This is a genomic window from Streptomyces toyocaensis, from assembly GCF_000725125.1.
Lineage (GTDB): Bacteria > Actinomycetota > Actinomycetes > Streptomycetales > Streptomycetaceae > Streptomyces > Streptomyces toyocaensis.
Map to the genome: position 1 here is coordinate 1 of NZ_JFCB01000006.1, position 55,770 is coordinate 55,770.

The window sequence follows — 55,770 nt, forward strand, 5'->3', positions numbered from 1 at the left end:
ACACTTCCGTCACCTGCCGGGGGTCGCTGTGGAGGGCGTGGAACCGGGGGCCGCGCCCGGCGCCGCGGTGGGGGGCGGGGCCGTGGCGGTGGCCAGCGCCTCGGGGGCGAGGACCAGGGGGGCACGGGCGGGCGAGGCGGCGCCGGGCACGCCCTTGACCTTGCCGTCGGGGCCGAGGAAAGCGGGGTCGCCGCCGGGCACCATGCCGAGTTCGCGGGCCCGGCGCTGGAGGGCGTCGGGCGCGGAGTAGGCGTCGATGTCCCGCTGCAGGGCCTGTTCCTCGTCGGTGAGGTTCTTGGTCTCCCGCTGGAGGTCGTCGAGCCGGAACGCGCCCTCGCTGAGGGCGGAGTTCAGCACCAGGAGTCCGATCAGACCGCCGCCGAGGAGCAGGACGACGAGGAGGACGAAGGGGGTGCGCGCCGCCTGGGCGCGTCCGGTGGGCAGGAGCCGCGCGAGCCGGGCCGCCCTCCCCTTCAGCTCGGGCCGCCCCTTCGGTCCGGGTCGCCCGTTCGGTCCGGGTCGCCCGTTCGGTCCGGGTCGCCCCTTCGGTCCGGGTCGCCCCTTCAGTTCGGGTTCCCTGCTCACTCACGCTCCCCTGGGTTCGCTCGTCCCACCCGTACGCCCGGCCCGTCACCCGCCTCCTGGGCGGCCGGGCCTCACCGGCCGTGCCGTCCGTGCCTCACTCGGCGTCCTCCCGGATCCGCTCGGCGCCGCGCAGCCGCGCGGGGGCCGCGCGGCGGTTCTCGGCGATCTCCTCCTCGGTGGGAAGTTCGGCACCGCGCGTGAGCAGCTTGAGCCGGGGCTGGTACCGCTCGGGGACGACCGGGAGACCGGGCGGGGCGGTGGTGGCGGCGCCCGCCGCGAACACCTGCTTGACGAGGCGGTCCTCCAGGGAGTGGTACGACAGCACGGCGATCCGCCCGCCCACGCCGAGGGCCTTCACGGCCGCCGGGATCGCCCGCTCCAGTACCGACAGCTCGCCGTTGACCTCGATCCGCAGGGCCTGGAAAGTGCGCTTGGCCGGGTTGCCGCCGGTGCGCTTGGCGGCCTGCGGCAGCGCGTCGCGGATCAGCTCGACCAGGCGCGCGCTGTTGGTGAACGGCTCCTTCTCCCGCTCGCGCACGACGGCGGACACGATGCGCTTGGCCTGCTTCTCCTCCCCGTAGGCGCGCAGGATGCGGACCAGTTCGCCGGGCGGGTAGGTGTTGAGGACCTCGGCGGCGCTGACGCCGGCCGTCTGGTCCATGCGCATGTCGAGAGGGGCGTCCTGGGCGTAGGCGAAGCCGCGGTCGGCCTCGTCGAGCTGCATGGACGACACACCGAGGTCGAAGAGGACGCCGTCCACGCGCGCGATGCCGAGCCGGGCGAGCACGTCGGGGAGCTCGTCGTAGACGGCGTGCACCAGGGTGGCCCGCTCACCGAAGGGCGCGAGCCGCTCGCCGGACAGGCGCAGGGCCTCCTTGTCGCGGTCCAGGGCGACGAGCCGCGCCTCGGGGAACCGCCGGAGCAGGGCCTCGCTGTGGCCGCCGAGGCCGAGGGTGCAGTCGACGGCCACCGCGCCCGGCCGCTCCAGGGCGGGTGCCAGCAGGTCCAGGCACCGCTGGAGCATCACCGGAACGTGTCGACTCTGGGTCAAGTGGCCCTCTCAGATCCGGCACGGCGTACACGCACCGCCGGGTCCCCGCCCTCCCCCGGTGAAGGGGCGGCCGGCGCCGGGGGCGTCGGCCGAGCGGCGGCGGGAGGAGGCCGAGCCGTACGTGCGCGCCGCGCACGCGGGGAGATCCCCCGGTCGTGGCCGGGGTCTCCGGGGGAATGTCCGTGCGGCAGGCGCACGCGCCTCCCGCTTCGCGTCACTTTAGTCCACGGCCCCGCCCGGTCAATCAACCGGCACCCGCGGCGCGGTCCGCGGCGCGCGTCAAGGGGATGATCGGGTGAATCATCCTCGGGAGGGGGCTCACACCACTCCTGTGGATTACCTCACAACAAGGATCGCTGACGTTCTTTGTCCCGTCTCACAACAGGCCTCCTCCCCCCGTGACCAGTACCGTCATGGGTATGACGACTTCCGCATCGGTTCCCGCAGACTCCGGAAACACCACCGTCGCCCAGGGCACGGTCACCGACCGTCTGGTCGAAGCGAACGAGCAGTACGCGGCCGCCTTCACCGACCCGGGGATGGACGCCCGGCCGGTGCTGAACGTGGCCGTGGTGGCCTGCATGGACGCGCGCCTCGACCTGCACGCCGCGCTGGGCCTCTCCCTCGGCGACTGCCACACCATCCGCAACGCGGGCGGAGTGGTCACCGACGACGTGATCCGTTCGCTCACCATCAGCCAGCGGGCGCTCGGCACCCGCAGCGTGGTCCTCATCCACCACAGCAACTGCGGTCTGGAATCCCTCACGGAGGAGTTCCGGCACGACCTGGAGATGGAGGTGGGCCAGCGTCCCGCCTGGGCCGTGGAGGCCTTCCGGGACGTCGACCAGGACGTGCGCCAGTCGATGCAGCGCGTGCGGACCTCCCCGTTCCTGCTGCACACCGACGACGTGCGCGGATTCGTCTTCGACGTCAAGACGGGCCTGCTGCGCGAGGTCGACCCCGCCTGACCCGGCCGCCCGCCCCGGACACGCGTGGGACTCCCCGCAGACGCGTTGAGCTCCGGAAGCCGTTCCAGCCGTATGACCTGACACATCGCCGTCAGTTGTCCACAGGCGAGTGACACGAATCGGTAACGGCGGCAAGAATGCGGGAGTGGTGCCACGCGGAACTTTTCCCGCGTGGTGTCCGTGATTCGGGGTGGGCCGGTCCGCACGAAGAGGCGTCGGCCCGGGACATGTGGGGTTCCCCGCTCCTGTAGGAGCGAGGGGAAAGGCCGAGGAGGGCCGGGTGACGACCTATGACGATCGAGCGAGTCTCACTGATCTGACCGCCGTGGTGGAACGCGTGCGGAGTTCGGTGGAAGGCGTGATCGAGGGAAAGCCCGAGGTCGTACGGCTCTCGCTGACCGTACTGCTCGCCGAGGGACATCTGCTCATCGAGGACGTCCCGGGAGTCGGCAAGACGATGCTGGCCAAGGCACTGGCACGGTCCATCGACTGCTCGGTGCGGCGGATCCAGTTCACGCCGGACCTGCTGCCGTCGGACATCACGGGTGTGTCCATCTGGGACCAGCAGCACCAGGACTTCGAGTTCAAGCCGGGCGCCGTCTTCGCACAGGTGGTGATCGGTGACGAGATCAACCGCGCCTCGCCGAAGACGCAGTCCGCGCTGCTGGAGTCGATGGAGGAGCGCCAGGTCACCATCGACGGCAAGACCTACGAACTGCCCAGCCCGTTCATGGTCGTGGCGACGCAGAACCCGGTCGAGATGGAGGGCACCTATCCGCTGCCCGAGGCGCAGCGCGACCGTTTCATGGCCCGTGTCTCGGTCGGCTACCCGAGCGCGGAGGCCGAGCTGCAGATGCTGGACGTGCACGGTGGTGTCTCCCCGCTGGAGGACCTCCAGCCGGTGGCGCACGCGCACGAGATCCTGAAGCTGATCGAGGCGGTGCGCGCCGTGCACGTGGCCGAGCCGGTGCGCCGGTACGTGGTGGAGCTGGTCTCCGCCACGCGCAGGCACCCCGACCTCAGACTCGGCGCCTCTCCGCGCGCGACGCTGCACCTGCTGCGCGCGGCGAAGGCGTCCGCCGCCCTCAGCGGCCGGGAGTACGCGCTGCCGGACGACGTGCAGGCACTCGCCGTGGCGGTGCTCACCCATCGGCTGCTGCCCACCGCACAGGCCCAGCTGAACCGCCGCGGCGCCGAGCACGTGGTGCGGGAGATCCTGCAGAGCACCCCGGTGCCCGCCGCGGCCCCGCAGCCGAACGGCTTCGGACCGGGCCGCGGCGGCCCGGGCTACGGCTCACAGCCGCCCCGGAGGCTGTGATGACCACCGCGGGCGCCGTCCACGCGGGGGACGACAAGGGCGACCGGAGCGGCGTCAGGACGGCACTGGCGGGGCTCACCACCCGCGGGCGCTCCTTCCTGGCCGCCGGTGTGGCCGCCGCCGTCTGCGCGTACGTGCTGGGCCAGAGCGATCTGCTGCGGGTCGGCCTGCTGCTGGCGGTGCTGCCGCTGGTGTGCGCGGCCGTGCTGTACCGGACCCGCTACCGGGTCGCAGGCAGCCGCCGGCTCTCCCCCGGGCGGGTGCCCGCCGGCTCCGAGTCACGGGTCCACCTGCGGATGGAGAACATCTCGCGGCTGCCCACCGGCCTGCTGATGCTCCAGGACCGGGTGCCCTACGTGCTCGGCCCGCGCCCTCGCTTCGTGCTGGACCGGGTGGAGGCGGGCGGACGCCGCGAGGTGTCCTACCGGGTCCGCTCCGACCTGCGCGGCCGCTATCCGCTGGGCCCGCTCCAGTTGCGGCTGTCCGACCCGTTCGGGATGTGCGAGCTGACCCGCTCCTTCTCCACGTACGACACGCTGACGGTGATCCCGCGCGTGGAGCCGCTGCCGCCGGTGCGGCTGAGCGGCGAGGCCAAGGGGTACGGGGAGGGGCGGCAGCGTTCGCTGGCACTGGCCGGCGAGGACGACGTGATCCCGCGGGGCTACCGCTACGGTGACGATCTGCGCCGGGTGCACTGGCGCTCCACCGCGCGCTACGGCGAGCTGATGGTGCGGCGCGAGGAGCAGCCGCAGCGTGCCCGGTGCACGGTGCTGCTGGACACCCGGGCCGTCGCCTACGAGGGCGCGGGACCGGACTCGGCGTTCGAGTGGGCGGTGTCGGGCGCGGCCTCCGTGCTGGTGCACATGCTGGAGCGGGGCTTCTCGGTGCGGCTGCTGACGGACACCGGCAGCTCGGTGCCAGGCGAGGGGGCCGACGGGTTCGCAGGAGTGAGCAAGGAGTCGGCGGACGCGGCCGGGCTGATGATGGACACCCTCGCCGTGGTGGACCACTCCGACGAGGAGGGCCTGTCCCGCGCCTACGACGTGGTGCGCGGCGGGAACGAGGGCCTGCTGGTGGCCTTCCTCGGCGATCTCGACGAGGAGCAGGCCGCGGTGCTCGCCCGGATGCGGCAGCGCAGCGGGGGTGCGCTCGCCTTCCTGCTGAACAGCGAGGCCTGGCTGAGGCAACCGGCCGAGGTGCCCGGTCCGTCGGGGACGGGCGAGGAGCGGCTGCGGATGCTGCGCGAGGCGGGCTGGACGGCGCTGGGGGTGCCGCGGGGAGCCTCGCTGAACGAGTTGTGGCGGCAGGCGGACCGGGAACGGTCGGGCCTGGCCGCGGCAGCCGGTGGGGAGGGACCGTGATCAGCGGGCGGGCGAGGCTGGCCATCTGCGCGTGGGCGGCCACACTGATGGCGGCGTGCGCCCTGCTGCCGCTGGTCGAACCGTCGACCTGGATCGTCCAGTCGGCTTTCCTGCTGGCCGTGCAGTCCGGTACCGGCGCGGCCACCCGGCGGGTGCCGCTGGCGCGTCCGGTGACGGTGGCGGCGCAGGTCCTGGTCACGCTGGTGCTGCTGACCCTGGTGTTCGCGCGTGAGCACGCCCTCGGCGGGCTGATACCCGGCCCCGACACCTTCCGCTTCTTCGCCGAGCTGCTGGAGCAGGGCGGCGACGACGTCAGCCGGTACTCGACCCCGGCGCCGCTGTCGGACGGCATCCGGCTGATGCTGGTCGGCGGGGTCCTGGTGATCGGGCTGCTGGTGGACACCGTCGCGGTGACCTTCCGCAGCGCGGCCCCCGCCGGGCTTCCGCTGCTCGCTCTGTACTCGGTGGCCGCGGGACTGTCGGACAACGGCATCGACTGGCTGTGGTTCCTGCTGGCGGCGGCCGGCTACCTGATGCTGCTGCTCGCGGAGGGCCGCGACCGGCTCTCCCAGTGGGGGCGGGTGTTCGCCGGGCCGGGCCGCGGGCCCCGTGACGACCGGCCCGGCGCCGTGGCACCGGTGCGCACCGGGCGGCGGATCGGTGTGCTCACGCTGGGCATCGCCCTGGTGGCGCCGCTCGGCCTGCCCGCGATGAACGGCGGCCTGCTGGACCCCGCGGGCTCGGGCGCGGGCTCGGGGCTGGGCGGAGGCGGCACCATCTCCGCCGTGAACCCGCTGGTCTCGCTGCGCGACTCGCTGAACGTGGACGAGGACCGTCAGGTGATGTCGGTGCGCTCCGAGATGACGGACGTCTCGGACCTGTACCTGCGGATCGTGTCCCTGGACGACTTCGACGGGACCACGTGGAAGCCGTCCAAGCGGTCCATCACCACGGTGCCCGACGGTACGTTCCCGACGCCTCCGGGCCTCGGCCCCGACATCGGGCGCACGGAGGTCGGCACGACGATCTCCACCGCCGACTGGTACGGCCAGGACTGGCTGCCGATGCCCTACCCCCCGAGCGGGGTGAGCATCAGGGGCAACTGGCGCTACGAACCCGTCGGCATGACGCTGGTCGGCGACCACGGGCAGAACACGCGCGGCGTGACGTACGAGGTGCGCAGCCTGCACGTGCAGCCCACGGCGGAGCAGCTGGCCGACGCGCCGGCGCCGCCGCCTGCGCTGCAGCGCGAGTACACCGAGCTGCCGGACTCGCTGCCGGCCGTGGTGTCCCGCACCGCCCGTGAGGTCACCGCGGGCGCGGACAGCGCCTACGACCGGGCGGTCAGACTCCAGGAGTACTTCACGCTGAACGGCGACTTCGAGTACGACACCGAGGTGGACGTCGGCAGCGGCTCGCAGGCGATCGCCCGCTTCCTGAGGGACAAGCAGGGCTTCTGCGTGCACTTCTCCTTCGCGATGGCCTCGATGGCCCGCTCGCTGGGCATCCCGGCGCGGGTCGCGGTGGGCTTCGCGCCCGGCACCCCGCAGGCGGACGGAACCGTCGCGGTCGGGCTGCGGGACGCGCACGCCTGGCCGGAGCTGTACTTCGAGGGCGTGGGCTGGACCCGATTCGAGCCGACCCCGACCCGTGGTTCGACGCCGCCGTACACGGTGCCGGACGCGGCGGACGACACGGCGCCCGACCCGGCACGGCCGTCCCAGGCCGCGCCCGACGAGCCGTCCGCGGCGCCCTCGGAGAGCGAGAGCTGTACCGCGGAGCGCAGGAAGCTGGACGGGTGCGGGAGCGAGTCGCCGCAGGCGGCCCTGCCCACGGGCGGCGACGGGCCGCAGTGGTACGCGCTGCTGGTGTGGGCGCTGGCGGGTCTCGCCGTGCTGGTCCTTCCGCTGTCGCCGATGCTGTGGCGGCTGCGGACCCGGGCCGTGCGGCTGGGCGGGCACGGCCGGTCGGAGGCGGACACGGCGCCGCACGTCCTGGCCGTCTGGGACGAGCTGACCGACTCGGCGTGGGACTACGGCATCGTGCCGGACGAGTCACTGACCCCACGCGCGGCGGCCGCCCGGATCGTGCGGCTCGGCCGTCTCGGCGAGAGCGGTGCGCGGTCGGTGCACCGGGTCGCGGACGCGGTGGAACAGGTGCTGTACGCGCCGCGGCCGCGGCCGGCGGCGGGGCTGTCGGACGACGTGCGCCGGGCGGTCTCCGGCCTGCGGGCCACGGCGGGGCGGCGGACGCGGCTGCGTGCGGTGGCGGCCCCGCGGTCGGTGGTGCGTGCGGTCTGGGCGCTGTCCGCGTGGTGGTCCGGTGTCCGCGGCCGGATGCTCGCGGTGCGCCCGGCCTGGCGGCGGCCGTCCCGCCAGGAGGGCTGACCGCCGAGCCGGTACCGGCCTGGTGCCTCCCCCGCTTTCGGCGGGAGGCACCCCTTCGCCCGCCCCTGCCGCCCGGGGGCCTGCCAGGTCCTGAAGGCAAGGACCCGGAGGGGAGGACGACGAGCCCGGTCGCGGCGGCGGCCCGCAGCACCCTCCGGACATGGTTCAGGGGGTGACCACCGACGTGGTGGTCACCCCCTGAACCAGGTCCATGTGCGCCGGAGCGCGGGGCTAGCGGCCGCCCTGCTCGTCGCGGCGGCGCTGCCAGCGCTGTTCGATGCGGTCCATCATGGAGCGGCGCTGTCTCCCCTGACGCCCGGCCGGGGCCGCACCTGGGACACCGGCACCCTGCTCGCCCGGCTTGGGGGCCTTGCGCCAGCCGGTGACCGCGAGCACCGCGCAGCCCAGCATGACGAGGAATCCCACGACACTGAGCCAGACCTGCTGGGCGACCATACCGGCCATGAGGAGCGCGATACCAACAAGGAAGCCCGCGACCGCCTGGTAGACCCGTCGCCGGGTGTACGTACGCAGTCCGCTTCCCTCGAGCGCCGTCGCGAACTTGGGATCTTCGGCGTACAGCGCTCGCTCCATTTGCTCGAGCATGCGCTGCTCGTGCTCCGAGAGCGGCACGGAGTCCTCCTCATCGTGCAGTCGCCGGGGCGACCCGGGGGGTCCCTTCAGGATAGGCAGGGAATCGCCCCCGTGAAACCCGCCCCTCTGCGCCAATTGGCCAACCGGTACCAGCCATCACGTCCCGGCCCGCTGAGGCTTCTCATTCCCCGGCGGCCGACCCGTCATGCCGGGCGGTCTCCCTCGATCATACGGCGCCAAGCCGCCATTCGGGGGGCCTGTGGCGCACTCCATGCACGGTGGAACCGCCGGACGCGCCGCTGATCAGCGGCGCGTCACCGCTGTCCTCGGGCCCTCAGTCCCCTTGCGTCTCGCCGAGTACGTGGAGCTGGGTGGCCACCGAGCGGAAGGCGGCGAGCTCGGCCGCGGCGGCCTCCAGCTTCAGCAGGGCGTCCAGGGCCCCGGGCTCGGTGTCGACGAGCACGCCGGGGACGAGGTCGGCGAAGACCCGGACGCCGTGCACGGCGCCGACCCGGAGGCCCGCGCCCTCCACGAGAGCGGTGAGCTCGTCGGCGGTGAAACGACGCGGTACGGGGTCGCCCGCGCCCCATCGGCCGTTCGGGTCGTCGAGCGCCTGCTTGGCCTCCGTGAAGTGACCGGCGAGGGCGCGGGCGAGCACGGCGCCGCCGAGGCCCGCGGCGAGCAGGCTGAGGACGCCCCCGGGGCGCAGGGCGGCCACCGCGTTGCGCACGCCCTCGGCCGGGTCGTCGACGTACTCCAGGACGCCGTGGCACAGCACGATGTCGTAGCCGGCGCGCTCGGCCACGTCGAAGAGGCCGTGGGCGTCGCCCTGGACGCCCTTGACCCGGTCGGCGACACCGTCCTCGGCGGCGCGGCGCTCCAGGGCGAACAGGGCGTTGGGGCTGGGGTCGACGACGGTCACCCGGTGGCCGAGCCGGGCGAGGGGCACCGCGAAGTTGCCGCTGCCGCCGCCGGTGTCGAGGACGTCCAGCGCCGGTCGTCCGGTCGCCTTGACCCGGCGCTCCAGGGCGTCCTGGAGTACCTCCCAGACCACGGCGGTACGAAGAGCGGCGCGGGGTCGCATCGGGTCCGGCACGGTAGTGACTCCTCGGCGGGGCACCGCCTTGGTGTCGGCGGGGCGGTCGGGCTGCAGGTGCTGTCCACCCTATGGCCTGCGGCGCGGGGGAAGGGCACCCGGCTGGGGCCTCCGGGGCGGGCCCTGGGTTTTCGCCCCTCCGCCCCTTCCCTTCCTTGAGGGCTAGGCCCCCAGACCCCCTTCGCGCCCCTGGGGGCGGGGCCGGCCCGCGTCCGGGGTGTCACCGGGGCCGTCGGTGCCGCCCCGGGGCTGGGGGAGGACCGGCTGGAGGACCAGCATGCGTTCGACCAGACGGAGGAACATCGCCACGTCCCGTATCAGGTCGTCGGCGTCACGGGCGCTCGCCGCACCCTGGATGCCCGCCTCGGCCCGGGCGCGGCGCAGGGCCCCGGAGGCGAACAGAGCGCTCCACTCGGTGAGCTCGGGCGCGATCTCGGGGAGCACTTCCCAGGCGCTCCGGATCCTCGCCCGGCCGCGGGGCGAGGTCTCCGGCCGGCCGCGTGCGGCGAGCACGGCGGCCGCGGTGCGCAGGGCGGCGAGGTGGGCCGTCGCATAGCGCTCGTTCGGTGGTTCGAGGACGGTTGCCTCGTCGAGTCCGGCACGGGCCTGGGCGAGCAGGTCGAGGGCGGCGGGCGGGGCCGCGGCGCGGCGCAGCACGGGGTGGATGTCGCTCGCCGGGCCGTTCAGTGAGGGGGCAGGGCCGGATGCGCGGCGCCGACGGGCGGCGGCTGCGGACGAGTTGGCCATGACGAACCTCCTGTCGTCTTCGTGACGGCACGCCCCGAGACGGGCGCCGTATGTACACATCGTGAGGTATGGCACTGACAATCCGTTCTGACCTGGGCTTTTGCTTCGACCGGCCGTTCGGGCTAGTTTTTGTACTGACCAGTCAGTTCAGAAGAGGGGGTACGTGTGGACGAGTCACTCGGACTCGCCGTCTCCGCCGAGGACTTCGGCCTCCGAGGACCACGGGGCTGGGCGTTCCGCGGTGTCTCGGCCGACGCCGAGCCCGGGTCGCTGATCGCGGTGGAGGGGCCGTCCGGTTCGGGCCGCACCTGCCTGCTGCTCGCGCTCACCGGGCGGATGCGGTCCACGGAGGGCGTGGCCGCCGTCGGCGGGCTCGAACTGCCCAGGCGCATGGCCGCCGTACGCCGCCGCAGCGCACTCGCGCACGTCACCGGCGTGACCGATCTCGACCCGGCCTTCACCGTCGGCGAGCACCTGCGCGAACAGGCACTGCTGCGGCGCCGGTTCGGCGGCCCGCTCCCACGTCCGCGGCTGCGCCTGCGTCCGCGCGGTGAGCGCGGGCTCGAGGAGCGGCTGCACATCGACGCCGTGCTGACCACCGCCGGACTGGACCTCGCGACCCTGCCCAAGGGCCCGCGGACGGCCGTGCGGGATCTGGAGCGGGTGGAGGCCCTGCAGCTGTCGCTCGCGCTGGCGCTGCTGGGGCGTCCCGGGCTGCTGGGTGTGGACGACACCGATCTGAAGCTCTCCCCGGCCGAACGGGACGAGATCTGGGCCCTCCTGAGGTCCGTCGCCGACACCGGAACCACCGTGCTGGCCGTGTGCAGCGAGGCACCGCGCGACGCGGTGGCCGTCCGCACCGGTGCCGGCCCGACCGACGAGACGAAGGAGGCGGCAGCCGATGCGCTCGCCGAAACTGGCCGCTCTTGAGCTCAGGCGCTTCGGCCGCGGCGCCCTGCCCCGCGCGGCCCTGGTCGCCCTGCTGGTGCTGCCGCTGCTGTACGGCGCCCTGTACCTGTGGTCGTTCTGGGATCCGTACGGGCGTCTGGACCGGATCCCCGTGGCGCTGGTGAACGAGGACACGGGCGCGAGGGCCGACGGGAAGCGGATCACCGCGGGCGACGACATCGCCGACGGCCTGCGCGACAGCGACACCTTCGACTGGCGGGAAGTGAGCGCGGACGAGGCCCGGCGGGGTGTCGAGGACGGCACCTACTACCTGTCGCTGACCCTGCCCGCCGACTTCAGCCGCCGCATCGCCTCCAGCTCGGGCGACTCCCCCGAGACCGGCGCCCTCCGGGTGCGGACGAACGACGCCAACAACTACATCGTCGGGCAGATCTCCCGGACCGTGTTCGGTGAGGTGCGCCGGGCCGCGTCCACGAAGACCGCCCGCTCCTTCCTGGACCGGATCTTCGTCTCGTTCTCCGACATCCACGGCGAGACCGTGCGGGCGGCGAAGGGCGCCGACAAGCTGAGCGGCGGCATCGGGAAGGCGGAGCAGGGCTCCCAGGACCTCGCCGACGGCCTGGCGGACGCCCGCAAGGGCAGCGGCAAGCTGTCCAAGGGACTCAAGGACCTCCACAAGGGCGCGGGGGACCTGGAGGACGGCTCCGGGAAGGTCGCGGACGGGACGCGCAGGCTCGCCGAGAAGGTGAACGCGGCCGACGCCGAGGTGGGCCCGTTCCTGAAGGGCAACGAGAAGGCCATCGGCGACACCGCGCGGTTCGTCGCCGACTCGGCCGGCCGGCTCCGCGGCGACCTCGACGCGCTGCAGGAGGAGGCGCCGGCAGCCGCCAAGGACGCCCGCGCGGCGTCCGCCACCGTCGCCGGCGTCCACAAGGCGCGCTGCGAGGACCCCGCCCTGCCCGATCCCGCCTGCGCGGACCTGAGGAAGGCACGGGACGCGGCGGCCACGGCGGCGGGCGTCGCCGGCGACGTCAGCACGCTGGTCACCGACCACCGCGACGACCTGGACGAGCTCGACGGGCAGCTCGCCACCCTGGAGAAGCAGGCCCGGGCGCTCGCCGGCCGCGCGCCGCACCTCTCCGAGGACCTGGAGGACGCCGTCACCCGGATCAACCAGCTCAACACCGGGGCCGGCAAGGTCGCCGCCGGGGCGAAGAAGCTCAACAAGGGACTCGGGACGGCCGAGACCGGCGCCCGGGACCTCGACAAGGGCGTCGGCGAGCTGAAGACCGGCGCGGACGACCTGCACGGCGGCCTGTACAAGCTCGTCGGCGGCTCCGGCGAACTGGCCGGCGGGCTGCACGACGGTGCCGGGAGGATCCCCGACTACGACAAGCGGGAGCGCGACCTGCGCACCGAGGTGATGGCCGACCCGGTGCGGCTCGTCTCGGACGATCTGCACAAGGCGCCCAACTACGGCACCGGATTCGCCCCGTACTTCATCCCGCTGTCGCTGTGGGTGGGTGCGATGGTGGCGTACATGCTGATCGCGCCGATGAACCGGCGTGCCCTCGCGGCGGGCGCCTCGGCCTGGCGGATCGCGCTCGCGGGCTGGCTGCCCGTGGTGGCGATCGGGGTGCTGCAGACGGTGGCCCTGATGTCGGTGCTGCACTGGGGGCTCGGGCTGCGGATGGTCCGGGCGGCCGGGACGGTGGGGTTCCTGTTCCTGGTGACGGCGTGCTTCGCGGCGATCGTGCAGTGGCTGAACGCCCGCTTCGGGGCGGCCGGCCGGATCCTCGTCCTCGCCCTGCTGATGCTCCAGCTGACCTCGGCGGGCGGCACGTACCCCGTTCAGACGAGCCCGCCGTTCTTCAACGCGCTGCACCCGTTCCTGCCGATGAGCTACGTCGTCGAGGCGCTCCGGCGGCTCGTCACGGGCGGCGGCCTCGGCCCGGTGTGGCAGGCCTGTGCCGTGCTGACGGCCTTCACCGCGGGCGCCCTGGCACTGACGGCGCTGTCGGCCCGCCGACGCCAGGTGTGGACGATGGAGCGGTTGCACCCGGAGCTGAGCCTGTGAACGGACGCGGCGGGGCTCCTGTGAGAATCAGGGCCATGGAACGCAGCAGCACCACGCCGGGCGGCAGTGCCCGCCGAGAGGCCACCCGGCAGAAGCTCTACGAGGCGGCCGTCACCCTCATCGCCGAGCAGGGCTTCTCCGCCACCACCGTGGACGAGATCGCCGAGCGGGCGGGAGTCGCGAAGGGCACGGTCTACTACAACTTCGCGAGCAAGTCGGTCCTCTTCGAGGAGCTGCTGCGGCACGGGGTCGGTCTGCTGACCGCTTCGCTCCGGGATGCCGCCGAGAAGACGGCTCGGGAGGGCGGCAGCAGGGTCGACGCCCTGGACGCGATGATCCGCGCGGGGCTGGTCTTCATCGACCGCTACCCGGCGTTCACCCAGCTGTACGTGGCCGAGTTGTGGCGCACCAACCGGGCCTGGCAGTCCACGCTGATGGTGGTGCGCCAGCAGGCGGTCGCGGTGGTCGAGGGGGTGCTGCGCGAGGGCGTGGCGAACAGCGAGCTGAGCGAGGAGATCGACGTCCCGCTGACGGCGGCGGCGCTGGTGGGCATGGTGCTGGTGGCCGCGCTGGACTGGAAGTCCTTCCAGCCGGAGCGCTCGCTGGACGACGTGCACGCGGCGCTGTCCCGGCTGCTGCAGGGGCGGGTCAGCGGCCACCGCTGAGCCACCCGGCACCAGAAGGTGCCGGTCCGGCCGGTGGCCGCGTCCCCCGCGGGCCACCGGCCGGACCGGCGTCTTCCGTGCTCCCCCGTACGTCCCCCGTGAACCCCTTCGCGGTCGTCCCCCGGGTTCCCCCGTGCCTCGCTCCCGCCGACGGTGCCGGCGGAAGGAGCGGATCGCGGCCCGGCCCCGTTCCGGCGCCCCGTGTCGCCGGTTCCGGAAGCCGTGCCCCTCTCCGTGGTCCCCACTCTCTCGTTCCCGCAGGCCGGTCCCCATCCGCGCGCGTACTCAACTGGGCGCGTAGGTACGGATACTCAGTCCTGCGTGCCCCCGCCCACGGCCGCCTGCCGCCCACTGGTCACCCGGGCGGGGGCGCGGGTACTCGGGGGACGGGCCGGAGGGACCGGCGGATACAGTCCCTGGCATGGCACGGATTGCGGTGATCGGCGCCGGGATGGGCGCGATGGCGGCCGCCGCCCGGCTGGCCGTCGCGGGCCACCGGGTGGTGGTGTACGAGCGCACGGAGACGTACGGCGGTGCCCTGCGCCGGGTGGAGTGGGACGGGTTCTCCTTCGACACGGGGCCGGGGCTGCTCCCCCTGCCGGCGGTGTACCGCGATCTGTTCGTGAAGACGGGCCGGGAGCCGCTGGAGGCGTGCGTCGAGCTGGTCCAGGTCGATCCGTCGTCGCACCACGTGTTCGCGGACGGTACGCGCCTGTCGCTGCCCAACGCCTCGCGCGCGGGCGTCGTCTCCGCCCTGGAGGAAACCCTGGGGACGCCCGCGGCCCGGCGCTGGGGCGACTTCCTGGTGCGGGCCAGGGAGGCCTGGGACCGCTCGCGCCGGCCGCTGCTGGAGGAGCCGCTGTGGCCCAACTGGCAGGTCCTGGCCGAGCGCGAGCCGTATCCGGCGGTCCCGCACAAGCGGCTGCTGCGCACCCGGACGGCGGGCACGCTCGCCGAGGTCGGGGCGTGGGAACTGCGCGATCCCCGGCTGACCGCCCTCCTGGAGGGTCACGCGCTGGGACACGGCCTCGATCCCCGCGCGACCCCGGCGAGCGCGGCGGTGCTGCCCTACATGGAGCACGCCTTCGGCACCTGGTACGTGCGGGGCGGGATGCGCGAGCTGGCGCGGGCGGTGTACGAGCGCTGCCTGGCCCGCCGGGTGGAGTTCCGCTTCGGCACGGAGGCCGCCGGGGTGCTGGAGAAGGACGGCCGGGCGGCGGGTCTCGAGCTCGCCGACGGGACGGTGGCGGAGGCGGACCTCGTGGTCGCCGGGGTGCCTCCCGAGGTGCTGGACCGCATCGGCCGGGGGACGCGGCCGCGCGGCGACGGCGAGGTCCCCGCCCCGCGGGGGGCGGCGAGCCGGGTGACGGTGCTGATGGCGCTGCGGGGCGGGCGTCCGCCGGGCACGCCGCACCGTACGGTCGTGCACGCGGAGGACCGCGAGGCGGAGCTGGAGTCGCTGTTCGGTCCGTCCGGCGCCCTGCCCGCGCGCCCCACGGTGACGGTTCTGCGGCCGGACGATCCGGCGGTGGTCCCGGACGACGCCCACGAGGCGGTCACGGTGACGGCGGTGCTGCCCGTGGGCGCCGGGGGGACGCCGGACGCCCATGCCGAGAAGCTGGTCGCCGTCGCCGAGCGGGCGGTGCCCGGACTGCGCGGCCGGCTCCTCCGGCACGAGGTGCGCACCCCGGCCGACGTCGCCGGGGAGACGGGCGCGGAGGGCGGCGCGGTGCCGGTGCCCGCGCTGGCCGCGGCGGGCGGCCGGCTGCTCCAGCCGTCCAACAGCACCCGGCTGCCGGGGCTGTACACGGTCGGCGGCTGGTCCCACCCCGGCGGCGGGCTCCCGCACGCCGGGATGTCGGGGGCGCTCGTCGCCGGGCTGATCGTGGAGGGGCCGGAGTTCCGCGGGTCGCAGTGAGCGCGGGTCAGAAGCGGTACTGCTCGTCGTACCCGTTGCCGTTGTGGTGCGTCTGCTGCTCGCCCTGGTACGGGTACGGCTGCTCCGCGGGGAGTTCGCCGCCGTAGGGTTCGTCGGTGCTGCGCTGCTGCGGGACCCACAGGCCGCCGGCCGGGGTCTCGCCACCGTAGCCGCCCGCGTACGGGTCCTGGGTGTAGCCCTGCTGGCCGTACTGCTGCTGGTCGGTGTACCCGGTGTCGTAGGACGTGCCGCCGTACGTCGGGGAGCCGATGTACGGGTCGGAGTAGGCGGCGTACTGCTGGCCCGTGGTGTCGTAGCCCTGCTGCTGGCCGTAGCCGGAGTAGTCGTAGGCGTAGTTCTGGTCGGCGCCCTGGGTGGCGCCCGCGTACGGGTCCTGGGAGGGGGCGGCGTACCCCTGGTCGCCGTAGACGCCGTAGGAGCCGGTGTCGTCGGGCAGGGGCTGCGGCTCGTACACGGAGGCGCCCCCCTCGGCCGGCTGCCGGTCGGGGCGGGCGGGGGTGAACACGTCGTCGCGTTCGTAGTCGTCGTCCGTGCCGTAGGCGGTGCGGTCGTGGTGGCCGTCGCCCTCGTCGCCGTGACCCCCGCGGGGCGTCTCCAGGTCGGAGACCTCCAGGGCCGGTTCCCGGCGTCCGCGGTCACCGCGGCGGCCCGTGGCGGCGGCCAGCATCGGTGCGTTGACCGCCCAGCCCGCCTGGAAGCCGCGGCGGAACGACAGCGTGACGTAGGTCTGGCCGACGGCGAAGGCGGCGGCGCCCAGCCCGATGACGGGCACGGACGGGATCAGCACGCCGAGCACGACACCGAGGAAGCCGGCGAAGGCGAGCAGCCGCCAGCGCAGCCGCGCCTTGTACTGCAGCAGCACCTCGCCCAGCAACCACAGTGCGACGATGCCGAACGCGATGTAGAGGACCGTCCAGCCCATGTACGCCCCTCTCCCAGTGGCCGTTACGCAGTGTGTCGTATGTGCGTGCGACCGGTCTAGGCCTGCGGCGGGTGGTGCAGACCCAGGTTCTCGTAGATTTCCAGCGTCGCCGTGGAGTTGTTCAGCGTGATGAAGTGCAGTCCCGGCACTCCCTCGGCCAGCAGCCGCGCGCAGAACTCCGTGGCGAAGTCGATACCGATGGAGCGTACCGCCGCCGGATCGTCCTTCGCTGTGAGGATCCGCTCTTTGAGGGCGTCGGGGAAGGAGGCATTACTCAGCTTTGGCAACCTCTCCAGCATCTTCACGCTGGTCACCGGCATGACCTCGGGGATGACAGGGGTCTCGCAGCCCGCCGCGTGGACTCGGTCACGCAGGCGCAGATAGGACTCGGGCTGGAAGAACATCTGCGTGATCGCGTAGTCGGCGCCGGCCCGGCACTTGTCGACGAAGTGGGCGACGTCGGTGTCCCAGTCGGCCGAGCGCGGGTGCATCTCCGGGAAGGCCGCGACGCCGACGCAGAAGTCGCCCGACTCCTTGATGAGCCGCACGAGTTCGGCCGCGTAGGTCAGGCCCCGCGGGTGCGGCACCCAGTCGGCCATGGGGTCGCCGGGCGGGTCACCGCGCACGGCGAGCATGTTGCGGATCCCGGCGTCGGCGTACTGGCCGATGATGTTGCGCAGCTCGGCGACGGAGTGGTCGACAGCGGTGAGGTGGGCGACCGGGGTGAGGGTGGTGTCGGCGGCGATCTGCTCGGTCGCCCGCACCGTGCCGGCGCGGGTGGAACCGCCCGCGCCGTACGTGACGGAGACGAAACTCGGGGCGACGGCCTCGACCCTGCGGAGCGCGTTCCAGAGGTTGCGCTCGCCCTTCTCCGTCTTGGGGGCCCAGAACTCGAACGAGTACGTCGTCTTTCCGGCGGCGAGCATGTCGCGCACGGTGCGGGCGCGATCAGTCCTGGTGGATGCGGTTCCTAGGGCCATACGGGCAGGTTAGCCAGGGGGCGGCGGTCCCCCAACCAAAAGCGGGAGTTTTGTCTGATTCGCGGACTTGCTGTCCACGATGTGGACGAACCTGAGATGCCCGGGGGCCCGGGGAGTCACCCGGCGTCCCGGGCGGCCTCCCGCAGCCGCTTGGCGAACTCGGCGGCCGCCGCTCCCGGGTCGTCCGCCTCGGTGAGGGCGCGGACGACGACGACCCGGCGGGCACCGGCGTCCAGGACCTGGTCGAGGTTGCCCAGGTCGATGCCGCCGATGGCGAACCAGGGGCGGTCGGTGCCGAGGGCGGCGGTGTGACGGACCAGGCCGAGGCCGGGAGCGTGGCGGCCGGGCTTGGTGGGGGTGGGCCAGCAGGGGCCGGTGCAGAAGTAGTCCACCCCGGGCTGGACGGCTGCCGCGGCGGCCTCGGACCCTGTGTGGGTCGAGCGGCCGATCAGGACCCCGTCACCGAGGAGGGCGCGGGCGGCGGAGACGGGGAGGTCGCCCTGACCGAGGTGGAGGACGTCGGCTCCGGCCGCGTGGGCGACGTCCGCGCGGTCGTTGACCGCGAGGAGCTTGCCGTGCCGGGCGCAGGCCTCGGCGAGGACCGCCAGGTGCTCCAGTTCCTCGGCGGCCTCCATGCCCTTGTCGCGCAGCTGCACGATGTCGACCCCGCCGGCCAGGACCGCGTCCAGGAACTCCGGCAGGTCCCCCTGCCGCCTGCGGGCGTCGGTGCAGAGATACAGGCGGGCATCGGCGAGCCGCGCGCGTTCGGTCTCGGTCATTCGGGTGTCCCCCCGGGGTGTCGGTGGCGCACGGGCCCCCACGGCCGGGGCTGGTGCCCCGGCCGGTGCTGTTCGGACTCCGGTCGGTCGGATGCGGGTCAGACCGCGAGTGCCTGGGCCCGGCGCTTCACCTCCGTGCCGCGGTTCTCGCCGAGCGCCTGGGCGGGCGTGCCCGGCAGGGTCGGGTCGGGGGTGAAGAGCCATTCCAGCATCTCTTCGACCGTGAAGCCGTCGTCCCGCAGGAGCGTCAGGGTGCCGGTCAGGCCCTTGACGACCTTGTCCCCGTCGATGAAGGCCGCGGGGACGTGCAGCGCGCGGTTCTCACCTCGGCGCACGGCGATGAGCTGGCCCTCCTTGACCAGCTGCCGGACGCGCGTCACCTCGACGCCGAACTTCTCGGCGATGTCGGGGAGAGTGAGCCAGGCGGGGACGAGAGCATCGATCTTTGCGTCAATCTCGGTCACGGGACAAGCCTGCCACCTGCCGCTGACAGTCGGAAGTCGGCCCCGTCCACCCGGGCGGACGGGTCGGCCCGGCACGTCGCCCGGGGGCGCGGGACCGGGGCCTCACGCCGTCGCCGACTTCAGGGGCCGCGCCGGGTCCGCCAGCAGCCCGGGGTCCATCGGCGCGCCCGCCTCGATCAGCCGGCGCCCCTGCGTCAGGTCCCTGGGCCGCCCCACCGCGAGCAGCGCGACCAGCCGGGACTCCCGCAGCCAGCAGACACTCCACGACGGGTCGGCCGGGTCCCCGCGCCACACGGTCCGGTCGGCGCCCGCGTGGTGTCCGGCGTACTGGACGAAGCGGCCGAACTGCTCGGACCAGAAGTACGGCACCGGGTCGTACACCGCCGGGGCGTGGCCCGCGGGCACGCCGAGGACGTTCAGGGCGACCGTGCGCGGGCCCTGCAGGGCGTTGTCCCAGTGGTGGACCAGCAGGCGTTCGCCGTAGCGCGCGGACGGGAAGGACGCGCAGTCGCCGACCGCGTACACGTCCGGCACCGAGGTCATCAGGTGGCGGTCGGCCACGACCTCGCCCCGCGCGCCGAGTGCGACCCCGGACCCCGCCAGCCAGGCCGTTGCGGGCCGGGCCCCGATGCCGACGACCACGGCTCCCGCGGGCAGCCGCGTGCCGTCGTCCAGGACGACCGCGCCGGGCTCGGCGCGCTCCACGCGCGCGTGCGTGCGCAGCGTGACCCCCGCCTCGGCGTACCAGGCGGCCATCGGGGCGGTCACCTCGGCGGGCAGCGCCTCGGCCAGCGGCCGCTCCCCGGCCTCCACGACCGTGACCGCGCAGCCCGCCTCGCGGGCCGCCGTGGCGAACTCCGCGCCGATCCAGCCGGCGCCGACCACCACGACGTCGTGCTGCCGCGCGAGCACCGGGCGCAGCCGTTCGGCGTCGTCCAGGGTGCGCAGCAGATGCACACCCGGGACGCCCTCCGTGCCCGGCAGCCGGACCGGTTCGGCGCCGGTGGCGATCACCAGGACGTCGTACGGGACGGGCCCGGCCTCCGTGTCCAGCTCGTGGTCGCCGGGGCGCAGGCCGAGCACCTCGCAGCCGAGCCTGAGGTCGACGCGGAGCTCCTCGAAGTCCACGTCGAAGGCGGAGTTCTCGGCCGTGCCGAGCAGCACCGCCTTGGACAACGGCGGCCGGTCGTACGGCTGGTGGGGCTCCGCGCCGATCAGGGTCAGGGTGCCGGTGAACCCCTGCTCCCGCAGGGCGGCCGCGGTCTGCACGCCGGCCATGCCCGCACCCGCCACCACGACCCGCCGCGGCTCGGCCCGTCCCGGTTCCTGCGTCTGCTCGCTCACCCGGTCACCATAATCACCCCGTGGGGACGATCCGTAGGTCCGCGTCGTCCGGGAGCTGTTCCACCACGCTCGTGCCGCTGCCCCGCTGCGACTCCCACTCCCAGTTCTCCTCCAGCCGCACCCGGCCGTCGGGCAGCTCCACGACCGTCGACACGCAGTGTCCCGAGGACGTCGTGCCGTCCCGCTTGAGCTGGACGTACCGGAAGTCCAGCCGGTCCCCGGCGCGGGTGCCGACGAGGTGCCCGCGCGCCACGTCGCCGCCGGCGTACTCGGCCCAGATCTCGCCGTCCCGCTCGTGGTAGACGAACCGTGTACGGGTGCCGACCTGGCCGGGAGCCTGGTCGGCCACGGGGGCGAGGACGAGTCCGTCGAGCGACCGTGCCATGACGGGCTCCCTTACGAGTGCGTCGTGCTGCGGGCTAGGGTGGCCACCGTAAAGCACTCGCGGGAGCCCGGACGCACCGGGCTGAGAGGGAGGCTGGCGGCCTCCGACCGTACGAACCTGATCCGGGTCATGCCGGCGAAGGGAGGGGCTGGACGCCCATGTCGCCCACGCGTACCCCCGACGTCCTCGTCGTCGGGGGCGGAATCATCGGACTGGTCACGGCCTGGCGGGCCGCGCAGCGCGGTCTCGCCACGGCCGTCGTGGACCCCGAGCCGGGCGGCGGGGCCGCCCGGGTGGCCGCCGGGATGCTCGCGGCCGTCACGGAACTGCACTACGGCGAGGAGACCCTGCTCGGTCTGAACGTCGCCTCCGCGCGGCGCTACCCCGGCTTCGCGGCCGAGCTGACCGAGTTCACCGGCCAGGACCTCGGCTACCGCAGGTGCGGCACGCTCGCCGTGGCCCTGGACGCCGACGACCGCGCCCACCTGCGCGAACTGCACGCCCTGCAGCAGCGGTCGGGGCTGGAGTCGCAGTGGCTGACCGGTCGGGAGTGCCGGCGCCTCGAGCCGATGCTCGCGCCGGGGGTGCGCGGCGGGCTGCGGGTGGACGGCGACCACCAGATCGATCCGCGGCGGCTCGCTGCCGCCCTGGTCACCGCCTGCGAGCGGGCCGGTGTGACCCTCCACCGCGCCTGGGCCGAGCGGCTCGTCGTCGCGGCCGGCCGCGCGACGGGCGTCGTCACCGCCGACGGCGGTGAGCTGGGCGCCGGGCAGGTGGTACTCGCCGCGGGCAGCCTCAGCGGCCGGCTGGCGGGTGTCCCGCGGGACGTCCTGCCGCCCGTGCGCCCCGTGAAGGGGCAGGTGGTGCGTCTGACGATGCCCGACCGCCCGGGGCCCTTCCTGAACCGGACCGTGCGGGCGGTGGTGCGCGGCAGCCACGTCTACCTGGTCCCGCGCGAGGACGGCGAGCTGGTGATCGGCGCGACGAGCGAGGAGATGGGCTGGGACACCACCGTGACCGCGGGCGGCGTGTACGAACTGCTGCGCGACGCCCACGAGCTGGTCCCCGGGATCACCGAGCTGCCGCTGACCGAGACCCGCGCCGGGCTGCGCCCCGGCTCCCCCGACAACGCGCCGCTGCTCGGCCCGACGGAAGTCGAGGGGCTCCTGCTGGCCACCGGCCACCACCGCAACGGCGTGCTGCTGACGCCGGTCACCGGCGACGCCATGGCGGACGTGCTGACCACCGGTGCACTGCCGGAGGTGGCCCGCCCCTTCACCCCCCGGCGCTTCGGCGCCGCCGTCCTCTCGGAGCAGCCCGCATGAGCGCCCCGGTCACCATCTCGGTCAACGGGGAACGCCGGGAGATCGAGCCGGGCACGGCTCTCGACGTCGTCGTCACCACGCTCACCGCGGCCGCCTCGGGCGTGGCCGCCGCCCTCAACGAAACCGTCGTCCCGCGCGCGCAGTGGCCCACCACCCCCCTCGCGGAGGGGGACCGGGTGGAGGTCCTCACCGCCGTCCAAGGAGGCTGACCATGGCCGACGATCCGCTGGTCCTCGGCGGTACGTCCTTCACGTCCCGCCTGATCATGGGTACCGGAGGGGCGCCGAGCCTCGACGTGCTGGAGCGGGCGCTGGTGGCGTCCGGTACGGAGCTGACGACCGTCGCGATGCGGCGCGTGGACCCCTCGGTGCACGGGTCCGTGCTGTCGGTGCTGGAGAAGCTGGGCATCCGGGTGCTGCCGAACACGGCGGGGTGCTTCACCGCCGGGGAGGCGGTGCTCACGGCGCGGCTCGCGCGGGAGGCGCTCGGTACGGACCTCGTCAAGCTGGAGGTCATCGCCGACGAGCGGACCCTGCTGCCGGACCCGGTGGAGCTGCTGGACGCGGCGGAGACGCTGGTCGACGACGGGTTCACGGTGCTGCCCTACACGAACGACGATCCCGTGCTGGCGCGGAAGCTGGAGGACGCCGGGTGCGCGGCGGTCATGCCGCTGGGGTCGCCGATCGGGTCGGGGCTGGGGATCCGCAATCCGCACAACTTCGAGCTGATCGTGGAGCGGGCGGGGGTGCCGGTGATCCTGGACGCGGGGGCGGGGACCGCCTCCGACGCGGCGCTGGCGATGGAGCTGGGGTGCGCGGGGGTGATGCTGGCGTCCGCGGTGACGCGGGCGCAGGAGCCCGTGCTGATGGCCGGCGCGATGCGGGCGGCGGTGGAGGCGGGGCGGCTCGCCCGGCTCGCGGGACGGATTCCGCGGCGGTGGTTCGCCACGGCGTCGTCTCCCGCGGAAGGCCTCGCCGTGCTGGACCCGGAGCGGCCGGCGTTCTAGGCGCCCCACGCGTACCGCGGGCCATCGTGCCGGCGCGGTGAGCGGTGCACGCCCCGGCCCGGCGCACCGCCGGGCAGCCGGGTAAGACAGGTCACAGGTCCGCTCCAACGGCGGTTGAACGGGTCGGGGGTGTCCGTGCGGGCTCGTAGACTCGCTGCGTGGACACGACCCTTCAGGACCCTCTGGTCGGGCAGGTGCTCGACGGCCGGTACCGCGTCGACGCGCGGATCGCGGTCGGCGGGATGGCCACGGTCTACCGGGCCGTGGACACCCGCCTCGACCGCGTCCTCGCGCTCAAGGTGATGCACCCCTCCCTCGCCGCCGACGCGTCGTTCGTCGAGCGGTTCATCCGCGAGGCGAAGTCGGTGGCGCGCCTGGCCCACCCGAACGTGGTGCAGGTCTTCGACCAGGGCACCGACGGGGCGTACGTCTACCTGGCGATGGAGTACATCGCCGGCTGCACCCTGCGCGACGTGCTCCGCGAGCGCGGGGCGCTCCAGCCGCGGGCCGCGCTGGACATCCTGGAGCCGGTGCTGGCCGCGCTCGGTGCCGCGCACCGGGCCGGGTTCGTGCACCGGGACATGAAGCCCGAGAACGTGCTCATCGGGGACGACGGCCGGGTCAAGGTCGCCGACTTCGGGCTGGTCCGCGCGGTGGACTCGGTGACGAACACCACCGGCACCGTGCTGGGCACGGTCTCCTACCTGGCCCCGGAGCAGATCGAGCACGGCACCGCCGACCCGCGCGTGGACGTCTACGCCTGCGGCATCCTGCTCTACGAGATGCTGACCGGTGAGAAGCCTCACGACGGCGACTCGCCCGCGATCGTGCTCTACAAGCATCTCCACGACGACGTGCCGCCGCCGTCGGCCGCCGTGCCCGGCATGGCGTACGAGCTGGACGAACTGGTCGCGTCGGCTACCGCGCGCGGCCCCGAGGTGCGTCCGCACGACGCGGTGGCGCTGCTCGCGCGGGCCCGCGACGCGCGTGCCCGGCTCGGTGACGAGCAGCTCGACGCGGTGCCGCCGCAGGCGCTGGCGTCGGAGCACGACAACGCCGACGACCGGACGAGTGTCATCCCGCGCGCGCTGACCGTGCGCCGCCCACTGCCCGTGAACGAGGAGGACGAGGGCGCGGACGCCGCGCACCGCACCAGCCGGTTCCGGTCCCCGCCGCCGCTGCCGCCCCGGGGGCGGACGGCGCTGCGGCGCGGGCCGATGGCGATCGTCATTGGCGTACTGCTGGTCCTCGGGCTGGGCGCGGGCGTGTGGTACATCAACTCCGGCCAGTTCACCAAGGTCCCGCCGCTGCTGGCGAAGACCGAGAAGGAGGCCCGGGACCGGCTGGCGGACGCCGGGCTGGACGCCGGCCAGGTGTCGGAGGCGTACAGCGACACGGTGGAGCGGGGCAAGGTGGTCGCCACCGACCCCGAGGCCGGTGCCCGCATCCGCACCAACGACTCGGTGTCGCTGACCCTCTCCAAGGGCCCGCGGACCGTGCGGGTGCCCGACCTCGACGGCTACCCGCAGGACAAGGCGCGGTCGCTGCTGGAGGACGAGGGCCTGAAGCCGGGCATGTCGACCCGGGAGTTCAGTGACTCCGTGCCCGCCGGCTCCGTGATCTCCACGGAGCCCGGCAAGGGCACCGAGGTCCGCGCGGGCTCCGCGGTGGCACTCACCGTGAGCAAGGGCGCCCCGGTGGACGTGCCGGACGTGGCCGGGGACGACCTCGAGGACGCGCGCGCCGAGCTGGAGGAGGCCGGGCTGGAGGTGAAGGTCGCCACCGAGCGGGTCACCTCCGAGTACGACGCGGGCCGGGTGGCCCGGCAGGACCCGGGCCCGGGCGGCAGGGTCGCCGAGGGCGACACCGTGACGCTGACGCTGTCCAAGGGCCCCGAGATGGCCGAGGTGCCGGACGTGGTCGGCGACAGCGTGGGCGAGGCCAGGGAGAAGCTGGAGGGCGCCGGGTTCCGGGTGGACGAGGACCGCGGACTGCTCGGCCTGTTCGGCGACACCGTGAAGGGCCAGTCCGTGGACGGTGGCGACAGCGCGCCCAAGGGGTCGACGATCACCATCGAGATCCGCTGACCGGAGGGGCCGTCCCGGGGACTCCCGCGCCCATGACACCCTTGACGCGTGAAGAGTCACCCGTCCGGCCCCGTACGCAACCCGATCGGCGGCCACGTGCCCGTGGCCGGGGGCCTGCATTCCGTCGGCCTGTCCTACGCCCGCGAGCTGCGCGCCGAGACCGTGCAGGTCTTCGTCGCCAATCCGCGCGGCTGGGCCACCCCGGCCGGCAGTCCGCGGCAGGACGAGGCGTTCCGCGCGGCCTGCGCGGCGGAGTCGATCCCGGCGTACGTGCACGCCCCGTACCTGATCAACTTCGGCTCCCACACCCTGGCGACCGTGGAACGGTCCGTGGAGTCGCTGCGGCACTCCCTGCGGCGCGGGCGGGAGATCGGGGCGCTGGGCGTGGTGGTGCACACGGGCAGCGCGACCGGCGGGCGGGAGCGGTCGGTGGCGCTGCGGCAGGTACGGCGGTACATGCTGCCGCTGCTCGACGAGCTCACCCACGACGACGACCCGTTCCTGCTGCTGGAGTCGACCGCCGGCCAGGGTTCCTCGCTGTGCTCACGGACCTGGGACTTCGGGCCGTACTTCGAGGCGCTGGACGCCCACCCGAAGCTGGGTGTCTGCCTGGACACCTGTCACGTCTTCGCGGCCGGCCACGATCTGACCGGCCCCGACGGCATGCGGCAGACGCTGGACCTGCTGGTGGACACGGTCGGCGAGGGGCGGCTGAAGCTGATCCACGCCAATGACTCCATGGACGTGGTCGGCGCCCACAAGGACCGTCACGCCAACATCGGTGCCGGGCACATCGGCGAGGATCCCTTCCGGGCCCTGATGACGCACCCGGCGACCGCGGGCGTACCGCTGGTCGTCGAGACGCCCGGCGGCAAGGAGGGACACGCGGCGGACGTGGAGCGGCTGAAGAAGCTCCGGGACTCCTGAGCCGCGCGGCGGTTCAGAGTTCGGGGCCGTCCCCGGGTTCCTCCTGGTAGGAGTAGCGCTGCTCCCTCCAGGGGTCGCCGACGTTGTGGTAGCCGCGCTCCTCCCAGAAGCCGCGGCGGTCGGCGGTCATGTACTCCACGCCGCGCACCCATTTGGGGCCCTTCCAGGCGTACAGATGGGGGACGATCAGCCGCAGCGGGAAGCCGTGCTCGGCGGTCAGCAGTTCGCCGTCCTTGTGGGTGGCGAAGAGGGAGCGCGCGGACGTGAAGTCCGCGAGCCGGAGGTTGGAGCTGAACCCGTACTCCGCCCACACCATGACGTGGGTGACGTCGGGGGCGGGCGGGGCGAGGTCCACGACGGTGCGCGCCGGGATACCGCCCCACTCGGCGCCGACCATGCTGAACTTGGTGACGCAGTGCAGGTCGGCGACGACCGTGGCGTACGGCAGGGCGGTGAAGGCCTCGTGGTTCCAGCAGTGCTTCTCACCGTCGGCGGTCGCGCCGAAGACCCGGAACTCCCAGCGCTCGGGCCGGAACTTGGGGACCGGTCCGTAGTGCGTGACCGGCCAGCCCTTCTGCAGTCGCTGCCCCGGCGGGAGCAGGGGATGCGCCGCTCCCCCTGATGCGCGCTCCCCCGATTCGCGTTCCGCCGGCTGACCCATGTCTCCATCCTGACAGACCGGCGGCGATGCCCCGAACCGGGCTCGACAGGTTCGGACAATGAGGCGCATAACGGACTAAGCATGTACGTACTTACTAAGTCAACACTTACTGGACGATCTTCCCCGCCGATGGAATCATGCGCCCCAACCTGCCAGTTCCCGCGCGGAAGGAGCCCATGCGATGCAGGGCGACCCCGAGGTCATCGAATTCCTGAACGAGCAGCTGACCGCCGAGCTCACGGCGATCAACCAGTACTTCCTGCACTCGAAGCTGCAGGACCACAAGGGCTGGACGAAACTCGCCGTGTACACGCGTGCGGAGTCCTTCGACGAGATGCGGCACGCGGAGGTGCTGACCGACCGCATCCTGCTGCTCGACGGCCTGCCGAACTACCAGCGGCTGTTCCACGTCCGGGTCGGGCAGACCGTCACCGAGATGTTCCAGGCCGACCGGGAGGTCGAGCTGGAGGCGATCGACCGGCTGCGCCGCGGGGTGGAGGTCATGCGCACCAAGGGCGACATCACGTCGGCCAACATCTTCGAGGCGATCCTGGCCGACGAGGAGCACCACATCGACTATCTGGACACCCAGCTGGATCTGATCGAGAAGCTGGGCGAGGCGCTCTACCTGTCGACGGTCGTCGAACAGTCCCAGCCGGACGCCTCAGGACCGGGCACGGGCGGATTCTCGACGCACTAGGGGCAGGCCTAGGCGGCTTCGGGGAGCTTCGTCGTGTGCGGCGGCTCGCCCTGGCCCGTCAGCTCACGGCGCGGGCAGGAGCCACGGCCGAGCAGGGCCTGGATGCGCCGTACGCAACCGCCGCAGTCGGTGCCCGCCTTGCAGGCGGAGGCGATCTGCCGGGGCGTGCACGCACCGGCCTCCGCGTGTCCCTTCACCTGTTCCTCGGTCACGCCGAAGCAGCTGCAGACGAACACGCGGGTCACCTCCCGACGAAGTGCTGGGTCGAGCCGTCCCGACCCCTGGTCGGTGAGGCTAACCTAACCTTACCTGTCACCCGGGGGGCACAGAAGTGGGGTGGGGCGCGATCCCGTGTGATCCGCGCCCCACCCCTCGCGCCGTGCCGGCGGCCGGTTCCGCTACTGGTCCCGGTACATCTCCGCGACGAGGAACGCCAGGTCCAGCGACTGGCTGCGGTTGAGCCGCGGGTCGCAGGCCGTCTCGTAACGCTGGTGCAGGTCGTCGACGAAGATCTCGTCGCCGCCGCCCACGCACTCGGTGACGTCGTCGCCGGTGAGCTCCACGTGGATGCCGCCCGGGTGCGTGCCGAGCTCCTTGTGGACCTCGAAGAAGCCCTTGACCTCGTCGAGCACGTCGTCGAAGCGCCGGGTCTTGTGGCCGGAGGCCGCCTCGAAGGTGTTGCCGTGCATCGGGTCGGTCACCCAGGCCACGGTGGCGCCGGACGCGGTGACCTTCTCCACCAGCTCGGGGAGCTTGTCGCGGACCTTGTCGGCGCCCATGCGGACGATGAAGGTCAGCCGGCCCGGCTCCCGCTCGGGGTCGAGGCGGTCGATGTACTGCAGCGCGTCCTCGGCGGCGGTCGTGGGACCCAGCTTGATGCCGATGGGGTTGCGGATCCTCGAGGCGAACTCGATGTGCGCGTGGTCCAGCTGCCGGGTGCGCTCACCGATCCACACCATGTGCCCGGAGACGTCGTACAGCCGGCCGGTGCGCGAGTCCACCCGGGTCAGGGCGGACTCGTAGTCGAGCAGCAACGCCTCGTGCGAGGCGTAGAACTCGACCGTCTTGAATTCCTCCGGGTCGGCGCCGCAGGCGTGCATGAAGTTGAGCGCCTGGTCGATCTCGCGGGCCAGTTGCTCGTAGCGCTGCCCCGACGGGGACGACTTCACGAAGTCCTGGTTCCAGGCGTGCACTTGGCGCAGATCGGCGTAGCCGCCGGTGGTGAAGGCGCGCACCAGGTTCAGCGTGGAGGCGGAGGCGTGGTACATCCGCTTCAGCCGCTCGGGGTCCGGGACGCGGGCCTTTTCGGTGAACTCGAAGCCGTTGACGGAGTCGCCGCGGTACGTCGGCAGCGTCACCCCGTCGCGGGTCTCGGTCGGCTTGGAGCGCGGCTTGGAGTACTGGCCGGCGATCCGGCCGACCTTCACCACGGGCACCGACGCGGCGTAGGTGAGGACGGCGCCCATCTGGAGCAGCGTCTTCAACTTCGCCCGGATGTGCTCGGCGGACACCGCCTCGAAGGATTCGGCACAGTCACCGCCCTGGAGCAGAAACGCCTCACCTCGCGCAACCGCCGCCATACGCGCGCGCAGCTGGTCACACTCGCCGGCGAACACCAGCGGGGGATACGTTTCGAGCTCGGCGATCACATCGCGCAGAGCCTCGGCATCCGGGTACTCGGGCTGCTGCGCCGCCGGCAGTTTTCGCCAGGTCGCCTGAGCGGCGACGCTTTGAGAATCAGCGTTAACGGTCACACGCCCCACAGTACGCGGTCGCATCAGCCGTCCATTCCGGCGCTCAGCAGATGAGACAAGAGCCTCTCCACCCGGCTCGGCGGAGAGGCGGATCAGACATCCCCGCAGTGGCGGGGAGCACCACCCATGACGACGCGAGACCGCACATGTCACGCGTCGCATCGTGTAACGTGCCCGCCATGTTCGCGCATTCGACCCGCACCTGGTGGTGGACCGCTCTCCCGGCGGCCCACTGACTGCGCGTACGCACAGACTTCGCGAAGGCCGCCCGAGGGGCGGCCTTCGGTGGTTTCCGGGGTCGTTCCTCACCGCTCATGACAGCGACGAGACGAGGAACCCACCATGGACCTGGCACAGCTCCCCGACGACGACCGTCCCTTCGCCCTGCTGCGCCGCCGCACGCCGGGACACGACCACGAGGTCGTGGAGTTGCTGATCGGCCCGGTCGCCACCCGCGAGCGTCTGGCCGACCTGCCCGACGAGGGGCTGGCCCTCGTCCCCTTCCGGCAGATCCGCGAGCGCGGTTTCGACGTCCGTGACGACGGCACCCCGCTGCTGGTGCTGACACCCCAGGAGCGGTACGAGTTCCCGCTGGCCCAGGTCCTCGACCGGCTCCCGGCCCATGACGTCCGGGTCGAGGGCGGCGGCTTCGACGTCGGCGACGAGGAGTACGCGCGGATCGTCGGGCGGGTCCTGGACGAGGAGATCGGGCGGGGCGAGGGCGCCAACTTCGTGATCCGGCGGACGTACGAGGGTGAGATCCCCGGGTTCGGGCGGGCCGACGCGCTGGCGCTGTTCCGGCGGCTGCTCGAGGGCGAGCGGGGCGCGTACTGGACGTTCGTCGTCCACACCGGGGACAGGACCCTGGTCGGAGCCAGTCCCGAGGTGCACGTCCGGGCGTCGGGCGGGACGGTCGTGATGAACCCGATCAGCGGGACCTACCGCTACCCGGCCGAGGGGCCGGCCCCCGAGCACCTGCTGGAGTTCCTCGCCGACGGCAAGGAGATCGAGGAGCTGTCGATGGTCGTCGACGAGGAGCTCAAGATGATGTGCACCGTCGGCGACATGGGCGGGGTCGTCGTCGGGCCCCGGCTGAAGGAGATGGCGCACCTCGCGCACACCGAGTACGAGCTGCGCGGCCGGTCCTCGCTGGACGTGCGCGAGGTGCTGAGGGAGACCATGTTCGCGGCGACCGTCACCGGGTCGCCGGTGCAGAACGCCTGCCGGGTGATCGAGCGGCACGAGGTGGGCGGGCGCCGCTACTACGCGGGCGCGCTGGCCCTCGTCGGCCGCGACGAGGGCGGGGCCCAGACGCTGGACTCCCCCATCCTCATCCGTACCGCCGACATCGACGCCTCCGGGCGGCTGCGGGTGCCGGTCGGGGCCACGCTGGTGCGCGGCTCGGACCCGGCGGGCGAGGTCGCGGAGACCCACGCCAAGGCGGCCGGGGTGCTGACCGCGCTGGGCGTGCGGCCCGGGCGGCCGCGCGCGGAGTCCGGACGGCCGGGCCTGGCCGACGATCCCCGGGTGCGGGCGGCGCTGGACGGGCGCAGGGCGTCGCTGGCGCCCTTCTGGCTGCGGATGCAGGAGCGGTCACAGGCGCTGACCGGTCACGCGCTGGTCGTCGACGGGGAGGACACCTTCACCGCGATGCTCGCCCATGTGCTGCGCGCCACCGGTCTCGAGGTGAGCGTGCGCCGCTACGACGAGCCGGGCCTGCGGGAGACGGTGCTCGGACACGAGGGCCCGCTGGTGCTGGGTCCCGGACCGGGCGACCCGTCCGACACGGCCGACCCGAAGATGCGGTTCCTGCGCGGGCTGACCGCCGAGGCCGTCCGGGAGAACCGGCACGGCCTCCTCGGGGTCTGCCTCGGCCACGAGCTGATCGCGGCCGAGCTGGGCCTGGAGATCGTGCGCAAGGAGGTGCCGTACCAGGGGGCGCAGACGGAGATCGACCTGTTCGGGCGGCCGGAGACCGTCGGCTTCTACAACAGCTTCGTGGCGCGCTGTGACGAGGACGCCGCGCGGGAGCTGGCCGCGCACGGCGTCGAGGTGAGCCGCACGGCGGGCGGGGAGGTGCACGCGCTGCGGGGACCCGGTTTCGCGGGCGTCCAGTTCCACCCCGAGTCGGTGCTGACCCTGAACGGCGCGGAGCTCGTGCGGGAGCTGATGGGTCAGCTCCGGGGCACCAGCACGTTCTCGGAGCGCCGCCCCGCGGTGTAGTCGAGGACGTTGTTCACCGTGGTCCCGACGATCTGCCCGACGGCGTCCTCGGTGTAGTACGCCTGGTGGGAGGTGACCAGCACGTTGGGGAAGGTGACGAGGCGGGCCAGGGTGTCGTCGTCGACGGCCTCCAGGGACTTGTCGAGGAAGAACAGGCCCGCCTCCGCCTCGTACACGTCGAGGCCGACGCCCGTGAAGCGGCCCGCGCGCAGCTCGGTGACGAGGGCCGCGGTGTCGATGAGGCCGCCGCGGCTGGAGTTCACCAGGATCGCGTCGTCCCGCATCGTCTTCAGGGCGGCGGCGTCGATGAGGTGCTGGGTGGCCGGCATCAGCGGCACGTGCAGGGAGACGAGGTCGGACTCGGCGAGGAGCTCGTCCTTGGGGACGTAGGTCATGCCGAGTTCCCTGCAGGCGGGGTTCTCGGCGACGTCCCAGCCGAGGAGCCGCATGCCGAAGCCGTGGGCGATCCGGGCGAACGCCTCGCCGATCTTCCCGGTGCCGAGGACGCCGGCGGTGCGGCCGTGCAGGTCACGACCCATCAGTCCGTCGAGCCGGAAGTCGAAGTCGCGGGTGCGGGTGGAGGCGCGGACGATCCGGCGGTTGACGGCCATGGCGAGGGTCCAGGCGAACTCGGCGACCGAGTGGGGCGAGTAGTACGACACCCGGGCGACCGTCAGGCCGAGCCGTTCGGCGACCTCCAGGTCGACGTTGTTGAAGCCGGTGGAGCGCTGGGCGACCATCCGGGTGCCGCCGGCCGCGAGGTCCGACAGCACCTCGGCGCCGAGGTCGCAGTTGACGCTGGTGGAGATGATCTCGTGGCCGGCCGCGATGGGCGCGGTGTCCGCGTTGAGGAAGACGTCCAGCCCGCGCACCGGGTGGTGGCCCTCGAAGGCCCGCTCGATCAGGGGCTTCTCGTCCGCCTGCACACCGAACGCCAGGATCTCCACGGGTCTTCCTCCGGGTGTCGTGCGAATCATTGCCGTACCGGCGAATATACGGGTGCCCCCGGTCCGTCCGGGCCAGGCACGGGGGCGGCCTACTCGTCGTCGAGGCCGCGCTCGATGGCGTAGCGGACGAGTTCCACGCGGTTGTGCAGCTGGAGCTTGCCCAGGGTGTTCTGCACGTGGTTCTGCACGGTGCGGTGGGAGATGACGAGACGTTCGGCGATCTGCTTGTAGCTGAGGCCCTTGGCGACCAGGCGCAGCACCTCGGTCTCGCGTTCGGTCAGCCGGGGGGCCTCGGTCCCGCCGTCGGCGGGGGCGGCACCGGCCGGTTCGGAGGCGAGCCGGCGGTACTCGCCGAGGACCAGTCCGGCCAGGCCGGGTGTGAACACCGGGTCGCCGGCGGCGGTGCGGCGCACGGCGTCCTGGAGGTCCTCGGTGGAGGCGGACTTCAGCAGGTAGCCGGTGGCGCCGGACTTCACGGCCTCCAGGACGTCGGCGTGCTCGCCGCTGGCCGACAGGACGAGCACCCGGACGGCAGGGTCGGCGGCGACGACCTCCTTGCAGACCTGGACGCCGGGCTTGCCGGGCAGGTTCAGGTCGAGGACGAGGACGTCGGGTGCGGCGGCCCTGGCGCGGCGCACCGCCTGCTCGCCGTCGCCCGCGGTGGCGACGACCTCGAAGCCGGACTCGGACAGGTCCCGGGCGACGGCGTCGCGCCACATGGGGTGGTCGTCGACCACCATGACCTTGATCGGCTCCGGGTGCGTCCCGGTGGTGTCCGTCATCGCTGCTCCGCCTTCCCCCGCGGGTCGTTCGCTTCCCGCTTGTCCTTGGGCACCCTCAGCTCGACCTCCGTGCCCTGGCCCGGTACCGAGACCAGTTCCGCGCTGCCGCCGAGGTCGCGCAGCCGGCCCCGGATGGACAGGGCCACTCCGAGCCGGCCCTCGCCCTCGGCCTGGGCGAGCCGGCCCTCGGGGATGCCGGGTCCGTCGTCCCGGACGGTGACGACGACCTCGTCCGGTTCGTCCTCGACCAGGATCCACGCGCGTGCCCGGGCACCCGCGTGCCTGCGGACGTTGTCCAGGGCGGCCCCGACGGCGGCGGCCACCTCCCGTGCGGCGGCGGGTGCGAGCAGCACGGGCGCTCCGGGCTCGGCGAGGGAGACCAGGGCCCCGGCGTGGGGGGCGAGCAGTGCGCGCAGGTCGGCGGGCCCGTCGTCGGCGGTCTCGTCCTCGTCCCGGTCCACGGCCCGTACGACGGCGCCCTGGGCGGCGTCCTCACTGGCACGGGAGACCGGTACGAGACCGCCGGAGACCAGGGTGCGCAGCGCCACCTCCTGCTCGCCGGCCAGCCGGCCGAGTTCCGCGGCCTCGCCGCCGATCACCGCGCCGCGCCGCTGCACCATCGCCAGCACCTGGAGCACGCTGTCGTGGATGTCCCGCGCGAGGCGCTCCCGTTCCCGGGTCGCGGCCTCGATCTCCAGGGCGCGGGCGAGGGTGCGCTCGGAGGCGCGGGCGACCTCGACGACGTAGCCGATGGCGATGGAGGCGACCCAGACGAGGATCACGTTGTGCACGGTGTCGCGCGCGGGGCCGCCGCGCTCGATCAGGTTGGCGACGGCGACGAGGGTGGAGGCGAGGGCCGCCCAGCGCCAGCCGCCCTTGATGGCGAAGGCGAGCACCGATCCCGCGGTCCATATGGAGGGCAGGGTCGGGCCGCCCGCGTGGACGCGCTCGGCCGCGTCGGCGACGGGGGTGAGCAGGATGCCGGTGAGGGCGAGGGTCAGGTCGGCGGTGAGGAAGGGCTTGGTGCAGGCGGCGGCGCTCGCGACCTTGGGCAGCGTGGCCAGGGTCCACACCACCAGGACGGCGAAGTAGGCGACGGCGAGCCAGGGGCGGGCGAACTCCTCGTGGGCGGCGGCGAACAGACCGACCGCGTACATCATGGTGAGGACCCGGTAGCCGGCGAGCGCACGCCACATCGGTTGCTCGACCGACATGCGCATGACTCTCTCGCGCCTGGCCATGTCCCCACGCCCCCTCTGCTCTCCGCCCCGGGCCCCGCCTAGGGGCCGGACCGCCGCTCGGTCCGCTCCCGGCCGGGCTGCTCCATCGCGGCCCGCAGCTTCTCGGCCTGTTCCTTCTCCGCGCGGGCGAGGGCGGCCTTCGCCGACTTCTCCGCTTCCTTCTCGGCCTTCGCCGCCTCCGCGAGCTGCCGCTTCATGGCGGTGGCGTAGATGTCGACGTACTCCTGGCCGGAGAGCTTCATGATCTCGTACATGACCTCGTCGGTCACCGCGCGGAGGACGAAGCGGTCGTGCTCCATGCCCTGGTAGCGGCTGAAGTCCAGCGGCCTGCCGATGCGGATGCCCGGCCGCATCAGCTTCGGCCGGACCTGCCCCGGGGGCTGGATCTTCTCCGTGTCGATCATGGCGACCGGGATCACGGGCGCCCCGGTGGCCAGTGCCACGCGCGCGAGACCGCCCGGCTTGCCGCGGTAGAGACGGCCGTCGGGCGAGCGGGTGCCCTCCGGGTAGATCCCGAACAGCTCACCGCGCTCCAGCACCTCTATGCCGCTCTTGATGGCGGCCTCCCCCGCGCCGCGCGCACCGGAGCGGTCCACCGGGAGCTGGCCCACGCCCTTGAAGAAGGCGGCCGTCAGACGGCCCTTCACACCCGGTGTGGTGAAGTACTCGGCCTTGGCGATGAAGGTGACCTTGCGGTCCAGCACGGCCGGCAGGAAGAAAGAGTCCGAGAACGACAGGTGGTTGCTGGCCAGGATGGCCGGGCCCTCGGCGGGAACGTTCTCCAGGCCCTCCACCCAGGGCCTGAAGGCGAGCTTCAGCGGCCCCCCGATGGCGACCTTCATCGTGCCGTACAACAACCGAGTGCCTCCTGTGCGTGTCGGTCAGACCATATCCCGGAGCACCGTCAAAGGACCCGACGGCCCTGGTCGGTGTCAGTGCGGTCGCGTACGGTGAAGGTCCTGCAATCCGTGTGCCGTCCTTCCCCGGCCGTCATGGCGTGCCGGATTGCTTCCCACGCGTCCCACGAGTCCCACGAGTCCCAGGAACAGGAGGCCGAAGGTGCCGCTCCTGACCGGAGCCGAGCCGTTCCGCCACGAGGGCGGCCCGACCGCCGTTCTCCTCTGCCACGGCTTCACCGGTTCGCCGCAGTCGCTGCGCCCCTGGGCGGAGCATCTCGCCGAGCACGGTCTGACCGTCTCGCTGCCGCTGCTCCCCGGGCACGGCACCCGCTGGGAGGACCTCGGGGTCACCGGCTGGCAGGACTGGTACGCGGAGGTGGACCGCGAGCTCCGCCTGCTGCGGGTCCGCAGCGCCCGGGTGTTCGTTGCCGGACTGTCGATGGGCGGCGCGCTGGCGCTGCGGCTGGCCGCCCGGCACGGTGACGCGGTGAGCGGGGTGATGGTCGTCAACCCGGCGAACAAGGTGCACGGTGTGGCCGCGCACGCCCTCCCGGTGCTCCGGCATCTCGTCCCCGCGACCAAGGGCATCGCGAGCGACATCGCGAAGCCGCTGAGCAGGGAGCTGGGATACGACCGGGTGCCGCTGCACGCGGCGCACTCCCTGCGGAACTTCTTCCGGCTCGTCGACGGGGAACTCCCCCAGGTCACCCAGCCGCTGCTGCTGATGCGCAGCCCGCAGGACCACGTGGTGCCGCCCGCGGACTCGGCGCGGATCCTCGGCCGGGTGTCGTCGACGGACGTCACGGAGATCCTGCTGGAACAGAGCTATCACGTGGCGACGTTGGACCATGACGCGGAGCGGATCTTCCGGGAGAGCACCGCGTTCATCGGCCGGCTGGCACCCGGCGCCGTCAAGGAGCCCGGTCTCGGCAAGGAAGGGACGACCAGAGGTGGCTGAGCACGACTCGGACCGTGAGGGCCGCGAGCCGGAGGAGAAGGGCACCCCCCTCGACGAGGCCGCCGCGTGGGAGGCGATCGTCGCCGGGTACGGGGAGGAGCCGCCGGACCCGCCGGGCGCCAAGCCGTTCAAGTCCGTCGAGGACCTGGCGCTGCTGGAGACCGAGACCAACGCGGAGGACGGTGTCGAGGCCGAGGCGCCGCCGCGGAAGGCCGAGGACAAGCCGGCCAAGCCGCTCGGCGGCTCCGTCTCCTTCGCCCCCGGGGTCGGCCCGCGTGACTACAGCGTGCAGGAGTCCTCGGACGACGACCTCGACGAGACCGACGAGGGCCACTTCGTACCGCCGGAGCCGCCGCCGCTGCCGGACGCGGACGTCACCTCGAAGTTCGCCTGGCTCGGCGTCCTGGGCGGCCCGGTGCTCCTGCTGCTGGCGATCCTGCTCGGCTGGGAGATGACCTGGTGGCTGAGCACGCTGTGCATCGGCGGCTTCCTGGGCGGCTTCGCCACGCTGGTGATGCGCATGCGCACGGACGACGAGGACGACGACGACCCGGGCCGGGGCGCGGTGGTCTGACCGCGGCTAGGCGGCCGGCACCCTGAGGGCGGCCAGGACCGGGAGATGGTCCGTGGCCGCCGCGAGGTCGCGCCCGCTCACGCCGGGCTGCTCCAGCGGCACCCCGCAGCCGAGCACCTCGACGCCCTTGGTGGCGAAGAGGGCGTCGATCCGCCGGTGCGGTGCGTCGCGGGTCCAGGTGTGCTCGCCGCCCCAGGGTGCCGCCGCCCGGCAGTCGGTGAGTGACTCGGCCAGCCGCCGGAAGGTGCGCCCCTCCGGCCGCTCGTTCAGGTCGCCCCCGGCCACGGCGTGCTCCACGCCCATCCCGGCGAGCCGGTCGAGCAGCATCCCGCCCTGCTCGTACCGCTCGTCCTGCCGCAGGGACAGATGACAGCTCAGCACGCCGATCCGGGCCCCGCCGAACCGTACGACGGCGGTGGCGAACCCGCGCCGGTGCTGCCCCGGGGTGAGCGGCAGCAGCACGTCCTCGGTGCGCTCGACGCCGGCCCGCAGGGAACACAGGATCGCGGGCCCGGCGGCGGTGGCACCTCCGGAGAGGACCACCAGCCCCGACGCGGAGGCGAGCCGGGCGAGCTTCTTGCGCCACCGGAAGAACCGCGGGGCCTCCTGCAGCAGGACCACATCGGGCGCGCAGGCGGTGATCACCCGGGCGAGAGCGGCGGTGTCGTCCCGCATCGAACGGATGTTGTAACTCAGAACCCGGATGACGGCCGAACCGTCGGACTCGGTCCGGGAGTCGGGCAGCAGCGGAGTCGTCGCCATAGGGATCAAGATACGCCGACCCGCTCGGCGTCACGCCTCGATACGGTCGAGGAAGTCACGCCACGCCTCCGGGGAGACGGCGAAGCGCGGCCCGTCCTGCGTCTTGGAGTCCCGTACGTGCACTCCCGTGGAGGAGAAGGCCACCTCCACACAGCTGTCTCCCTCGGACCCGCTGTAGCTGCTCTTGAACCAGTCCAGCCCGCCGACGATGTTCATGGCGCTCCCCTCATCCGCTGCAACAACTCGACCGAGTCCGCTGGGGACAGGGCGTGTGAGCGCATCTTGGCATAGCGCATCTGCATGACGCTCACGGCTTCTCGGTCAGAAACCAGTTGCCCCGTCTTCTGCCCCTCCGCGTACCCGAGCCACTGCCGTTCGGGTGTCTCAAGGAGTTGCATGGGCCCGTCCGTACCGGCGTGATACGGCTGCCGCAGCGGCATGATCTGCAACTCGACGTTCCACAGCTCGGTGGACGCCAGGAGATGGTCGATCAGCTCCCGGGTGACGTCCTCTCCACCCGTGTGCCGCAGCAGTACCGACTCCTCGACGATGAAGCTGAACGCGATCGGCGGCCTGCGCCCGAGCAGTTCCTGCCGCGCCAGCCGGGCCGCGATCCGCTGCTCCAGTTGCTCCTCACTGGGCGGAGGCGGGACGTTGAGCATCACCGCCCGTGTGTACGCCTCCGTCTGGAGCAGACCCGGGACCACCCGGCACTCGTACGTGCACAGGGCGACCGCCACCTCCTCCAACTGGGCCCACTCCCGGAACCAGACCGCCAGCCCGCGCTGCCGCCCGACGTGACGGGCCATGGCGCGCAGCACTCCGAACGCCTCCAGCGCCTCCTCCGCCCGCTCGACGAAGGCGGCGGTGGGCATCCGCCGGCCCTGCTCGACCGAGGCCACGGAGGCGTACGAGTAGTTGAGCCGCTCGGCGAGCTGCTCCTGGGTCATCAGGGCACGTTCGCGGAACGTCTTCAAGGCCGCCCCGAACGCCCTGAGACTGTCGGACGACTCAAGCGTGCTGCCGTTCGCCATGACGACGACCCCCTTGTCGCTTCACCGGCACACCGTGCAGCCGTACAACGACCCGGCAGCCGGGCGGGGTTACGCGCGGCGCCCGGCCGCGGCCCGTACACGCCGACGTGTACGGGTGCGTGCGGGCGGAGAAACGGCCGCGCCCGCCGTCCCCCGGAGGGTCAGGCGGGCGCGGCCGTGCGCGTGGGGGGCGGTGTCACATGATGGGGTCGGGCTGGCGGGCCAGGTCCGCCGCGCCGACGAGGCCCGCCTTGTTGCCGAGCTGGGCGCCGAGGACCTCGGCGACCGGGCGCCAGTTGCCGCCGACCAGCCAGCGCCGGTAGGACTTGCGGATCGGGCCGAGGACCAGTTCGCCCTCGTCCGAGAGGCCGCCGCCGACGATGAAGGCGGAGGGGTCGAAGAGCGAGGCCAGGTCCGCGAGGCCGGCGCCGACCCAGCGGGCCAGCTCGCGGTAGGAGTCGACCGCCACCCGGTCGCCCTGGCGGGCGGCCATGGAGACGTGCTTGCCCTCGATGCCGTCCGGGGTGCCGTCGCCCAGCGAGAGCAGCGTCTCGGCGTTCTCGGGGGTGGCGTTGGCGCGCTGCCTGGCGTAGCGGACGAGGGCGCGGCCGGAGGCGTACTGCTCCCAGCAGCCCTGCGAGCCGCAGCCGCACAGCAGGCCGTCCGGCACCATGCGGATGTGGCCGAACTCGGCGGCCACGCCGAAGTGACCGCGGCGCAGCTTGTTGCCGATGATCACGCCGCCGCCGAGGCCCGTGCCGAGCGTGATGCAGATGACGTTGCGGTGGCCCTTGCCCGCGCCGAACTTGTACTCGCCCCAGGCCGCGGCGTTGGCGTCGTTCTCCACGACGACCGGGAGACCCACGCGGGCCTCGACCTTCTCCTTGAGCGGCTCGTTGCGCCAGTGGATGTTGGGGGCGAAGTAGACCTCGGAGCGCTGGCGGTTGACGTACCCGGCCGCACCGATGCCCACGCCGACGATGTCGTGTCCGGCGCGCGCTCCTTCCACGGCGGAGGCGATGGCGTCCACGATCCCCTCGGGCGTGCCCGGGGTCGGCACCTTGTGGGTCGAGAGGATGTTGCCGTCCTCGTCGACCACTCCGGCCGCGATCTTGGTGCCGCCGATGTCGACGCCGATGGTGAGTCCCATGAATCCCTCAGTTCCGGTCGAGCCCCGCTACGCCAACGGTACCCGAGGCACAGCGGTGGGGGCCCCGGCGTCCGTACGGTGAACGGGCCGGCGGGGATCATGGGTGTCCACGGGGGACCGGGGTGTCAGTCCAGGTCGATGTGCTCACCGGACCCGGTGCCCGGGTCGTCGCCGCGGCCCGGGCGTTCGTCGAGGTCGCGCGCGTCGGTGTCGCGTGCGGTCCAGCGGCGCTCCTGGTCCTGCACGGCGGAGCGGTAGGCGGCGAGGAGTTCGTTGCCGGCGGCGGCGAGGTGGTCGAAGACGTCGGGGTTGCGTTCGATGACGGGTTCGACGGCGGCCCTGGCCTGCTGGACGACCTGCCGCACCATCTGCTGGGCGGCGGGTCCGGCGACCGCGCCGAGGAGCGGGGACTGCAGACCGGAGAGCTTGTCGGCGACCGCGTCGACGAGCTTCCTCAGCTCCTCGGCGGCCGATCCGGGCTGCGGGCCGTACTGGGCGCGGCGGCGGGCCTGCTCCGCCTCCAGGTCCTCGGCGGCGGCCGTCGCCCACGCGTCGGCGTGGGCCTCGGCGCCGGCCGTCCGTGCGTCGTCCACCGGCTTGTCGACGTTGTCGTCCCCGGCGTCGTCGGACGGGGGGAGCTGTTCGCTCATGGGAGGCTCCTTCGACTGCGGGTGGCCCCCTCGACGTTACCCGAACGGCCGTGGTGGCTTCAGCGCGTGCGCGGCCACAGTGCCGGATCCGGCCGGAACCGGATGCGCAGTTCGCCCTCCCGCAGTGCGGCGCCGTCGACGGTGCAGCGGCGCAGCGCGGAGGGCAGGGGGACCGTGCGGCGGAAGGGGCCCGCGGTGACGACGATGCCGTCGCCGCGGCGGACGAGGTCGAGTTCGTCGCGGCGGGCGCCCGGGAGGGGGAGGTGCCAGACGAGGACGCCGTCCTCGGCGAGCCGGTCGGTGACCGGCCAGACGACCGGTCCGCGGCCCGTCCCGGCGCCGGGCACCGCGAGCGCGGCGAGGTCGTCGGCGCCGCGCGGGTCGTGTCCGAGGTGGGCGACCGGGTGGACGTCGTGGGACTCGCGCCACTCCTCCAGGGTCTTGCGCTGCTGGGCGACGGGGCCGGCCAGCCAGCCGCCCGCGTCGCTCTCCGGCAGGACGCGCGTCGCGATCAGCGCGTCGGTGCGCAGCCCGCGCAGGGCGGTGCCGAGGGCCGCGGCGCGCACGGCGTCGGCGCCGGCGGGTCCCGGTTCGGCGACCAGGCGTACGACGGTGTCACGGTCGGCGAGCACGGCCTCGACGGCGGCGAGCTGGAGGTCCAGGCGGGCGGCGGTCTCGTACAGCCATCCGGCGGGCAGGGGTACGCCGGCGAGGCGGCCGAGCACGGGGCGCAGGGCGCGGGCCGCCTGGCGCTCGGGCGGCAGGAGGCGGCGCAGGTGGCCGCGGAGCTCCTCGGGGAGGGCGAGGAGGGAGAGGGCGCGCGGGGCGGGCGGGAGGTCGACGACGAGGACGTCGTACGCCTCCGACAGCGCGGCGTCCCGCAGGGCGCGCAGGACGGCGAGTTCCTCGGCGCCGGGGAGCGTGCCCGTCTCCTCGGGTTCGAGCCGGGCGGCGCCGAGGAGGTCCAGCGCGGAGGCGGCCCGGTTCTGGAGGGCGGCCAGATCGGCGCGGAAGCCGGCGTCGGGGTCGACGCGGCGCACGGTGAGTCCGGGCGGTGCCGCCCCTCCCAGCACGGGGCCGAGGGTGTCGGTGCGGTCGGTGCCGAGGAGCAGGGTGCGGGCACCCCCACGGGCGGCGGCGAGCGCGGTGGCGGCGGCGACGGTCGTGCGTCCGCCGCCACCCGGGCCCGTGATCAGGAGGGTGCGCATTGGGTGAACGGTAACGGACGGCGGGCGTGGACGGGCTGCGCCCGCCCGCGCCCGCGGGGTGCCGTCGCGCGTTACTTCGGGGTGGACTCCACGCGCTTCTTCAGGCCTGCCAGGGCGCGGTCGATGATGACCTTCTCCGCCTTGCGCTTGATCATGCCGAGCATCGGGATCTTGACGTCGACCGTCAGCCGGTAGGTGACCTCGGTGGTGCCCGGGCCGGCCGGGGTGAGGACGTAGGAGCCGTCGAGGGAGCGCAGCATCTGGGACTTCACCAGGGTCCAGGAGACCTCGTTGCCCCCGGTCCAGGTGTACGCCAGCGTCTGGTCGTCCTTGATCGCGCCGGCGTCCATGACCAGGCGCACCTGCTCGGCGCGGCCCTGCTCGTCGGTCTTGAGGACCTCCGCCTCCTTCACCTCGCCCGTCCAGTCGGGATAGCGGGCGAAGTCGGCGATCACCCCCATGACGTCGGCCGGTGCCGCCTCGATCGTGATGCTCGAGCTGGTGTGTTCCGCCATCGCCGTGGCTCCTCCAGATGCGGGCCGGTAGTCGTCATCGCCGTGCGCTGTGCGCCGAGCGCACGCGCGTGCAGCGGAAGGCTACCGTGCGCCGGACCGGCGGAACGCACCCGACCTGGGACATCCGCCCCCTTCCGGCCTCACCACTCCAGCGCCCACGGCCGGCCGCTGCTCGCGAAGTGACCCACGTTCACGCATTCGGTGGCGCCGATCCGCATCCGCCGCACCAGTGGCTGGTGCACGTGGCCGAACAGGGCGTAGCGGGGCCGGGTGCGGCGGATCGCGTCCAGCAGCGCCCGGCTGCCGCGCTCGAACCGGCGGGCGACGGTGTCGTAGACCAGCTCCGGCACCTCCGGCGGGATGTGCGTGCACAGCACGTCGACCTCGCCGACGGCCTCGATCTTCGCGGCGTACTCCTCGTCGCCGATCTCGTACGGCGTGCGCATGGGCGTGCGCAGGCCACCGCCGACGAAGCCGAAGGTCCAGCCGCCGATCTCCGCCCGCTGCCCGTCGAGGACGGTGGTGCCGGGGCCCGCGTACTCCCGCCACAGGGGCGGCATGTCGACGTTGCCGTAGGTGGCGTACGTAGGTGTGGGGAAGGCGGCGAACATCTCGGCGTACTGCTTGCGCACCGCCGTCTCGATCGCCGCGGCCTTGTCCATGCCGATGCCGGCCCACAGCCGCCGCTGGAACTCGCGCGCCTCGTCGAAGCGGCGGGCGGTGCGCAGCTCCACGATGCGGTCGGCGTTCTCGGCGCCGAACAGGTCGGGGAAGATGCCGCGCGAATGGTCGGCGTAGTCGAGGAAGAGCACCAGGTCGCCCAGGCAGACCAGGGCGTCGGCGCCCTCGCCGGCCCGCGCGAGGTCACGGGCGTTGCCGTGCACGTCGCTGACCACGTGCACGCGTGCGCGCCGGTTCCCGCCTCGTGTCGCTGCCATGGCGATCAAGGGTAAGCGTGTGCGGGCCGCGTGAACAATGGCGGGCCCACCTGCGGTTACTGGCTGGTCGGTCCCGGGGTGGACTACTGTGCGCAATGAAACACCAACCTGTGTGACGCAGCGAACATCTCGCCGGGACCCCCTGTCGTAGACGCCATACCGGCGGGTAACGTCCGGGCAGTCCAGTCGTGCTCGGGATTTCAACTTGTGAATTCGCGAGCACCCGCCCGAGCCTTGGACCGCACCGTCGCATCGCACAACGTCGTGGCGCCGGCGCCCTAAGAGGAGCAGCAGTCTTGCGCGAGTTCAGCCTTCCGGCTTTGTACGAGGTCCCCGCGGACGGCAATCTGACCGACATCGTCCGCAGAAACGCCGCGCAGCACCCCGACGTCGCCGTCATCGCCCGCAAGGCCGGTGGCGCCTGGCAGGACGTGACGGCCACCACCTTCCTGGCGGAGGTGCGGGAAGCCGCCAAAGGCATGATCGCCGCCGGTGTGCAGCCCGGCGACCGGGTCGGCCTGATGTCCCGCACCCGCTACGAGTGGACGCTGCTGGACTTCGCGATCTGGAGCGCCGGCGCGGTCACCGTGCCGGTGTACGAGACCAGCTCGCCGGAGCAGGTGGCGTGGATCCTCGGCGACTCCGGTGCCACCGCCTGCTTCGTGGAGCTCGACGCCCACGCGGCGACCGTGGAGTCGGTGCGCGACCGGCTGCCCGCGCTGAAGAACCTGTGGCAGATCGAGTCCGGCGGCCTCGAGGAGCTGGGCCGGCTCGGGCAGGGCGTCGGCGACGAGACCGTCGAGGAGCGCAGCTCGGTCGCGAAGGCGGACGACCCGGCCACCATCGTCTACACCTCCGGCACCACCGGCCGCCCCAAGGGCTGCGTGCTCACCCACCGCAGCTTCTTCGCCGAGTGCGGCAACATCGTGGAGCGGCTGCGTCCGCTGTTCCGCACCGGCGAGTGCTCGGTGCTGCTGTTCCTGCCCCTCGCGCACGTCTTCGGACGGCTGGTGCAGATCGCGCCGATGATGGCGCCGATCAAGCTGGGCTGCGTGCCCGACATCAAGAACCTGACCGACGAGCTGGCCGCGTTCCGGCCGACGCTGATCCTCGGCGTGCCGCGGGTCTTCGAGAAGGTCTACAACGCGGCGCGGGCCAAGGCGCAGGCCGACGGCAAGGGAAAGATCTTCGACAAGGCGGCGGACACGGCGATCGCCTACAGCCAGGCGCTGGACACGCCGTCCGGGCCGTCGGTCGGCCTGAAGATCAAATACAAGGTGTTCGACAAGCTGGTCTACGGCAAACTGCGCGCGGTGCTGGGCGGCCGCGGCGAGTACGCCATCTCGGGCGGCGCCCCGCTGGGCGAGCGCCTGGGCCACTTCTTCCGCGGCATCGGCTTCAGCGTGCTGGAGGGCTACGGCCTGACCGAGTCCTGCGCGGCCACCGCGTTCAACCCGTGGGACCGGCAGAAGATCGGCACGGTCGGCCAGCCGCTGCCCGGTTCGGTCGTCCGGATCGCGGACGACGGGGAGGTGCTGCTGCACGGCGAGCACCTGTTCAAGGAGTACTGGAACAACCCGGGCGCCACCGCCGAGGCGCTCGCCGACGGCTGGTTCCACACCGGTGACATCGGCACGCTGGACGAGGACGGTTATCTGCGGATCACCGGCCGCAAGAAGGAGATCCTGGTGACGGCGGGCGGCAAGAACGTCGCCCCGGCGGTCATCGAGGACCGGATCCGGGCGCACGCGCTGGTCGCGGAGTGCATGGTGGTGGGCGACGGGCGGCCGTTCGTGGGTGCTCTGGTCACCATCGACGAGGAGTTCCTGGGCCGGTGGTGCGCCGAGCACGGCAAGCCGGCGGGGTCGACCGCGGCGTCACTGTGCGACGATCCCGATCTGCTCGCGGCGGTCCAGACGGCGGTGGACGACGGGAACGCGGCGGTGTCGAAGGCGGAGTCGGTGCGGAAGTTCCGCATTCTGCCGGCGCAGTTCACCGAGGAGTCGGGGCATCTGACTCCGTCGCTGAAGCTGAAGCGGAATGTGGTGGCGAAGGACTACGCGCACGAGATCGAGGCGATCTACGCCAAGTAGGCGGTGAGGGGGCGCGGCTCGGGGTGCCCCGTGGTCGCCGTCGGCGGGTGCGGGTTGTCCGGGGCTTGTCGCGCAGTTCCCCGCGCCCCTGGGGGGGTGACCCTGACGGCGTGCCGCGCAACAGGCTCGTCAGAGCAACCTCTTCAGGTTCTCCGCCAGGAGGTCCCAGCGCCACTTCTCCTCGACCCATTCACGGCCCCGCTGCCCCATCCTGCGGCGGAGTTCGCCGTCGGCGAGGAGGGTGGTGACGCGGTCGGCGGTCTGCTCGGGGGAGTTGCCGGGGACGACCCACCCGGTCTCGCCGTCGAGGACCGCGTCGGGGGCGCCGCCGGAGTCGCCGGCGACCACCGGGAGACCGGTCGCGGAGGCCTCCAGGTAGACGATGCCGAGCCCTTCGACGTCCAGTCCCCCGCGCCGGGTGCGGCAGGGCATCGCGAAGACGTCACCGGCGCCGTAGTGGGCGGGCAGCTCCGACCAGGGGACGGAGCCGGTGAAGCGGACGGCCGCGGACACGCCGGTGTCCCGCGCCAGCCGGCGCAGGTCCTTCTCGTAGGGACCGCCGCCGACGATCAGCAGGACGGCCTCCGGCTCGGCGGCCAGGATCGCGGGCATCGCCCGGATCAGCGTGTCCTGGCCCTTGCGCGGCACCAGCCGCGAGACGCACACGACGACCGGGCGGTCGGTCAGTCCGAGGCGCGCCCGCACCTCGTCGCCGCCCGAATCGGGGTGGAAGGTCTTCTCGTCGACCCCGGGCGGGAGCTGCACCATCCGCGAGGCGGCCTGCGGGGTGAGCGCCGAGGCGATCCGGGAGCGCGTGTACTCGCCCAGGTAGGTGAGCGTGTCCGTGGACTCCCCTATCCGGCGCAGCAGCTGCCGCGCGGCGGGGAGCTGGGCCCATCCGGCCTCGTGGCCGTGGGTGGTGGCCACGATCCGCTCCGCGCCCGCGCGGCGCAGTGCCGGTGCCATCAGGCCGAGCGGCGCCGCCGCCCCGAACCACACCGAGGTGCACCCGTGCTCACGCAGCAGCCCGACGGCCCGCCGGGTGGCGGCCGGGGTCGGCAGCAGCATCGTCGTGCGGTCCCGCACGACGGTGAACGGCTGCTCGGCGTCGAAGGCGGCGGTCGCCTCGACTCCCTCCCGGGAGCGCTTCCAGGTGGAGGCGTAGACGACGAGGCGCTCGGGGTCGAGCCGGAGCGCCATGTTGTGCAGGAACGCCTGGATGCCGCCGGGCCGGGGCGGGAAGTCGTTGGTCACGATCAGGGTCTTGTGCATCGCCGCAGACCCTATCGAACGGCGTCCGCGGTCCGGGCCACGGCGGTGCTCTGTGGCACAGGCCCCGGCGTCCGGGACATCATGGCCCCTCACGACGGCACACCGGACGGACGGGAATCACGTGAAGACGACGGCCGCACGAGGGTCCCTCGCATGGCTCCTGGTCCTCTGGGCGCTGACGAGGGCGGTGCTGCTGCTGTGCGTGCTCAAGGTGATCGTCTTCCCGGGGCCGGACGTCACCAGTGACGTGACGGTGATCTACCAGGGCTGGTACGACGTCCTGCGCACCGGAACGTTTCCGCGGGAGGACGTGACCTGGCAGTACCCGCCGGCCGCCGCGCTGGCGATCCTCTCCCCCGGTCTGCTGCCGTTCCTGGAGTACGCCACGGCGTTCTTCGTCCTGGCGCTGGCCGCCGACCTGGTCACGCTGGCGCTGCTGCTGTACGGCGGCCGCGGTCCCGGCCGGGCGCGGCGCGGTGCCTGGGTGTGGGTGGCGGGTGTGCCGCTGCTGGGGCCGACGGTGTACGCGCGGTACGACGTGATGGTGACCGGCGTGGCGGTGGCGGCCCTGCTGGCCGCCGCCCGGCACCCGCGGCTGATGGGGGCGCTGGCCGGCTTCGGGGCGCTGCTGAAGGTGTGGCCGGCGCTGCTGCTCCTCGGGATGCGCCGGCGCGGGGCGTGGGTGTCGGCGGCGGTGACCGGCGCCGGTGTGGCCGCGCTGTTCGCCGTGCTGATGCCGGGGGCGTTCGCGTTCCTCGGCTTCCAGCGGGACCGGGGGACGGAGGTGGAGTCGCTGGGGGCGCTGGTCTTCCATGTGGCCCGGCACCACGGCTGGGAGGGCGAGGTGCTGCTCAACTACGGCTCGGTCGAGTTCCTCGGGCCGTACGTGACCTGGGTGAGCACGGGGGCGCTGTTCCTGACGGGGGCCGCGCTGGCCTGGCTGGCGCTGTGGCGGGTGCTGGCACGTCGTTTCGAGCCGCACACGGTCGCGGACGCGGCGTTCGTGGCGGTGCTGATGTTCACCACGACGAGCCGCGTGATCAGTCCGCAGTACATGGTGTGGCTGGTGGGGCTGGCCGCGGTCTGCCTCTGTTTCCGCGGGAGCCGCATGGGGGTGCCGGTCGCGCTGGTGCTGGTGGCGTGCTTGGTGACGGTGCTGGAGTTCCCGTTGTGGTTCGCGCACGTCGTGGCGAGTGACGGGCTGGGGATCACGCTGCTGGTGCTGCGCAACGGGCTGCTGGTGGTGGCGACCCTGGTGGCGGCCCGGGTCCTGTGGTGCGGGACGGTGCCGCTGCGGCGGGAGATTCCCGTGGTCACCGGTCCCGCCCGTGCCGCGGAGACGCCGGTGTCCCACTGACGCGGTCGTTGGTGCGAGCCGGGGGCGTGTCGCACAGCCCTGCGCGTGCGGGGTGCCGTCGCGCCCACCCGTGCCGCCCCAGCGGCACGACTGCCCGCGGAGACGGCGGCGCGGCTGCCCGCCGAGACGGCCGGCACGGGCACCCGCGAGCGACGGCGGCGCGGCCACCCGCGAGGGACGACGGCGCGGGTGCGCGCGGGGACGGCGGCACGGCGACCCGCGAGGGACGGCGGCGCGGCCACCCGCGAGGGACGACGGCGCAGGTGCGCGCGGGGACGGCGGCACGGCGACCCGCGAGGGACGACGGCGCAGGTGCGCGCGGGGACGGCGGCACGGCGACCCGCGAGGGACGGCGGTGCTGCTGTCAGGCGTCTGCGCTCAGTGCAGGGTGGTTCTCACGTAGTCGCGCCACTGGAGTGTGAAGTCCTCCGGTGTGGTCCCCAGGACCCGCCGCATCGCGTCCTCGACCGCGCCGTCGCGGTCCTTGTGGGCGCCCACCGCGCGGTAGAAGGCACCGAGGCGTTCCTCACCCCACCGCTCGGCGATCAGGCGGCAGGCCAGCCAGCCGCTCTCGTACGCCCGCGCGAGCCCGTCCGCGTCGCCGGAGAAGCCGAAGTCCTCGTCGCCCGGCAGCGCGTCCGGGACGTCCCCCTGGCCGACCGCCCGGGCGAGCTCCGGTGCGGCCTCCGCGGGGGCGCGGTCGCCGCCGCGGTAACCCACCCAGTCGGCGAACCCCTCGGACAGCCACAGCGGGGTCGCCGGGGACGTGTGGGCGCGGGTCGCGACGTGGGTGGTCTCGTGGGTGAGGACGACCTGCCGGCCCTGGTCACCGAGCAGGGCGAAGGCGTCCGGATTGACGACGACCCGGTCCGCCGGCGCCCGCCCGTCCGCGGCGGTGGCGCCCGTGGTGACCGCCGCGATCCCCCGGTAGGAGGAGGCGGGCGAGCCGAGCAGGCCCGCCATGCCCTCCAGGGACTCCGGGACCAGTACGACGACCCGCCGGGTCCACTCCTGCCCCCAGGCGTCGGACACGGCGGGCACCGCGCGGTCGGCGAGCTCGGCGTAGTCCCGCAGTTTCCCGGCGGGCTGCCCGACGCCCAGGACGAGGCTGCGCTCGCCCCGGACGGCCCGTGCCGCGCCCTGGTCCCACAGTTGCTGGCCGGACGCGCGCGCGGGGCGGTCGGAGTCGACGGACCAGTGGCCGTCCCGGTCACGGCTCAGGCTCAGCGAGCGGCCGGTGACGACCGGGGCCCGGTCGTGGCCCTCGACGCGGTAGCTGAGGTCGGCGGAGGCGGTGGCGCTGTCCCCGGTGCGGTCGAGGGAGGTGACGCGGTAGGACCAGTCCGCGAGCGGTACCGCGCGCAGGTTGTCGAACCCGGCCCGGGTGCCGGTGCGGGCGTACGCGGCGGCGTCCCGGTCGAGGACCGCCTCCGCCCGCCGGTCGAGGAGCGACTGCACCTCCGCGCGGGCGCCGTCGACGGCCGGGCCCCCGCCGCACGAGACGAGGGAGACGAGCAGCAGACACAGCGCCACCACCGACGCTCCCGACACCCGCCTTCGACCAGCCACCTTCCCGAGGGTACGGGCGCCGGGCCGTCCCGGTCAGACCCTGGTGACCGACGAGACCGGCATCATCCCGACCGGGTCGTACCGCACGGGTGCGCCGGGGTAGGGCGCGTGGATGACCTGGCCGTTGCCCATGTACATCCCGACGTGCGAGGCGTCGGAGCGGTAGAGGACCAGGTCACCGGGGCGCGCCTCGGAGAGCGGGACCTGCCGGCCGGCGTACCGCTGGGCCTGCGAGGTGCGCGGCAGGGCGACCCCTGCCTGGGCGTACGACCACTGGGTGAGGCCGGAGCAGTCGAAGCCGCCGGGGCCGTTGGCGCCCCACACGTAGGGCCTGCCGAGGGCGGAGCGGGCGGCGGCGACCGCGGCGGCCGCGCGGCCCGAGGCGGGGGCGCCGCCGGGGCCCGGCGGCGCCACGCGGCCGGAGCGGGTGGCGCGGTCGTAGGCGGCGCGGTCGCCCGCCGGGAGGGAGCCGAGCAACCGGCGGGCCTCGGCGAGCTTGCTCTCGACGGTCCGCTTGTGGGCGGCGGCGGCCTTGCGGCTCTTCTCCAGCGCGCCGAGTCTGCCGGCCGCGTCCGTCCGGTCCTGGGCGAGGGAGCGCAGGGCCGCCCGGAGCCTCTTCAGCTCACCGGTCTGGTGGACGGTGATGCGGTCGAGTACGGAGGCCTTCTCCAGGTAGTCCTCCGGGTCTTCGGAGAGGAGCAGGGCGAGGGCGGGCTCCAAGCCGCCGGAGCGGTACTGGGCCCCGGCGAGCGAGCCGAGGGACTCGCGCATGGCGTTCACGCGGTGCTGCTTGCGGGCGATCCCGTCCTGCGCGGTGGCGATCTGCCGGCGCAGCCCGTCGGCACGCTCGTCGGCCGCGTTGTACGCCTCGGTCGCCTTCTCCGCCTCCTGGTGGAGGCGGTCCACCTCGGCCCGGGTGTCGTCGTGCGGTGCGCCCTCGGCCGGTACCGCGCCGAGGGCGGTGGCCGCTGCGGACAGCAGGCCGAGGGCGACGACGGTGCTCCGGTCGGATCCGGAGGACGGTGCGGTGCGGCGATGGGACCCCACGGGAAGCCGCGCTCCTTCCGCTGGCGGACAGGGAAACGCGGCAGACAGTAGCGTCGGCGGCGGCGGGCGGGCCAACGGCCGGAGCGGGCACACACGGTGACGCCCCACCTGTGACCTGCGTGGGAGGCGGGGCGTGGGGCGGTCCGGCGCCGGTGCGATTCCCTCGAACGGGCGCACCGGACGCCGCGGAGGGGGCTAGACGCGGACGCCGAACATGAACGGGCCGCCGATGGTGTTCATCGATTCGTAGCGCACGACGGTGCCGGTGCGCGGGGCGTGGATGATCTGGCCGTTGCCCGCGTAGAGGCCCACGTGGTGCAGGTCGTTGAAGAAGAAGACCAGGTCGCCGACCTTGAGCTGGCTCACCGAGTAGATCTTGGTGCCCGCGCCGGTCTGTGCCTCGGAGGTGCGCGGGATGCCGACGCCGGCCTGCGCGTACGCCCAGGAGGTCAGGCCCGAGCAGTCGAAGGAGGACGGGCCGGTGGCGCCGTAGACATAGGGGGTGCCGAGCTTGCTCTGGGCGGCGGCGAAGGCCGCGGCGGCGCGTCCGGAGCCGGCCGGGACGTTGACCGAGAGGGCGTCGCGCTCACTGGTGCGGGTGGCGCGGTTCTGCTCCTCGGCGAGCTGGGCCTTCTCCGCGGCGGTGAGGCTGTTGAGCAGCTTCTGCGCGGCGGACAGCTTGCCCTGGACTTCCTTCTTCTTCTTGCCCAGTTCGGTGCGGGTGGAGGCGAGGTCCTTGAGCTTCTCGGACGCCTCGGAGCGCTGCTGGGCGAGTTCGCGCTGCTTCTCCTGGATCTTCTTCAGCGCGTCGACCTGCTGGGTGCTCAACTGGTCGAGGGTGGACGCCTTGTCGAGGTAGTCGTCCGGGTCGGCGGAGAGGAAGAGCTGGAGGGAGGGGTCTATGCCGCCGCTGCGGTACTGGGCGCTGGCCATCGAACCGAGGCCGTCGCGAAGGTCGTTGAGCTCCTGCTGGCCCTTGGCGACGTTGTCCTGGATGGTGGAGATCTCCTTCTGGAGCTTCTCCTGCTTCTCCTTGGCGCCGTTGTACTTCTCGGTGGCCTGTTCGGCCTGCTCGTAGAGCTTGTCGACCTTGGCCTTGACCTCGTCCTTGCTCGGCTTCTCGCTCGGGGCGGCGTTGGCGGCCTGCGAGCTCATGACGACGGCAGCTGCGGCAGCGGTGGTGAGCACGGTCACACGTGCACGGCTCGGCTGCTTGGGACGACGGTGGGACGCCACGGAGACGAGCTCCTTCTCGAGAGTGATCGCGCGAGCGCGGGTTCGAAGGCTGACCCTAGTGATTCTCTTGTGATCAGTTCAAATCCCCGGACACAAAATCTCCGTTACAGCGGGTTTATTTGGCCTCAACTCACCTGCAGTGATGTCCGTTTGACGCTACGTTGCGTGACGGTTCCGTCAATTCCGGCAAAGATCCGTTACGTTGCACGGGGGACAGATCCGCATCAGATACTAGGAAAGCCTCTTCAGAAGAACCGCCGACGCGACGGGGCGTGCGCCGGCGCGGGCGACCCCGTCGGCGACCTCGCGGTCGGTGGAGACGACGATGACCGGCCGCCCCGGCGGCTCGGCGCGCACGAGCTGGCGGATGAGTTCGTCGGCGGTGACGCCCGGCTTGGAGAACAGCACCCGCACTCCGCGCGGCGGCGCCAGCAGCACCGGCGCGGCCAGTTCGGCACCGTCGAAGACGCAGGTGACCTCGGCGCCGGTCTGCGCGGCGAGCTGGGCGAGCTGGCCCAGCAGGCGCAGGCGCTGCTTCTCCAGCGGCATCTGGGGATAGCCGGTCTTGGTCACGTTGTAGCCGTCGACGACCAGATGGGCCTGCGGCAGCGCGAGGAGCTGGTTCAGGATGGCCGGGTCGTCCTCGGACAGCGCGCGGGCGGCGATGTCCTTCGGAGTCATGCGCCCCGGTTCCACGGCGTCCACGGTCTCGGCCGGCCGGACGGACACCGGGGGCAGCGCCAGCTCGCGCCGGAGGCCCTGGGCCGCGTCCAGCACGGTGTCCAGCAGCAGCCGCACGCGCATGTCCTCGACGCTGCGGCCCTCGCGGGCGGCCCGGCGCGCCGCCTCCAGCGCAGCCTCGGTCTCCCCGAGGCGGGCCTTGAGACGCCGGCTCTCACTCTCGGCGGCCGACACCTGGGCGTGGCCCTCGGCGCGCACGGCGTCCATCTCGCCGCGCAGCTTGCGCAGGGCGGCCTCGCCGCGCTTGACGTCGCTGAGGGCGGAGCGCAGCTTGCGGTGCAGCGACTCGGTCTCCTTCTTCGCCGCGTCCAGCTCGGCGCGCAGCCGCTCGCTCTCGGCCCTGGTGTGCTCGCGGGCCCGGTCGAGCTCGGCACGCAGCCGCTCGAGCTCGGCGCGGGTCTCCTCGTCGGCGCGCTCGGCGTCGGCGCGCTGGGCCTCCTCGCCGGCGGCGGTCACCAGCTTGACCCAGCCCGCCGGGCGGAGCACATAGGCCGCGGCCGCCACGTCGAGCGGGTCCGCGGCCGGGGGCGGGGAGCCGGAGTCGAGGGCGCCGGTCAGTTCCGGCTGGGCTTCTCTGAGCTTCTCCCCGATGCGCTGCCGGAACAGCGGATCGGTCTCCAGGGCCGCCGCCATGGCGTTGCCGGCGAACTTGGCGCGGCGGTTGGGGGCGAACCGGGCGTACTGCCTGAGCTGGGCGGGCAGCTCGGCGACCGTGAGCCCGCCGAAGCCGTCGGCGACGATCTGGACGACGCGGCGGCGCACTCCGTCGGGCAGCGGACGGTCGAGCACCTCGGCGGCGCCGTCCTGCGGCCCCCCGCCCGTGGTCTCCACCATCCGTCACACCCCAATGCCTGTGTGCGGCCCCGCGTGCGGGGTCGCCGTCAGCGGGGCCCTCCCCCACTCTCGACTTCGCTCGAGCGGGAGGCACCCCCTTCGCTTCAGGAGCCGGCGCCCGGCCTGTCCACGAGTTCCACCTGATCCACGGCGTTGCACCAACGGCACCGCACCGACTCGATCGTCTCATCGAGGACCTCGCGCTCCTCGACCCTGGGCTCTCCGGCCAGGTCGAGGTGGACGTACTCGACGACCTTCGACGAGCGGGTCACGTCGAAGCGGGTGAGGTTGCCGCAGAGGGTGCAGCGCCACCGCGTCGAGGCGGTCGGCAGAGGAACCGTCATCGTGGCTGTTCGCCTTCCTTCCAGTGTCCGTGACGCACCGGCCGCCCGGTGCGTGTGGCACGTAACCCTACGGCCTGGCGGGTGCCCGCCGCGCGCCCGTCCACGGCGGCGAGGCGGTCTGTGAGGTTGCGTCCGGTTACGTCATGCTCTGTACTCATGATCCGCAACTGGAGCGCGTCGGCCGCGGCGGCGATCCGGGGCACCTCCGCGCCGGTGACCCACACCCTCGTCGCGCTGTGCTGCCTGGTCTTCCTGATCGGACCGGTCTCGGGACTCAACCCGGCCGACGGATCCGGGGAGGGGCTGCTCACCGCGCAGAGGGCCTATTTCCGGCGCTGGGGCGTGGTCCCCGCAAACCTGTTCGAAGGATCCCCCGCCGCCCTGCTCACCCCGGCCACGGCGCTGTTCGTGCACGGCGGCTGGGTGCATCTGCTCGGCAACATGCTGTTCCTCTACGTCTTCGGGGCGATGACCGAGGCACGGATGGGCCGGGTGCGGTTCACCCTGTGCTACGCCGGCTGTGGCTACCTGGCGCTGCTGGGGTACGCCGCCGCCAACGCGGACTCCGAGAACTCCCTGGTCGGTGCCTCCGGAGCGATCTCGGCGGTCCTCGGCGCGTTCCTCTTCCTGTTCCCCCGGGCGCGGGTCACCAGTCTCCTGCCGTTCCTGTTCTTCCTGCCGGTGCGCCTGCCGGCGTGGGTGGTGCTGCCGTTCTGGGCGGCGCTGCAGTGGGCGGCGGCGGGGCGGACGGACGGCGGGCCGGGAGTGGCGTACCTGGCGCACCTGGTGGGGTTCGGGCTCGGCTTCGGCTACGCGTGGGTGTGCTTCGGCAGGACGACTACAGTGAGGTCCGCCCCTGCTCCGGCCCCCGAGGGAGAGAACCAGCCGTGATCACCGCGATCGTCCTCATCAAGACCAGCGTGGACCGGATCCCCGAGATCGCGGAGCAGATCGCCTCGCTGGACAGCGTCAGCGAGGTCTTCTCCGTGACCGGCACCTACGACCTGATCGCCATGGTCAGGGTCCGGGAGCACGAGGACCTCGCGGAGGTCATCCCCGGCCGGATCAGCAAGATCCCGGGCGTGGAGGGCACCGACACGCACGTGGCGTTCCGTACCTACTCGCAGCACGACCTGGAGGCGGCCTTCGCCATCGGCCTGGACAGCTGAGGCCGCGAGCGGCTCCGGGCGGATGCGGAGCCGCTCGCGGCTGCCCGTCCAGCCTCTCCGGTGCTCGAGGAGCGCTCACCTCCGGGCGCAGGTGTCCCGGACCAGCTCGCGCACCGCGCGCACGAAACGCTCCACGTGCTCGTCGGGCGTGCCCGCGCCGAAGCTGACGCGGATGGCGCCGAGGGACCTCTCCCCCGGCGCCGGCCCGGAGGCCCCGCACTCGCCCCCGGCCCGGGGGTCGCCGCCCACCAGCGTGCGCACCAGCGGGTGCGCGCAGAACAGCCCGTCCCGTACGCCGATGCCGTACTCCGCGGACAACGCGGCGGTGAAGTGGGAGCTGTCCCAGCCGTCGACGACGAAGGAGAGCACGCCGACGCGCGGGGCGTCGTCCCCGAACAGGGAGAGGAACCGCACCTCGGGAACGTCCGCGAGCCCTTCGCCGACCGCGCGGATCAGCCGCTGCTCACGGGCGGCCAGCGTGTCGAAGCCCGCCTCGGTGAGCGCCTTGCAGGCGGAGGCGATGGCGTGGGCGCCGATGACGTTGGGCGAGCCGGCCTCGTGGCGGGCGGCGCCCTCGTGCCACTGCACGTCCACTCCCCCGTCCGCGCGCCGGGTGACCGTGCGGCTGGCGCCGCCGCCCGCGAGGTAGGGCTCAGCCGCGCGGAGCCAGTCGGCGCGGCCGGCCAGCACCCCGGAGCCGAAGGGGGCGTACAGCTTGTGCCCGGAGAAGGCGACCCAGTCGACGTCCAGGTCACGGACGCTCACCGGGTGGTGCGGGGCGAGCTGGGCGGCGTCCAGCACGATCCGGGCACCGTGCGCGTGCGCGGTCGCGGCCAGTTCCCGTACGGGCCACAGCTCGCCCGTGACGTTGGAGGCGCCGGTGACACACACCAGGGCCGGACCGTGCGGGTCCCGTTCGGCCAGGGCGCGTTCCAGGGTCCGCACGGCCTGACGGGGGCTGCGCGGGGCGTCCAGGCAGGTGACCCGCGCACCTCGCCAGGGCAGCAGGGAGGCGTGGTGCTCGGTCTCGAAGACGAAGACCTCACAGCCGTCGGGGAGCGCGGCCGCGAGCAGATTGAGTGAGTCGGTGGTCGACCGGGTGAAGACCACCTGGTCCCCGGTCCGGCAGTCGAGGAACTCGGCGACGGTCCGGCGGGCGTTCTCGAACAGGTCGGTGGAGAGCTGGGAGAGGTACC

General features: G+C 73.2%; 55 protein-coding genes and 1 riboswitch (1 of these 56 only partly in view). Of the genes, 22 read left to right on the forward strand and 33 right to left on the reverse strand.

Annotated elements, in window-relative coordinates; all coding sequences use genetic code 11:
• Nucleotides 1–9 precede the first annotated feature (9 nt).
• Together BU52_RS09165 and rsmH are read right to left on the reverse strand one after the other, a co-directional pair.
• The gene (locus BU52_RS09165; RefSeq protein WP_037931542.1) at nt 10–477 is read right to left on the reverse strand and encodes a septum formation initiator family protein; all 468 of its coding nucleotides are present in this window, start codon (nt 475–477) and stop codon (nt 10–12) included.
• 202 nt (nt 478–679) lie between these two features.
• A complete protein-coding gene (rsmH, locus tag BU52_RS09170) occupies nt 680–1,636 on the reverse strand; it encodes a 16S rRNA (cytosine(1402)-N(4))-methyltransferase RsmH (protein WP_078903173.1) in 957 nt (318 codons plus the stop codon).
• Nucleotides 1,637–2,055: 419 nt separating this feature from the next.
• Between rsmH and BU52_RS09175 the strand changes: the two genes are divergently transcribed.
• The 4 genes from BU52_RS09175 to BU52_RS09190 all read left to right on the forward strand — a co-directional run bounded on the left by BU52_RS09175 (nt 2,056) and on the right by BU52_RS09190 (nt 7,670).
• Nucleotides 2,056–2,604, forward strand: coding sequence for a beta-class carbonic anhydrase (locus BU52_RS09175; RefSeq protein WP_037931544.1), 549 nt, complete (start codon nt 2,056–2,058; stop codon nt 2,602–2,604).
• 280 nt (nt 2,605–2,884) lie between these two features.
• The gene (locus BU52_RS09180; RefSeq protein ID WP_037931115.1) at nt 2,885–3,922 is read left to right on the forward strand and encodes an AAA family ATPase; all 1,038 of its coding nucleotides are present in this window, start codon (nt 2,885–2,887) and stop codon (nt 3,920–3,922) included.
• Nucleotides 3,922–5,283, forward strand: coding sequence for a DUF58 domain-containing protein (locus BU52_RS09185; RefSeq protein ID WP_037931117.1), 1,362 nt, complete (start codon nt 3,922–3,924; stop codon nt 5,281–5,283). The genes BU52_RS09180 and BU52_RS09185 overlap by 1 nt, the downstream gene beginning before the upstream one ends.
• A gap of 47 nt (nt 5,284–5,330) precedes the next feature.
• Nucleotides 5,331–7,670, forward strand: coding sequence for a DUF3488 and transglutaminase-like domain-containing protein (locus BU52_RS09190; protein WP_200881171.1), 2,340 nt, complete (start codon nt 5,331–5,333; stop codon nt 7,668–7,670).
• A 231-nt stretch (nt 7,671–7,901) separates the two neighbouring features.
• On the opposite strand, the gene BU52_RS09195 is transcribed toward BU52_RS09190, so the two are convergent.
• The 3 genes from BU52_RS09195 to BU52_RS09205 form a co-directional block, all read right to left on the reverse strand.
• The gene (locus BU52_RS09195) at nt 7,902–8,303 is read right to left on the reverse strand and encodes a DUF3040 domain-containing protein (RefSeq protein WP_037931119.1); all 402 of its coding nucleotides are present in this window, start codon (nt 8,301–8,303) and stop codon (nt 7,902–7,904) included.
• Nucleotides 8,304–8,598: 295 nt separating this feature from the next.
• The gene (locus tag BU52_RS09200; protein ID WP_051858062.1) at nt 8,599–9,360 is read right to left on the reverse strand and encodes a methyltransferase; all 762 of its coding nucleotides are present in this window, start codon (nt 9,358–9,360) and stop codon (nt 8,599–8,601) included.
• A 162-nt stretch (nt 9,361–9,522) separates the two neighbouring features.
• Nucleotides 9,523–10,107 (reverse strand): SAV_6107 family HEPN domain-containing protein, encoded by a 585-nt coding sequence (locus BU52_RS09205; RefSeq protein WP_051858065.1) that lies wholly within the window; start codon nt 10,105–10,107, stop codon nt 9,523–9,525.
• Nucleotides 10,108–10,272: 165 nt separating this feature from the next.
• Here BU52_RS09205 and BU52_RS09210 point away from each other — a divergent pair, with 165 nt between their 5' ends.
• The 4 genes from BU52_RS09210 (at nt 10,273) to BU52_RS09225 (ending at nt 15,676) form a co-directional block, all read left to right on the forward strand.
• Nucleotides 10,273–11,037: an ATP-binding cassette domain-containing protein gene (locus tag BU52_RS09210; protein ID WP_037931124.1), complete on the forward strand. Its 765-nt coding sequence runs from the start codon at nt 10,273–10,275 to the stop codon at nt 11,035–11,037.
• Nucleotides 11,009–13,093 carry a YhgE/Pip domain-containing protein gene (locus tag BU52_RS09215; RefSeq protein WP_037931126.1) on the forward strand — a complete coding sequence of 695 codons (2,085 nt, stop codon included), beginning with the start codon at nt 11,009–11,011 and terminating at the stop codon, nt 13,091–13,093. The genes BU52_RS09210 and BU52_RS09215 overlap by 29 nt, the downstream gene beginning before the upstream one ends.
• Before the next feature lie 35 nt (nt 13,094–13,128).
• Nucleotides 13,129–13,758 carry a TetR/AcrR family transcriptional regulator gene (locus tag BU52_RS09220; protein ID WP_037931128.1) on the forward strand — a complete coding sequence of 210 codons (630 nt, stop codon included), beginning with the start codon at nt 13,129–13,131 and terminating at the stop codon, nt 13,756–13,758.
• Nucleotides 13,759–14,179: 421 nt separating this feature from the next.
• A complete protein-coding gene (locus BU52_RS09225; RefSeq protein WP_037931130.1) occupies nt 14,180–15,676 on the forward strand; it encodes a phytoene desaturase family protein in 1,497 nt (498 codons plus the stop codon).
• A gap of 7 nt (nt 15,677–15,683) precedes the next feature.
• On the opposite strand, the gene BU52_RS09230 is transcribed toward BU52_RS09225, so the two are convergent.
• The 6 genes from BU52_RS09230 to BU52_RS09255 form a co-directional block, all read right to left on the reverse strand.
• Nucleotides 15,684–16,619 carry an SCO2102 family sporulation regulator gene (locus BU52_RS09230; RefSeq protein WP_037931132.1) on the reverse strand — a complete coding sequence of 312 codons (936 nt, stop codon included), beginning with the start codon at nt 16,617–16,619 and terminating at the stop codon, nt 15,684–15,686.
• 56 nt (nt 16,620–16,675) lie between these two features.
• Nucleotides 16,676–17,599 (reverse strand): methylenetetrahydrofolate reductase [NAD(P)H], encoded by a 924-nt coding sequence (gene metF, locus BU52_RS09235; RefSeq protein ID WP_051858067.1) that lies wholly within the window; start codon nt 17,597–17,599, stop codon nt 16,676–16,678.
• A 116-nt stretch (nt 17,600–17,715) separates the two neighbouring features.
• Nucleotides 17,716–18,378: a thiamine phosphate synthase gene (gene thiE / locus BU52_RS09240; protein WP_037931136.1), complete on the reverse strand. Its 663-nt coding sequence runs from the start codon at nt 18,376–18,378 to the stop codon at nt 17,716–17,718.
• 98 nt (nt 18,379–18,476) lie between these two features.
• On the reverse strand, nt 18,477–18,842 hold the full coding sequence (locus tag BU52_RS09245) for an Rv2175c family DNA-binding protein (protein ID WP_037931138.1): 366 nt from the start codon (nt 18,840–18,842) through the stop codon (nt 18,477–18,479).
• A gap of 102 nt (nt 18,843–18,944) precedes the next feature.
• Nucleotides 18,945–20,186: an NAD(P)/FAD-dependent oxidoreductase gene (locus tag BU52_RS09250; RefSeq protein ID WP_037931140.1), complete on the reverse strand. Its 1,242-nt coding sequence runs from the start codon at nt 20,184–20,186 to the stop codon at nt 18,945–18,947.
• A gap of 13 nt (nt 20,187–20,199) precedes the next feature.
• Complete coding sequence (locus BU52_RS09255) at nt 20,200–20,571, reverse strand: hypothetical protein (RefSeq protein ID WP_037931142.1); 372 nt, start codon at nt 20,569–20,571, stop codon at nt 20,200–20,202.
• Between the two features lie 49 nt (nt 20,572–20,620).
• Nucleotides 20,621–20,732, forward strand: a riboswitch (TPP riboswitch).
• Here BU52_RS09255 and thiO point away from each other — a divergent pair.
• From thiO to BU52_RS09280, 5 genes are all read left to right on the forward strand, one after another.
• Nucleotides 20,730–21,896, forward strand: coding sequence for a glycine oxidase ThiO (thiO, locus tag BU52_RS09260; protein ID WP_037931144.1), 1,167 nt, complete (start codon nt 20,730–20,732; stop codon nt 21,894–21,896). Its footprint overlaps the riboswitch before it by 3 nt.
• Nucleotides 21,893–22,105, forward strand: a complete 213-nt coding sequence (thiS, locus tag BU52_RS09265) for a sulfur carrier protein ThiS (RefSeq protein WP_037931146.1) — start codon at nt 21,893–21,895, stop codon at nt 22,103–22,105. Before thiO ends, thiS begins: the two co-directional genes overlap by 4 nt.
• Before the next feature lie 2 nt (nt 22,106–22,107).
• Complete coding sequence (locus BU52_RS09270) at nt 22,108–22,902, forward strand: thiazole synthase (protein WP_037931148.1); 795 nt, start codon at nt 22,108–22,110, stop codon at nt 22,900–22,902.
• A gap of 158 nt (nt 22,903–23,060) precedes the next feature.
• Nucleotides 23,061–24,989: a Stk1 family PASTA domain-containing Ser/Thr kinase gene (gene pknB, locus BU52_RS09275; RefSeq protein ID WP_037931150.1), complete on the forward strand. Its 1,929-nt coding sequence runs from the start codon at nt 23,061–23,063 to the stop codon at nt 24,987–24,989.
• A gap of 48 nt (nt 24,990–25,037) precedes the next feature.
• The gene (locus BU52_RS09280; protein ID WP_037931151.1) at nt 25,038–25,916 is read left to right on the forward strand and encodes a deoxyribonuclease IV; all 879 of its coding nucleotides are present in this window, start codon (nt 25,038–25,040) and stop codon (nt 25,914–25,916) included.
• Nucleotides 25,917–25,929: 13 nt separating this feature from the next.
• Here the strand turns inward: BU52_RS09280 and BU52_RS09285 are convergent, their stop codons facing one another.
• Nucleotides 25,930–26,577 carry a sulfite oxidase-like oxidoreductase gene (locus BU52_RS09285; protein WP_037931153.1) on the reverse strand — a complete coding sequence of 216 codons (648 nt, stop codon included), beginning with the start codon at nt 26,575–26,577 and terminating at the stop codon, nt 25,930–25,932.
• A 181-nt stretch (nt 26,578–26,758) separates the two neighbouring features.
• Here BU52_RS09285 and bfr point away from each other — a divergent pair, with 181 nt between their 5' ends.
• Nucleotides 26,759–27,277, forward strand: a complete 519-nt coding sequence (gene bfr, locus BU52_RS09290; RefSeq protein ID WP_037931154.1) for a bacterioferritin — start codon at nt 26,759–26,761, stop codon at nt 27,275–27,277.
• Between the two features lie 8 nt (nt 27,278–27,285).
• Here the strand turns inward: bfr and BU52_RS09295 are convergent, their stop codons facing one another.
• Entirely contained in the window at nt 27,286–27,522 is a 237-nt protein-coding gene (locus tag BU52_RS09295) for a (2Fe-2S)-binding protein (protein WP_200881169.1), read from the reverse strand.
• 153 nt (nt 27,523–27,675) lie between these two features.
• Nucleotides 27,676–29,031, reverse strand: a complete 1,356-nt coding sequence (locus BU52_RS09300; protein WP_037931157.1) for a class II 3-deoxy-7-phosphoheptulonate synthase — start codon at nt 29,029–29,031, stop codon at nt 27,676–27,678.
• 179 nt (nt 29,032–29,210) lie between these two features.
• Between BU52_RS09300 and BU52_RS37120 the strand changes: the two genes are divergently transcribed.
• Both BU52_RS37120 and BU52_RS09305 read left to right on the forward strand, forming a co-directional pair.
• Nucleotides 29,211–29,267 (forward strand): trp operon leader peptide, encoded by a 57-nt coding sequence (locus BU52_RS37120; protein ID WP_125510426.1) that lies wholly within the window; start codon nt 29,211–29,213, stop codon nt 29,265–29,267.
• A gap of 106 nt (nt 29,268–29,373) precedes the next feature.
• The gene (locus BU52_RS09305; protein ID WP_037931159.1) at nt 29,374–31,254 is read left to right on the forward strand and encodes an anthranilate synthase family protein; all 1,881 of its coding nucleotides are present in this window, start codon (nt 29,374–29,376) and stop codon (nt 31,252–31,254) included.
• Here BU52_RS09305 and BU52_RS09310 read toward each other — a convergent pair.
• From BU52_RS09310 to BU52_RS09325, 4 genes are all read right to left on the reverse strand, one after another.
• Entirely contained in the window at nt 31,206–32,201 is a 996-nt protein-coding gene (locus BU52_RS09310) for a 2-hydroxyacid dehydrogenase (RefSeq protein ID WP_037931160.1), read from the reverse strand. The two genes, BU52_RS09305 and BU52_RS09310, sit on opposite strands and share 49 nt — an antisense overlap.
• 89 nt (nt 32,202–32,290) lie before the next feature.
• On the reverse strand, nt 32,291–32,983 hold the full coding sequence (locus BU52_RS09315; protein ID WP_037931163.1) for a response regulator: 693 nt from the start codon (nt 32,981–32,983) through the stop codon (nt 32,291–32,293).
• Nucleotides 32,980–34,224 carry a MacS family sensor histidine kinase gene (gene macS / locus BU52_RS09320; protein WP_037931165.1) on the reverse strand — a complete coding sequence of 415 codons (1,245 nt, stop codon included), beginning with the start codon at nt 34,222–34,224 and terminating at the stop codon, nt 32,980–32,982. Before macS ends, BU52_RS09315 begins: the two co-directional genes overlap by 4 nt.
• 38 nt (nt 34,225–34,262) lie before the next feature.
• The gene (locus BU52_RS09325) at nt 34,263–35,066 is read right to left on the reverse strand and encodes a lysophospholipid acyltransferase family protein (RefSeq protein WP_037931552.1); all 804 of its coding nucleotides are present in this window, start codon (nt 35,064–35,066) and stop codon (nt 34,263–34,265) included.
• A 217-nt stretch (nt 35,067–35,283) separates the two neighbouring features.
• Between BU52_RS09325 and BU52_RS09330 the strand changes: the two genes are divergently transcribed.
• Both BU52_RS09330 and BU52_RS09335 read left to right on the forward strand, forming a co-directional pair.
• Entirely contained in the window at nt 35,284–36,081 is a 798-nt protein-coding gene (locus BU52_RS09330) for an alpha/beta hydrolase (RefSeq protein ID WP_037931167.1), read from the forward strand.
• A complete protein-coding gene (locus BU52_RS09335; protein WP_037931169.1) occupies nt 36,074–36,655 on the forward strand; it encodes a hypothetical protein in 582 nt (193 codons plus the stop codon). Before BU52_RS09330 ends, BU52_RS09335 begins: the two co-directional genes overlap by 8 nt.
• A gap of 6 nt (nt 36,656–36,661) precedes the next feature.
• On the opposite strand, the gene BU52_RS09340 is transcribed toward BU52_RS09335, so the two are convergent.
• The 8 genes from BU52_RS09340 to BU52_RS09375 all read right to left on the reverse strand — a co-directional run bounded on the left by BU52_RS09340 (nt 36,662) and on the right by BU52_RS09375 (nt 42,912).
• Nucleotides 36,662–37,417 (reverse strand): endonuclease/exonuclease/phosphatase family protein, encoded by a 756-nt coding sequence (locus BU52_RS09340; RefSeq protein ID WP_037931171.1) that lies wholly within the window; start codon nt 37,415–37,417, stop codon nt 36,662–36,664.
• 30 nt (nt 37,418–37,447) lie between these two features.
• Entirely contained in the window at nt 37,448–37,633 is a 186-nt protein-coding gene (locus BU52_RS09345) for a DUF397 domain-containing protein (RefSeq protein ID WP_037931173.1), read from the reverse strand.
• Complete coding sequence (locus BU52_RS09350) at nt 37,630–38,451, reverse strand: helix-turn-helix domain-containing protein (RefSeq protein ID WP_037931175.1); 822 nt, start codon at nt 38,449–38,451, stop codon at nt 37,630–37,632. The genes BU52_RS09345 and BU52_RS09350 overlap by 4 nt, the downstream gene beginning before the upstream one ends.
• A gap of 196 nt (nt 38,452–38,647) precedes the next feature.
• On the reverse strand, nt 38,648–39,601 hold the full coding sequence (locus BU52_RS09355) for an ROK family glucokinase (protein WP_037931177.1): 954 nt from the start codon (nt 39,599–39,601) through the stop codon (nt 38,648–38,650).
• 125 nt (nt 39,602–39,726) lie between these two features.
• The gene (locus tag BU52_RS09360; protein ID WP_037931179.1) at nt 39,727–40,251 is read right to left on the reverse strand and encodes a DUF5304 domain-containing protein; all 525 of its coding nucleotides are present in this window, start codon (nt 40,249–40,251) and stop codon (nt 39,727–39,729) included.
• 59 nt (nt 40,252–40,310) lie between these two features.
• Nucleotides 40,311–41,459: an ArsA family ATPase gene (locus tag BU52_RS09365; RefSeq protein WP_037931181.1), complete on the reverse strand. Its 1,149-nt coding sequence runs from the start codon at nt 41,457–41,459 to the stop codon at nt 40,311–40,313.
• Nucleotides 41,460–41,530: 71 nt separating this feature from the next.
• Nucleotides 41,531–41,974: an SRPBCC family protein gene (locus BU52_RS09370; RefSeq protein WP_037931183.1), complete on the reverse strand. Its 444-nt coding sequence runs from the start codon at nt 41,972–41,974 to the stop codon at nt 41,531–41,533.
• 140 nt (nt 41,975–42,114) lie between these two features.
• Nucleotides 42,115–42,912: a metallophosphoesterase family protein gene (locus BU52_RS09375; RefSeq protein ID WP_051858069.1), complete on the reverse strand. Its 798-nt coding sequence runs from the start codon at nt 42,910–42,912 to the stop codon at nt 42,115–42,117.
• A 296-nt stretch (nt 42,913–43,208) separates the two neighbouring features.
• Here BU52_RS09375 and BU52_RS09380 point away from each other — a divergent pair, with 296 nt between their 5' ends.
• Nucleotides 43,209–45,005: an AMP-dependent synthetase/ligase gene (locus BU52_RS09380; protein WP_037931184.1), complete on the forward strand. Its 1,797-nt coding sequence runs from the start codon at nt 43,209–43,211 to the stop codon at nt 45,003–45,005.
• Between the two features lie 129 nt (nt 45,006–45,134).
• On the opposite strand, the gene BU52_RS09385 is transcribed toward BU52_RS09380, so the two are convergent.
• A complete protein-coding gene (locus tag BU52_RS09385; protein ID WP_037931186.1) occupies nt 45,135–46,277 on the reverse strand; it encodes a glycosyltransferase family 4 protein in 1,143 nt (380 codons plus the stop codon).
• A 121-nt stretch (nt 46,278–46,398) separates the two neighbouring features.
• On the opposite strand from BU52_RS09385, the gene BU52_RS09390 reads away from it, so the two are divergent.
• Complete coding sequence (locus BU52_RS09390) at nt 46,399–47,634, forward strand: glycosyltransferase family 87 protein (RefSeq protein WP_037931188.1); 1,236 nt, start codon at nt 46,399–46,401, stop codon at nt 47,632–47,634.
• A 378-nt stretch (nt 47,635–48,012) separates the two neighbouring features.
• Here BU52_RS09390 and BU52_RS09395 read toward each other — a convergent pair whose 3' ends face one another.
• From BU52_RS09395 to BU52_RS09415, 5 genes are all read right to left on the reverse strand, one after another.
• On the reverse strand, nt 48,013–49,203 hold the full coding sequence (locus BU52_RS09395) for a hypothetical protein (protein ID WP_167343509.1): 1,191 nt from the start codon (nt 49,201–49,203) through the stop codon (nt 48,013–48,015).
• 33 nt (nt 49,204–49,236) lie between these two features.
• Nucleotides 49,237–50,250, reverse strand: a complete 1,014-nt coding sequence (locus tag BU52_RS09400; RefSeq protein WP_037931192.1) for a C40 family peptidase — start codon at nt 50,248–50,250, stop codon at nt 49,237–49,239.
• Nucleotides 50,251–50,445: 195 nt separating this feature from the next.
• Nucleotides 50,446–51,486: a C40 family peptidase gene (locus BU52_RS09405; RefSeq protein WP_037931193.1), complete on the reverse strand. Its 1,041-nt coding sequence runs from the start codon at nt 51,484–51,486 to the stop codon at nt 50,446–50,448.
• 231 nt (nt 51,487–51,717) lie between these two features.
• Complete coding sequence (locus BU52_RS09410) at nt 51,718–53,061, reverse strand: NYN domain-containing protein (RefSeq protein ID WP_037931195.1); 1,344 nt, start codon at nt 53,059–53,061, stop codon at nt 51,718–51,720.
• A gap of 104 nt (nt 53,062–53,165) precedes the next feature.
• The gene (locus BU52_RS09415; protein ID WP_004989130.1) at nt 53,166–53,405 is read right to left on the reverse strand and encodes a hypothetical protein; all 240 of its coding nucleotides are present in this window, start codon (nt 53,403–53,405) and stop codon (nt 53,166–53,168) included.
• Nucleotides 53,406–53,561: 156 nt separating this feature from the next.
• Here BU52_RS09415 and BU52_RS09420 point away from each other — a divergent pair, with 156 nt between their 5' ends.
• Both BU52_RS09420 and BU52_RS09425 read left to right on the forward strand, forming a co-directional pair.
• Nucleotides 53,562–54,296: a rhomboid family intramembrane serine protease gene (locus BU52_RS09420; protein ID WP_037931198.1), complete on the forward strand. Its 735-nt coding sequence runs from the start codon at nt 53,562–53,564 to the stop codon at nt 54,294–54,296.
• Nucleotides 54,293–54,574: an Lrp/AsnC family transcriptional regulator gene (locus BU52_RS09425; protein ID WP_037931200.1), complete on the forward strand. Its 282-nt coding sequence runs from the start codon at nt 54,293–54,295 to the stop codon at nt 54,572–54,574. Before BU52_RS09420 ends, BU52_RS09425 begins: the two co-directional genes overlap by 4 nt.
• 75 nt (nt 54,575–54,649) lie before the next feature.
• On the opposite strand, the gene BU52_RS09430 is transcribed toward BU52_RS09425, so the two are convergent.
• Nucleotides 54,650–55,770 carry the 3' portion of an aminotransferase class V-fold PLP-dependent enzyme gene (locus BU52_RS09430; RefSeq protein ID WP_051858070.1) on the reverse strand. 205 nt of this gene lie beyond the right edge of the window, so the window shows 1,121 of its 1,326 coding nt (coding positions 206–1,326); the start codon falls outside the window, past its right edge; the stop codon is at nt 54,650–54,652.

Excerpts from the sequence above, each read along its gene's own strand:
- BU52_RS09175 (WP_037931544.1), top strand. The coding sequence starts at position 2,056 with ATGACGACTTCCGCATCGGTTCCCGCAGACTCCGGAAACACCACCGTC.
- BU52_RS09185 (WP_037931117.1), top strand. The coding sequence starts at position 3,922 with ATGACCACCGCGGGCGCCGTCCACGCGGGGGACGACAAGGGCGACCGG.
- BU52_RS09190 (WP_200881171.1), top strand. The coding sequence starts at position 5,331 with ATGGCGGCGTGCGCCCTGCTGCCGCTGGTCGAACCGTCGACCTGGATC.
- BU52_RS09205 (WP_051858065.1), bottom strand. The coding sequence starts at position 10,107 with ATGGCCAACTCGTCCGCAGCCGCCGCCCGTCGGCGCCGCGCATCCGGC.
- BU52_RS09215 (WP_037931126.1), top strand. The coding sequence starts at position 11,009 with ATGCGCTCGCCGAAACTGGCCGCTCTTGAGCTCAGGCGCTTCGGCCGC.
- BU52_RS09220 (WP_037931128.1), top strand. The coding sequence starts at position 13,129 with ATGGAACGCAGCAGCACCACGCCGGGCGGCAGTGCCCGCCGAGAGGCC.
- BU52_RS09225 (WP_037931130.1), top strand. The coding sequence starts at position 14,180 with ATGGCACGGATTGCGGTGATCGGCGCCGGGATGGGCGCGATGGCGGCC.
- BU52_RS09230 (WP_037931132.1), bottom strand. The coding sequence starts at position 16,619 with ATGGGCTGGACGGTCCTCTACATCGCGTTCGGCATCGTCGCACTGTGG.
- metF (WP_051858067.1), bottom strand. The coding sequence starts at position 17,599 with ATGGCCCTAGGAACCGCATCCACCAGGACTGATCGCGCCCGCACCGTG.
- thiE (WP_037931136.1), bottom strand. The coding sequence starts at position 18,378 with ATGACCGAGACCGAACGCGCGCGGCTCGCCGATGCCCGCCTGTATCTC.
- BU52_RS09255 (WP_037931142.1), bottom strand. The coding sequence starts at position 20,571 with ATGGCACGGTCGCTCGACGGACTCGTCCTCGCCCCCGTGGCCGACCAG.
- thiO (WP_037931144.1), top strand. The coding sequence starts at position 20,730 with ATGTCGCCCACGCGTACCCCCGACGTCCTCGTCGTCGGGGGCGGAATC.
- thiS (WP_037931146.1), top strand. The coding sequence starts at position 21,893 with ATGAGCGCCCCGGTCACCATCTCGGTCAACGGGGAACGCCGGGAGATC.
- BU52_RS09270 (WP_037931148.1), top strand. The coding sequence starts at position 22,108 with ATGGCCGACGATCCGCTGGTCCTCGGCGGTACGTCCTTCACGTCCCGC.
- BU52_RS09285 (WP_037931153.1), bottom strand. The coding sequence starts at position 26,577 with ATGGGTCAGCCGGCGGAACGCGAATCGGGGGAGCGCGCATCAGGGGGA.
- bfr (WP_037931154.1), top strand. The coding sequence starts at position 26,759 with ATGCAGGGCGACCCCGAGGTCATCGAATTCCTGAACGAGCAGCTGACC.
- BU52_RS09305 (WP_037931159.1), top strand. The coding sequence starts at position 29,374 with ATGGACCTGGCACAGCTCCCCGACGACGACCGTCCCTTCGCCCTGCTG.
- BU52_RS09315 (WP_037931163.1), bottom strand. The coding sequence starts at position 32,983 with ATGACGGACACCACCGGGACGCACCCGGAGCCGATCAAGGTCATGGTG.
- macS (WP_037931165.1), bottom strand. The coding sequence starts at position 34,224 with ATGGCCAGGCGCGAGAGAGTCATGCGCATGTCGGTCGAGCAACCGATG.
- BU52_RS09325 (WP_037931552.1), bottom strand. The coding sequence starts at position 35,066 with ATGAAGGTCGCCATCGGGGGGCCGCTGAAGCTCGCCTTCAGGCCCTGG.
- BU52_RS09340 (WP_037931171.1), bottom strand. The coding sequence starts at position 37,417 with ATGGCGACGACTCCGCTGCTGCCCGACTCCCGGACCGAGTCCGACGGT.
- BU52_RS09345 (WP_037931173.1), bottom strand. The coding sequence starts at position 37,633 with ATGAACATCGTCGGCGGGCTGGACTGGTTCAAGAGCAGCTACAGCGGG.
- BU52_RS09350 (WP_037931175.1), bottom strand. The coding sequence starts at position 38,451 with ATGGCGAACGGCAGCACGCTTGAGTCGTCCGACAGTCTCAGGGCGTTC.
- BU52_RS09355 (WP_037931177.1), bottom strand. The coding sequence starts at position 39,601 with ATGGGACTCACCATCGGCGTCGACATCGGCGGCACCAAGATCGCGGCC.
- BU52_RS09360 (WP_037931179.1), bottom strand. The coding sequence starts at position 40,251 with ATGAGCGAACAGCTCCCCCCGTCCGACGACGCCGGGGACGACAACGTC.
- BU52_RS09365 (WP_037931181.1), bottom strand. The coding sequence starts at position 41,459 with ATGCGCACCCTCCTGATCACGGGCCCGGGTGGCGGCGGACGCACGACC.
- BU52_RS09370 (WP_037931183.1), bottom strand. The coding sequence starts at position 41,974 with ATGGCGGAACACACCAGCTCGAGCATCACGATCGAGGCGGCACCGGCC.
- BU52_RS09375 (WP_051858069.1), bottom strand. The coding sequence starts at position 42,912 with ATGGCAGCGACACGAGGCGGGAACCGGCGCGCACGCGTGCACGTGGTC.
- BU52_RS09385 (WP_037931186.1), bottom strand. The coding sequence starts at position 46,277 with ATGCACAAGACCCTGATCGTGACCAACGACTTCCCGCCCCGGCCCGGC.
- BU52_RS09410 (WP_037931195.1), bottom strand. The coding sequence starts at position 53,061 with ATGGTGGAGACCACGGGCGGGGGGCCGCAGGACGGCGCCGCCGAGGTG.
- BU52_RS09415 (WP_004989130.1), bottom strand. The coding sequence starts at position 53,405 with ATGACGGTTCCTCTGCCGACCGCCTCGACGCGGTGGCGCTGCACCCTC.
- BU52_RS09420 (WP_037931198.1), top strand. The coding sequence starts at position 53,562 with ATGATCCGCAACTGGAGCGCGTCGGCCGCGGCGGCGATCCGGGGCACC.